We start from the raw sequence: 57,671 nt of genomic DNA, 5'->3' as shown, positions 1-57,671 counted from the left end.
AGCGATTGTTGTTGATGTCGGCGAATGTCCAGACGCGGTAGCGCTTCGGCACGTCGAGTCCCGCGATGCGGAACTGCCCATCGGGATCGACGAGGCCGATGGCGTCGAAATCGCGCGCCGTGCTGTCGGGCGCCCGCGACGCCTCGTAGCACCACAGATACGCGTTCCCCGCCGCGAACCCCTTCGCCTCGAGCTGGCCCTCGATGAGGCCCCGGGGAAACGAATCGCCGGTGGTGAACACGAGAGCGCGCCCGCGGTCGATCATGTTGCCGTGCCGATCGCGCGCGCCGAAGCCGATGAACAAGGTGTAGGTCTGGCTCTTCTTCAGAGGCTCGGCGAGCACCGCGGTGACGGTCCTGCCCGACCAGCGGAAGCGCCGGATCTCGACCGGTGGTGACAGCGCGATCGCCTCGGTGGTCGAGCGCGGCTCCATGCCTTCGCTGAAGGTCATCGAGAGAGGCGCATCGAGAGCCACCGAGGCGGCGCCCGAGTCGGGATGCGAGGCGATCAGCCGTGGCGGATCGATGTCGGGCGGCCCTCCGCTCGGAGGCGCTTTCTTGGCGCAGCCCATCGCCACGAAGCACACCCCCACGGCGAGCGCGAGTCGCCGGACGCCGGTCATGCGCGCGGGTGGGCCTGTTCGTAGGCGCGACGCAGCCGGCTCCGCGAGACGTGGGTGTAGATCTGGGTGCTGGAGAGCGAGCGGTGGCCGAGCAGCTCCTGGATCGCGCGCAAGTCGGCGCCGCGATCCAGCAGGTGGCTGGCGAAGGAGTGCCGGAGCGCGTGCGGCGTGACGCCGAGGCCGCCCGCGACCTGGCCCAGCCGGTGGCGCACCACGCGCTGCACCGTGCGCCCCGAGAGCCTCCCGCCGCGGGCGTTGAGGAACACGGGTGCGTCGCGACCCGCCCGCGTGACCGGCTCGCCCAGATAACGGCGCAGCGACTCGAGCGCCGCCTTTCCTACCGGGACGATGCGCTCGCGACGTCCCTTTCCCCGGATGCGGAGCAGTCCGGCGCCGGCGTCGACATCGCCGTGATTGAGGCCGACGAGCTCGGAGAGGCGCAGGCCCGAGGAGTACGTCATCTCGATCAGCGCCCGGTCGCGGACGCTCGCCGGATCCTCCGCCGAGAGCCCGTCGAGCGCGCGCGTCAGGTCGCGCTCCGGCAGCGTTCGAGGCAGGCGCCGCGGCCGGCGCGGGAACGGGAGCTTGCGCGCGGGATCGTCGGAAAGCATTCCGCGGCGCACGCAGAACCGCGAAAAGCTGCGCCACGCGGCGAGGGCGCGGGCCGCGCTCGAGGCCGCATGCGCCGTGCGATGCAGATCCCGCATCGCGCGCTCGAGCAGCTCGCGATTCCATCCCGAGGGCGGCAAGTCCTTTCCGGTTCCGGCGGCGAGGTCGAGCACGCGGGTGACGTCGCGCCGATAAGCCTCGACGGTGTGGCGTGAGGCGCGGCGCGCCGCCAGCTCGATCAGGAACAGCTCGAGCGCCTCACGCACCGACGGATTCGGGCTGGAACTTGGAGCCACACTTGAGGCAGCGCAGCGTGAGTCCCTCCTTCTTGGTCTCCTTCTCGATCAGGAACGGGGCCTGGCAGTTGGGGCAAGGCGTGGCGCGCGGACGATCCCAGGTCGCGAACGTGCAATCGGGGTAGCGATTGCATCCAAAGAATGTCTTGCCGCGGCGTGTCCTGCGCTCGGTGAGCTCGCCTTGCCCGCACTCCGGACAACGGATGCCGAGCGTGACCGCCTTGGTGAACTTGCAGTCGGGCCGGCGGCTGCAGGCAATGAAGCGTCCGTAAGGACCATTGCGCATCACCAGCGCGGAGCCGCAAAGGTCACACGTGCCTTCCACCGGCACCGGCAGCTCGGCGTCGTCGACGGGACGCGTGAACTTGCACTCCGGATACCCCGGGCAAGCGAGGAAGGGTCCGCGACGTCCGAACTTCTTGACCAGCATCCGGCCGCAGTTGGGGCACGCGATGTCGGTCGTCTCCTCGACCTTCTTGCGGTGCCGCTCCTTCGACTTCTCGGCCTTCTCGAGCTCGCGGCTGAACGGGTCCCAGAAGTCCTTCACCACCCGGTGCCATTCCTGCTTGCCTTCCTCGATCTCGTCCAGCTCCTCTTCCATGCGGGCCGTGAAGTCGACCTGGAAGATGTCGGGAAACGTGCTGGTCAGCAGACGATTCACCGCTTCACCCAGGTCGGTGGGCGCGAGACGGCCGCGCTCGCGGCTCACGTACTCGCGCGAGGTGATGGTGCCCACGATGGTGGCGTAGGTGCTCGGGCGTCCGATGTTCTCCTCTTCGAGCGCTTTCACCAGCGAGCCTTCGGTATAGCGCGGCGGCGGCTGGGTGAAGTGCTGGCTGGGGCGCACGGCGGAGGCCGTCTCGCCACCGGCGGAGCCGGTCTCCGTGACATCCGGCGCGACCAGGGGCTCGGAGGCCACGGCGAGCGTCACGCCCTCCGTCAGCTCCGGCAGGCGCGAATCCTCCGCTTCGTCTTCCTCGTCGACGCCGTAGAGCTTCTGGAAGCCCGGGAACTTGAGCACGCGCCCCGAGGCGCGCAGTCCGAGACGGCCCGCCTCGACGTCGATCGTGGTCGCGAGGTATTCGGCCGAGGCGGTCTGCGAGGCGAGCGCGCGCTTCCAGATCAGGTCGTAGAGCTTCCACTGGTCGTCATCGAGGAACGCGCGGATCGACTCCGGCGTGCGCGCCGGGTCGCTCGGCCGGATCGCTTCGTGCGCGTCCTGCGCCGACTTCTTGCTGCGGAACTGCCGCGGCTCCTGCGGCACGTACTCGGCGCCGAGCTCCGAGCCGATCCACGATCGCATCTCGCCGATCGCCTCTCCGGCGAGCCGGGGCGAGTCGGTGCGCATATACGTGATGAGTCCCACGCTCCCGGCGTCTCCGAGCGCGACGCCTTCATAGAGCTGCTGGGCGATCGCCATGGTGCGCTGGCTGCTGAACCCGAGGCGATTGAACGCCGTCTGCTGGAGCGTGCTGGTGATGAACGGCGCCTTGGGATGCACCTGCCGCGGCGTGGTCTCGACGCCCGCCACCCGCGCGGCCGCGGCCATGAGCTCGGCGGCCAGCGCCTGGGCCCGCTCGCCGGCGCCTTCGCCGCGAAGCTGCCCTTGGTCGAGCTCTTCCTCGCCGACCCGCACCAGCCGCGCGGTGAAGCGCTTGAGGTCCGGGGTCTCGAAGTCGGCTTCGAGCGTCCAGTACTCCTCGGGCACGAACGCGCGGATCTCTTCCTCGCGCTCGCAGATCAGCCTCAGCGCCACGCTCTGCACCCGGCCCGCCGACAGGCCGTAGCGCACGGTGCGCCACACGAAGGGGCTCACCTTGTAACCCACCAGCCGGTCCATCACGCGGCGCGCCTGCTGTGCGTTCACCAGGTTCATGTCCAGGTCGCGAGGCTGATCGAGCGCCGCCTTGACCGCGCGCTCGGTGATCTCGTTGAAGGTCAGCCGCCGGATCGGGATGCGCGTGGACTCCAGCGCGCCGGCCAGATGCCAGGCGATCGCTTCCCCTTCGCGGTCGGGGTCGGGCGCCAGATAGATGCGCTCGGCGTTGCGGGCCGCGGTCTTGATCTTTGCGAGCGCCTGGGTCTTGCCGCGGATCGGAACGTACTTGGGCTCGAATTCGTTCTCGACGTCGACGCCCAGCTCGCTCTTCGGAAGGTCCATGATGTGGCCGTTGCTGGCCATCACCGAGAAGTTGCGTCCGAGGAATTTGTTCAGGGTGCGCGACTTCGCCGGCGACTCGACGATCACGAGCGACTTGCCGCCGCTCGCCGGGGTGCCCGGCGCCTTCGCCGGCCGCTTCACGGTCTTGCCCTTGGCGGCGCCGCGGCCCGCCGACTTGCTCGATCCGCGGGGTGCGCGCTTGCGCGCGGGCGCCTCGTCCGCGGGAGTCTCGGTCGCCGCGCGCTCGCGAGTGGCCTCGGCCGCGGGCGGCCCGGTCCTGGCGCGGGGCTTCCGCGCCGTGCCGTCAGTGCGCGACGTCGCTTTCGCCAAGCGAACCATCCGTCACGGCCCCGGCGCCGAACGCGACGCGCACCGCCATGTCGTGCGCCATTTCGACGCCGATCGGGCGCACACCGCTCGCGGCGAGACGATCGAGCACGCACTCGAACTGGCCCGCGTCGAGCGACCCGCGGCGCCGGAGGTCGAGCAGGTAGCCCCAGGCCTCGGGGCTCATCGAGCCGCGCTCCTGATCGCTCAGCACGCGCTGCGCGCTGCGGCCGGGGGGATCCGCCGGGGCCTGAGCCGCCGCGGAGCGGCTTCCTGCCAGGCTCTTCAGGGTGAGCACCGCCGACTGGATCTGGTCGGCGGTGAACTCGGAGTCCTCGAGCGCCGCGCCCAGCGACTCGAGCGCCAGCTCGTCTCCCTCGAAGAAGTCCTCGAGGTGGCGCGCGAGAACGCCGAGCAGGCGCTGCACGGCTTCGCGATCGCCCTGGTCGCTCATGCTCCACTCCCGACGCCCTGATCGATGGGCATGTGGCACTTCTTGTACTTCTTCCCACTTCCGCACGGACAGGGATCGTTGCGCCCCACCCTCGGCGCGGCTCGAACCGTGGCCGCTGGCGCCGGCGCCGCCCGCGGCGCCCGCGTCTCGCTCGCCTCCGCGCCCTCGGCCGGGAGCCCTCCGCCGAATGCTTCCGCGGCCGCGTGCTGCTCGACCATCCGTCGCGGCGAAGGGCGGCGCTCGACCATGGCTTCCGCCTCGGGCACCAGCTGGACGCGGAAGAAGCGCTGGACGAAGTCCTCGTTGGTCTCGCGCAGCAGCGTATCGAACAGGTTGAACGCTTCCTTCTTGTACTCGATCAGCGGATCGCGCTGCCCGTAGGCGCGCAGGCCGATGCCGCCTTTGAGGTGATCGAGCTCGTAGAGATGATCCCGCCAGTGCTCGTCGAGCGTGTACAGGTACAGATGGCGCTCGAGATCGCGCAGCACCGGAGCGCCGAATTCGGTCTCGCGCGCCCGGTAGGCGGCCTCGGCGGACGCGACGACCTTCTCCTCGAGCTCCTCGTAGTCCGTGGTCTCGAGGTCGGTGAGCGCGATCGGCCGCATCAGCAGGAACGACAGCTCGTCGGCCAGCGACTTGAGATTCCACTCCTCGCGATGGGCCTCCGCGCCGCCGGTGATCTTGGCGATGCGATCACGGACCACGTCCTCGATGGCGTCGAGCACCGTCTCGCTCATGTCCTCGCTGGTCAGCGCCTTGTTGCGCATCTCGTACACGACGGTGCGCTGCTGGTTCATCACGTTGTCGTATTCGAGCAGGTGCTTGCGGATGTCGAAGTTGTGGGCCTCGACGCGCTTCTGGGCGCGCCCGATCGAGCTGGTCACCCAGGGGTGCTCGATCACCTCTCCTTCCTCGACGCCCATGCGCTGCATCAGGCCGGAGATGCGCTCGCTGCCGAACAAGCGCATGAGATCGTCTTCGAGCGAGAGGTAGAAGCGCGACGAGCCCGGATCGCCCTGTCGTCCCGCGCGTCCGCGCAGCTGCCGGTCGATGCGCCGCGATTCGTGACGCTCGGTGCCGAGAATGTGCAGGCCTCCGAGATCGGCGACACCGGCGCCGAGCTTGATGTCGGTCCCGCGGCCGGCCATGTTGGTGGCGATGGTGACGGATCCGCGCTGCCCGGCGGAGGCGACGATTTCGGCCTCCTGCTGGTGGTACTTGGCGTTGAGGACGTTGTGCTTGATGCCGCGGCGCTTGAGCATGCGCGACAGCAGCTCGCTGACCTCGACGCTGATCGTGCCGACCAGCGCGGGCTGCCCGCGCTCGTGGCAGCTCGCGATCTCCTCGAGCAGCGCGTTGTATTTCTCGCGTTTGGTCCGGTAGACGACGTCGTCGTGATCGGCGCGGTGAATCGGCTTGTTGGTGGGAATGATCGAGACGTCGAGCTTGTAGATCTCCCAGAACTCGCGCGATTCCGTCTCCGCCGTTCCGGTCATCCCGGCGAGTTTCTCGTACATGCGGAAGAAATTCTGCAGCGTGATCGTGGCCAGCGTCTGGGTCTCGCCCTCGACCCTCACTCCCTCCTTGGCTTCGATCGCCTGGTGAAGGCCTTCGGAGTAGCGGCGGCCCGGCATCAGCCGGCCGGTGAACTCGTCGACGATCAGGACCTTGCCGTCCTGCACCACGTACTCGACGTCGCGCTCGTACAGCGAGTAGGCCTTCAGCAGCGCCTGGACGTTGTGGATCTTCTCGTTCTTGGCGGCGTACGCCCGGTAGATCTCGTCCCGGCGCTGCACCTTGGCGGCTGGATCGAGCTCCTCGTCGCCCTCCAGCGCCGACAGCTGCCCGGTGAGGTCGGGCACCACGAACCGCTCGGGATCCTGCGGCGACATCTGCTCGCGGCCGCGCTCCAGGAGATCGACGTTGCGGTTCCTCTCGTCGATGGCGTAGAGCAGCGCCTCGTCGACCTCGTGCATGCGCTTGTCGCGCAGGTACTCGAGCTCGGTGGTCGTGATCAGCTTCTTGACCCCAGGCTGCTCGGAAAGCAGCTTGAGGAAGCGCTTGTGCTTGGGCGAAGCGCGCTGGACTCGCAGCAGCGTGAGCCCCGCGTCGCCGCCCTTCTCGGCCTCGGCGAGCTGGCCTTCGGCCTCGGCGAGCCAGCCGACCACCATCGCGTTCTGCGCCTTCACCAGGCGCTCCACCAGCGGCTTCAGATCGTCGAAGCCCTGATCGCTGTGCTCCACCGGACCGCTGATGATGAGCGGCGTTCGCGCCTCATCGATGAGCACGGAATCGACTTCGTCGACGATCGCGTACACGAACCCACGCTGGACGCGGTGCTCCGGGCGCACCGCCATGTTGTCGCGCAGGTAGTCGAAGCCGAATTCGTTGTTGGTGCCGTAGGTGATGTCGCACTGGTACTGGAGGCGGCGCGTCGGCGGATCCATCTGGTTCTGGATGCAGCCCACGGTGAGACCGAGGAACTTGTAGACCTCGCCCATCCACTCGCTGTCACGCCGCGCCAGGTAGTCGTTGACGGTGACGAGGTGCGCGCCGCGCCCGGTCAGGGCATTGAGGTAGAGCGGCATGGTCGCCACCAAGGTCTTGCCTTCGCCGGTGGCCATTTCGGCGATCCGTCCCTCGTGCAGCATCACGCCGCCGATCAGCTGCACGTCGTAGGGGATCATGTCCCAGCTGATCGGGATGCCGACCACCGGCCAGGTCTTTCCGACCAGCCGCGCGCAGGCCAGCTTGACCGCGGCGAAGGCCTCGGGGAGCAGGTCGTCGAGCGTCTCGCGCTCGATGCGCTTGCGCTCTTCGGGATCGGAAACGTCCTTCAGAGCCTCGGCGAGACGGCCTCGGAACTCCGTGGTCTTGGCGCGGAGCTGATCGTCGGTCAGGCCCTGGAAGGAGTCGTAGACCCGGTTGATCTCTTCGACGATCGGCTGAACCCGCCGGCGGTCCCGCTCGTGTTTCGAGCCGAACACCGACTTCATGAGGGTTTCGAGCATCGGCCCCACTATAGAAGGGGTGTCAAGCGATGGTCGCGCTCATGCGAGCGCGCTCGTCAGGGAATGGTGCGGCCGCGCGAGGGTCTGCCTCCTTGGGATGCTCGAAACGACATGGCCCGATGCATCGCATCGGGCCACGGGCATCCGGGCAAGGAGCGTCAGACTTTCACGACGTGCGCTGCTTCATTCCCTCGTTCACTGGGTTTGACCTCGAACTCCACCTGGTCGCCCTCGTGGAGGGTTCTGAAGCCGCTACCTTCGATGGAGGAGAAGTGTACGAAGACGTCCTGTTGCTGCTCCTCCGGGGTGATGAATCCATAACCTTTGTTATCGTTGAACCACTTCACGGTGCCACGCGCCATGGGGGATCCTCCCTGGCAGCAAGTACTCAAGAAGCACCCGGACGCAATTCGAGGTTGGCCCCTTCAGGGGGTCCGGGTCAAGAGGCTTTGCGCGGCGTGGCCGAGGGACGCCGCCGCCGGCGGTGCCAGCGTCCCCAACGCTCCGACAACTCCAGCGCTTGGGGATTCTGGGGGTCCACTTCGAGGACCAGGGCCACCTGCTCTTCGGCCTGCGCCAGGTCCCCCGATGCCTCGAGGGCGCGAGCCAGCTGCACGCGCGCCGCGTGATAGTCGGGATGGAGCTCGAGCGCGTGGGCCAGCGTGGCGATGGCGTCGTCCAGGTGGCCGTCTTCCAGCTCCGCGATACCGAGCAGGCAGTGCAGGTCGACATAGCCCGGGTGCTTCACCAGGGTTTCGCGAATCAATCGCGCCGCGGATGCGCGATCGCCCCGGTTCATCCGTGTCCGCACCTCCTCGAGCGTCTCGCTCAGTCCTGGCTCATCCAGATGCAAGGCCTGGCGGAGCAGCGACTCGGCCTGTTGCCAATCGGCGTGCTCGAGGCTCTCGATGCCGCGGTGGAAGAGCCGCGGCTCGTGCGGCGAGCGTCCAAGATCGAGGTGTCGCAGCGTCTCGATCGCTTCCCCCAGCTGGCCTTCGCGCGCGTCGAGCAGGGCCAGCTCCACGCGCGCGGCCACGTATCCGGGATTGATCCGCAGCGCCGACGCCAGGCTCTTGCGCGCGGCCGCGGTCTGGCGGCTCTGGATCTGGAGTCGCGCCAGCTGGTAGTGCACGTCGGCGTAGCGCGGAGCGATCCTCGCCGCCTCTTCCAGGGCTCGCACCGCGGAGCCCAGATCCGAAGCGGCTTCGGCCATGCGGCCGATGCGGCTCAGCGCTTCGACCGCGGCGCCGCGCACCTGCGCGTGCAGCGGCTGGTCGGCCAGCGCGCGAGCCAGCTTCTCGAGCGCCTGGAGATGCTGGCCGCCCTTGGCCAGGTCGACGAAAGCTTCGAACGATCCTGAAGACGGCAGCGGACGAGGACTCATGGGGTGCCCCAGAGGAGCTTCATGACGTAACCGGAGAACAGCGTGACGCCGAGGTTGTCGTCGAGAGGTATCGGCAGCATTTCCACCAGACTTGCGACCAGTGCCCCCGCCAGGGCCACCGGCCACGGCAGGAAGCCGGCGAGGACGAGGAACCAGGCCCACAGCAGGCATGCCACCAGCCCTGCCGCCGCGCCTTCGAAGGTCTTGCCGAAGAACCGGTGCCGTCCCCACGCCTTCCCCACCAGCGCCGCGAAGCTGTCCCCCAGCACCGTGAAGCCGAGCGCCGCCGCGGCCACCGGGCGCGGAAAGATCTCGACCGCCAGCAGCGCCGCGATCAGCAGATAGGTCGAGCCGAGCAGGCTGAAGCGCTCGTGGTCGCGGATCATCTGCCCGAAGAAATCCTTGAAGAACCGGCGCACGCGGTCCTCGTGGATGCGCAGCAGGTCGATCGCGATCGCGATCAGCGTGCAGCCGATGAGGAACCATCGCCACTGAGCGCGGCCGCGCGGCCATGGCAGCCATTCGAACAGGAGACCGAGCGGAAGGATCAGCGAGCCGATATGGATCGCCTTGCGCTGGGCTTCGCTGAGCCAGGAGCGCGTGCGCAGCGGCGCCAGTGGATCGGCCGCGACCTCCCGTTCACGACGGTGGGCTCGATTCGGCGTGACGGGTCTCCTCGGGCGAGCTGGGGGGTCGCGCCTACTCCCACTCGATGGTGGCGGGCGGCTTCGACGTGATGTCGAACACCACCCGGTTCACGCCGCGCACTTCGTTCGCGATCCGGCTCGCGACCCTGGCCAGGAGCGATTCGGGAAGCCGCGTCCAGTCGGCGGTCATGCCGTCCTCGCTGTTGACGGCGCGGAGCGCGATCACCCGCTCGTAGGAGCGTTCGTCACCCTTGACCCCCACCGTCGAGACCGGCAGCAGCACGGCGAATGCCTGCCAGGTCTTGTCGTACCACGACGAGCGCCGCAGCTCCTCGATGTAGATGGCGTCGGCGCGGCGCAGCACCTCGAGATCCTCGGCATTGACCGCTCCGAGCGTGCGCACGGCCAGCCCCGGCCCGGGGAAAGGATGGCGGTCGACGAGATGATCCGGCAGGCCGAGCTCGCGACCCAGCTCGCGCACCTCGTCTTTGAAGAGGAGCCGCAGCGGCTCGATGAGCCTGAGGTGCATGCGCTCCGGAAGCCCGCCGACGTTGTGATGGGTCTTGATGACTTGCGCGCCGAAGCCCGCCGAGGCGCTTTCGATCACGTCGGGATAGAGCGTCCCCTGGGCCAGGAATTCGACCGGCCCGTGCTTCTTCGCTTCCTCTTCGAAGACGGCGATGAACTCGGCGCCGATGATCTTGCGCTTGCGCTCGGGGTCGGTGACGTTCGCGAGCTTCGCGAGGAACCGCTCCCGCGCATCGACCACGACGAGCTGGAGCTTGCGCTTCTCACCCAGCTCGCGCGCCACTTCTTCGGCCTCGCCCTGGCGCAGCAGACCATGGTCGACCAGCACGCACACGAGCCGGCGACCGACCGCGCGATGGCACAAGGTGGCGACCACCGTGCTGTCGACCCCGCCCGAGAGGCCGCACAGGATGTGCCCGTCGCCGACCTGAGCGCGGATGTCGGCCACGGCGCGGCGCAGGAAGCTCTTCATGCTCCAGCCGCCCCTGAGCTTCGCGATCCGGAACAGGAAGTTGTGGATCACTCGCTTGCCGAACGGCGAGTGCACGACCTCGGGGTGGAACTGGATCAGGTGGTAGGGATGGACGCGGTGGAACGCGGCCGCGAACGCGCAATTCGCGGTATGGGCGACGGGGACCCAGTCCTCGCCGAGCGCCTGCACTTCGTCGCCGTGGCTCATCCAGGCGCGGAAGCGCTTGGGCACGCCGGCGAAGAGCGGCGATCGCCGATCGATGACGAACGTGGCGGTGCCGTATTCGGCGGCATCGGCCTTCGCCAGGCGACCGCCGGTGAGGTGAGCGGTGGCCTGGAATCCGTAACAGATGCCGAGCAGCGGCTTGCCCAGGCGGTAGATGCCGGGATCGGGCAGAGGCGCCTGATCGCGGTATCCGCTGGCCGGCGAGCCGGACAGGATCAGCGCATGGGGACGCATGGCGGCGATCTCGCCAACCGGTGTGGTGCCCGGCACGATCTCGGAGTACACCCCGGCCTCCCGCACGCGCCGCGCGATCAGATTGGTGTACTGCGATCCGAAGTCGAGGATCACCACGCGCTCGGAGGCCACGGCGCGCGCGGCGCGATCCCGGGTGCTCCGGGCGGGTGATTTCGTCGCTGGTGGGTCCGCGGTCAAGGTCATGGCTCTCCCGTCGTTTTCAATGCCGGAAGACTCGTCGGTCGGTGAACATCATGGCTACGCCGTGGGTGTCGCAGGCCGCGATCACCTCGGCGTCTCGCTTCGATCCGCCGGGCTGGACGATGGCCTTGATCCCGGCCGCGGCAGCGTGCTCGATGTTGTCGGCGAAGGGAAAGAAGCCGTCGCTCGCCAGCACCGCGCCCATCGGATCATGTCCGGCTCGGCGGGCCTTCATCAAGGCCACGTCCACGGCATCGACCCGGCTGGTCTGGCCGGAGCCCAGACCGATCAGTCGGGGGCCGCGCGCCAGGACCACGGCGTTCGAGCGCGCGCTCGCCACGACCTTCCATGCGAAGCGCAGCCCTTCCATCTCCTCGTCGCTGGGGGTGCTTCGTGTGACGCAACGCCACGCGGGAGCGGCGTCCCGGTCCTCGCGCTCGAGCAGCGCCCAGGGTCCGAGCAGGCGCACGCTCCAGGGATCGGTGGAGGACAGGTCTTTCGCCGTCATCCGGACGATCCGCAGCTGCTTCTTTTCCATGAGCGCGCTCTCGGCATCCTTGGAGAACTCGGGCGCCGAGACCACCTCGACGAATTGCCGGGCGAGCGCCCGTGCGACGTCCACGTCCACCGCGCGGTTGAAGGCGACGATCCCTCCGAAGGCCGACTGCGGATCGGCGGCCAGCGCCGCCTCGTAGGCCTGGCCCACGGTTTCAGCGGTGGCCGCGCCGCATGGCTGGTTGTGCTTGACGATCACACAGGCCGGGTCGGCCAGCTCGAAGGCCAGCAAGACGGCCGAATGGAGGTCCAGGAGATTGTTGTAGGAAAGCTCCTTCCCTTCACGTTCTGCATGAAGCGCGTTCCGGTCCCCTGTCCGGCGATAGAGAGCGGCCGCCTGATGCGGGTTCTCGCCGTATCGCAGCGCTCGCACGCGCTCGAGCGCCATCAGATGGAGCGGCGGCGGATCGTCGGGCGCGAGGCGCCGTGCCAGCTCGGCGCCGATCGCCGCGTCGTAGCGGGCGGTCCGAGCGAAGGTCTGCAGCGCCCAGGTGCGCCGCTGGTCCGTGGTCACTCCCGTCTCGAGCGCGCGCAGGACGTCGGCATACTGAGCCGGATCATGGACCACGATGACGTCGGCGTAGTTCTTCGCCGCCGCGCGCAGCAGCGCGACGCCGCCGATGTCGATCTCCTCCACCGCGCCCGCCTCGTCGAGCGTCGCGGCCTTTTGCTCGAACGGATAGAGCGTGACCGCCACGAGATCGATGGGCTCGACGCCGCGCTCCGCCAGCGCCGCCAGGTCCCCCGGCTCGGAGCGCCGCGCCAGGATCGGACCATGCACGTGAGGGTGCAGCGTCTTCACGCGGCCGCCGAGCAGCTCGGGGAATCCGGTCCACTCCTCCACCGCGGTCACCTCGATCCCTGCCTGGCGCAGGTGCTGAGCGGTGCCTCCCGACGCCACGATGCGCGTCCCGCGCGCGGCCAGCGCGCGCGCGAACTCGACCGCGCCGCTCTTGTCCGAGAGTGACAGCAGCGCGGCCCGCGGCCAGGTCATCCGCGCTCCGTGAGCCGCCGCATGGCTTCGAGGTAACACGCGCTGGTCTTCGACACCACGTCCTCGGGCAGCGCCGGCGCGGGGGGCTCGTGATTCCAGCCCGAATGATCCAGCCAGTCGCGCACGAACTGCTTGTCGAAGGAGACCAGCCGGCCGGCCTCGTATTCCGCGCGGTCCCAATAGCGGGAGGAATCCGGAGAGAGCACTTCGTCGATCAGCGTCAGTGCACCGTCCACCCGGCCGAACTCGAACTTGGTGTCGGCCAGCACCAGGCCACGCGCCCATGCGTGAGCCCGTGCCTCCTCGTAGATCGAGATGCTGCGGGTCCGCAGGGCCTCGGCGACCTCGCGCCCCGTGATCTCGGTCATGCGCTCGAACGAGATGTTCTGATCGTGCCCCGTATCCTCCTTGGTGGCCGGGGTGAAGATCGGCGGGTCGAGACGCGAGCCGTCCTTCAGTCCCTTGGGCAGCGCGAGGCCGCATACGGTGCCGTCCCGCTTGTACTCCTTCCATCCGGATCCGGTGAGGTAGCCGCGCACCACGCACTCGATGTCGATGCGCTCGGCGCGCCGCACCAGCATGCTGCGGCCTTCGAGCAGGGCGGCGTGCCGCTCGAATGGCGCGGGATACTCCGCGGGCCTCCCGCTGATGAAGTGGTGAGGCGCAGCACTCTTCAGGGTCTCGAACCAGAAGATCGACAGCTCGGTCAGCACGCGGCCCTTGTTCGGAATGGGCGTGGGCAGAACATGGTCGTACGCCGACAGCCGGTCGCTCGCCACGATGATCAGACGCTCGGGGCCGGCTTCGTACACGGCTCGCACCTTGCCGCGTCGCCACGGCTCGATGCCGGGCAGATCCACGTGTGAAATCGCGTCCTTGGTGCTCAGCATGTCAGCCTCCTATCGCCTCCCGGCCCGCCTGGGCGGCGCGCGGGACTTCGAAGTGGGTCGTGATCCATGACGGCAGGTCGGCGATGGCGCGGATCGAAGGCGTGGCCCCCGCGTAATCCCCCGATGGATCGATCAACACGAAGTGCATGCCGGCAGCCCTCGAGCCACGCTCGTCGACCGAGCGAATGTCCCCGACGTAGAGCGCGCGCTCGGCGGGAATCTTCAGGCGATCGAGCGCGAGACGGAAGATCGCGGGGTCGGGCTTTTCGAGGCCCACGAGGTGCGAATCGACGACGAACTCGATGCCATCGAGCACGCCCGAGTGCCGCAGATGCCACTCCGCGCGTCCGTCGGAGTTCGACACCACCGCCCGTCGCAGGCCCAGCTCAGAGGTCGCGTCGATCGCCTCGCGGGCGCCTTCCATCGGTCGGGCCCACAGGCCGTTCGCTTTCTCGTGCGCCAGGAACGCGTCCACGGCGCCGTCGATCTTCTCCGCCGGCACGTGGGCGTGGTGGAGCATGCCGCCGAGATAGGCGCGCACGTCCCCCGGACCGCCCAGCGGGGACGCATCGTGACGGCCGGCCCTCTGACTCGCGTCGTAGCGGCGGCGTCCCTCCACCTCGGCGCGCCGCAGCGTCGAGGCCTCGGTGTTCACCCCGATCCGGGTCAGCGCCTCGGCCATCCACTCGAAGTCGAGCCGCACGAGCGTGCCGCCGGCGTCGAACACCACCGCCTCCAGCGCCGGGCGGGCATGGCTCATCGAACGCCCTCCTTCACCTCGGAGGCAAAGACGAGTCGGCGGCCTTCGATCCGCCACGGCGTGGTGAGGAAACGCCGCGCCGCGGCCGGATAGAGCCGGTGCTCGGCCTCGTGGATCCGGGCCTCGAGGGCTTCGCGCGTGTCGTCGCTTCGTACCTCGACGACGGCCTGATCGACGATCGGTCCGGCATCGAGCGCCTCGTTCACCAGATGCACGGTGCATCCCGTCACCTTGACCCCGTGCGAGAAGGCCTGGCCGATGGCGTCGACTCCGGGAAATGCGGGAAGAAGCGAAGGATGGATATTGAGGATGCGTCCCTCGAACGCTCCGAGAAACGGCGCGTGCAGCCGCCGCATGAAGCCGGCGAGGAGCACGGTGTCGACGCCGCGCTGGAGAAGCGCGTCGATCCACGGCGTCTCGTCCTCGAGCCTCGTGCGCCAGCGCGTGCCGGCGGGGAGTACGAGCGCCTCGACGCCGAGCCGGCGAGCGCGATCCAGTGCCACGGCATCGGGTCGGTCGGTGGCGAGCAGGGCGATGTGGCCACCGAGCTGATGGCGCTGATCGGCCAGCGCAAGCGCCTCGAAGTTGGTCCCCTGCCCCGAGGCGAGCACCGCGAGAGTGTGCATGGAGGGTGAAGGAGGAGCCACACCGCAATCTAGCAGCGGGCTGGAGCATGGGCAAGTGCACCGCCCGTCACGACCGGCGAAGGCGCGCGGTGCGTCTCGCGGACCGCGTCGCGCCGCCAGTCGATCTCCGTCACGCCGTCGGGTCCCAGCTCGAGCCACACCGTCCCGACCTGGTCGGTGCGCCGCACCTGCGCGCCGCACGTCGCGAGTCGCGCGAGCGTTCGCACGTCGGGATGTCCAAACGGATTACGGGCGCCGCACGACACGATGGCCCATTGCGGGCGCACGCGTTCCAGGAAACGTCGTCCAGAGGACGCTGCTGCGCCGTGATGGGCGACCTTGAGCACGGCGCAGCGGCCACCCACGATCACACGGTCTTCGATCGTGCTGTCGATGTCCGCCGCGAGCAGCGCGCGGCCCTCGCCCTCCCCCGCTTCGAGCGTCAGCGACCCGGCGTTGAGATCCCGCGAGGCGAATCCGGCGGCCGGCCAGCGCGCCACGAGCATCGGCTCGAGGCCGAGCGTGTCGCCGGCGTGCACGTCTTGCGCTTCGTCCGGCGTGCCGCGTCGGCGCGGGGATCCTCCCCGCCACCATCGCACCACCGGCACGGCGCGCCGCACGGCCGTGACACCGCCGATGTGGTCGCCATGCTCGTGCGTGAGAATGACGTCATCGAGACGCCGCACCGCGGCCCAGTGGAGGAACGGAACGACCGCTCCGGCGCCGGCGTCGTAGCCCGGCGACCGCGGCCCGCAATCCACCAATCGCCAGCCGTTGGCGCCGCCGATCGCCAGCGCGTCCCCCTGTCCCACATCGAGCACCACCAGCCACCAGCGTCCCGGTGGAGGACGCATGGCCGGCGCACTGGCGCCGAGAACGATCGCGAGCAGGAGCGCGAGCGGCCCCATCCACGAGAGTGCGACGCGCGTGCGCGAGGCCGGAAGGCGCGCGTGCACGAGATCGCGTGCGTCGAGGCACGCGATCACGAAAAGCGCGGCGCCAAGTCCAGCCAGGAAGGGAGGCCCGAACGAATGGCCAGTCGCCCACAGCGCGCGAGGTGCGGCGGCGCCGGCCTGCGCGACGCCGATCAGCACGCGGCTGAGCGGCTCGCAGGCGGCGAAGCACCATCGCCCGGCGCCGGGAATGAGCGCCTCGAGCCCGGCGCCGAGCCAGGCCGAGGCCATCAGCAGATCGCACACCGGCACCGCCACCAGGTTCGAGCCGAGCGCCGTCCATGGCAGCGCGTGGAAGCGATCGAGCACGATGGGCAGCGCGGTCACCTGCGCCGCCGCGGTGGGCACGAACAACTTCAGCGTCGACGCGCCGATGGTGGGTTTGCGCTCGAGCCACTCTCCCGCGCGGCGCGCGAGCGTCGTGAGCCCGAGCGTCGCCGCGCACGAGAGCTGGAAGCCGAGATCGGCGGCCCACGACGGCGTCGCCGCGAGCAGCACGATCGTGGCGAGCGCGAGCGCCTGCAAGGGATCGAGAAGGCGGCCGCGCAGACTGGCGACGGCGGCCAGCGCCTCGGTCGCAGCGGCTCGTGCGAGCGATGGAAGAGGCCCGGCGATCGCGACATAGAAGAGGGCGCACGCCGCGCCGGTCCACGCGCGGGCGCGCAGGCCGCCCCCGAGCGCTCCGGTGATGCCCCGCGCGACGCCCGCCATCCATACGACGTGCAGGCCGGAGAGCGCGAGCAGGTGCACGAGGCCGGAGGATCGGAACACCGCGCCAAGATCGGGATCGAGTCCGGTGCGATCGCCGGTCACGAGCGGGGTGACGATCTCGCGCGCGTCGGGAGACAGCTCGCGGGTGAAGCAGGTCTCGAGATGGCGGCGCCAGCGCACGATCGTGGCGCGCGCGAGCGTGTGCGAAGCGCCGTCCTCGACCCAGAGGCCTCGCCCGCGCGCGACGATGCCCTGCGCCCATGAGGCCTCGCGCTGCGAGGGAACGCCGGGGACCCGCGCGAGCGACGGGGCCTCCACCCGTGCCAGCACGCGCAGCGTGTCCCCCCACTCGGCGCGGGTTCCTGCCGGCAGGCGCAGGCGCACGCGCGCGCCGCGCGGCAGCAGCTCGCACGCGCGGGTGGTCTCGAGGATGGCCACCACGTCTCCGGACTCGCGGGCAGGATGGTCTACGACGCGAGCGGACATCCACGTGGCGGGCGGCTCCGGGCTCAGCCGGCCCGATGCGGCGCCAGGAACGGCGCCGGCCGCGCCGCCACGCGCGAGCGAGCCGCACAGCACGGCGAGCACGAGCGCCAGCGTGCCGAGCCGGTCGGGCGCGCGGCGCGCGAGCCACGCGAGTCCGACCGCGGCCACGGCGAAGCCCGAGATCCAGAACGGCGGCAGCTCACGGCCGACGGCGAGCCCGACCCACACGGTCGCGGCGATCCATACGGCGGTGCACCCACCCATGCCGGGCCATCGGCGAGTGGCGTGCCAGTCGTCTTCTGACCGGCTGATCGGCGTTGAACGGCGCGACGGCGCCCCGTGTCAGCGGTTGCGACGCGAGTCCGAAACGCGACCGGGCGAGTCGGGCACCCGTTCAGCGACCCAACGGACGACGGCGTTACGGTCGTCGTCGAAGTGACGACCGTGATGTCAGCGCCGTGCGGTGGCGGGGCCGCGGGCGGTCTGCATCTCGGTGAAGATCTCGTCGCCCTGCGTGGTCAGCGCGCTCACGTAATAGAGCTGCTGTCCGTCCTCGGCCAAGAGCGCGATCGGGAACGGCGCCGCGCCCACGACGCTGCCCTGCGCGTCGAGCAGCGTCATCGGATAGCGCCGCCAGCGATTTTCCGGCGTGCGGACGTGGAGCCACATCTCGCGCACCTCGGCCGTGCCGATCTCGTTGAGCGTCGCCGACACCAGGCCGGGCTCGTCGACCGTGAATAGCGGCGGGGCCTTGAGCGTGAGCTCCGGCAGGTCGGAGCGCAGCCCGAAATCGAACGTGGCGAAGCGCTGATTGCCGCCCGGCAGGTCGATCACCTGGATCGGCGCGACCTCGCGCTGGTGCACGACGCGCACGCTGTGCGGACCGCGGGACAACTCGAGCGTGAGCGGCGTCACGCCGCGCGACACGCCATCCACCCACACCCGCGCGCCCTCGAGCGGAGTGGTCTCCCCATCCTCGCTCTGGGTCGCCCGCACTTGCAGGAGTCCGGTCGCCGGGGACTGCAACGGATAGGCGAGGACTTCGCGCGCTTCTCCCACGCGCACCTCGATCGTCGATCCCCAGGCGGTCGATCCCGCGGTGAAGCGCAGCTCGTGAGGTCCGGGGGCCACGCTGTCGAGACGGATCGGAACGAAGCCGATGGATTGTCCGTCGAGCGAGACTTCGACCTGAGCTCGTGACTCGCTCGCGATCACTTCCAGCGATCCCCACAGCGGCGCGTCGAGCGAGACTCGATCGCCCTTGCCGCCGGTCACGCGGTACGCGGCGCTGCCTAGATCGGGAAACGAGAGCTCGACCCGATGCTCGCCCGGCGCCAGCTCGAGCGTCGCCGGCGTGCGCACCGACAGCTCCTTGCCGTCGATCGCGATCCAGGCTCCCGGCGGCCGGCTGGTGACGGCGACTTCGAAGCGCGGCGGCGCGAGCCCGACGCGGCGGAGGAAGAGCACCAGACCCGAGGGGCGGCGCGTCTGCTCCGGACCGCTTTGCTCCTGCATGGAGCCGACGAACCATCCGATGCCGAAGAGCGCGAGCACCACCGCGGACCAGAGCGCGATCGGCTTCCAGCGGCGCGCCAGCGGCGAGGCTTCGTCCTCGGGCGGCTCGGGCCACTGCGGATGGCGCGGGGGCGGCCGCCTGCGCTCGGGCTCTCGCAGCGCTTCCGGCTCCGGCGTCGCCATGGCGTCGAGCGCTTCCGATGGAATCCGATCGATCGGCGGCTCGGCCGTCCCTTGCGCCGCGGCGCCCGGCGTCGGGTCGATGGGTTCCAGCGCTTCCGGCGTGTCGGGCCTGATCGAGGCGTCGGTGACCTCGGCCGGCTCGGGGGTCGGCGGAATGAGCTCGGGCAGCGCCGCTTCCGCCTCGACGGGCTCCTCGATGGTCGGCGAGCTCTCCCCGACCGAAGTCTCGGGGCGATCCCACTGGAGGTGCTGGGCCAGCCAGCGCGCCACGCCCGAAGACGGCGCTTCACCCTCGGGAGGCGAGAGCTCCACGGACGACGTCTGCGACATCGACGCGGCCGGCTCCACGGCTTCGGGGGCCGGCAGGCGCTCGTCGATGGACGCCATCTCGGAAGCCGCGGCCGAAATCGCGACGGCTCCGTTCCAGCGCACCTCGATGCTCACCGGTTCCTGCGCCGGACCCGGCGACCACGAGAGCTCGATGCGCACGTCGTGTCGAGGCGAACCACACCAAGCGCGCGCCTCGCGGCCTTGCGGGTCCCGGATCGACACCCACTCCGAATCGAGACGAGCTCCATCGAGGATGACCTGGACCGAAGCCTCGCCGACCCAGCCGAACCCGATTCTCTCCTCGCCGGCCACGAGCGCGATCGCGCAGGGCGGCGTGCCGCGGTTCCAGACCTCGGCGCGCGAGAAGAGCAGACCGCCCAGCGCCTCTCGCAGCATGGGCGGCACCGGATCACCTGGCGGGACCTCGGCCACACCCTCCGCGACCGACTGAGCCAGGCTCTGAAGCCAGCTCTCGAGCTCTGCGGGTGCAAAGCCCTCGACTGGACCCAGCAGATCGAGCTCGAGACCCTTGACGGAGGCTCGGGTGGTCAAGACTTCGCCGCCGACTCGGGCCGAAACCAACCACCGGTCGGTATCAGCCGTCAGATACGGCATGCGGTCGAGCCCCTCGTCAAAAGATTGGCGTTTCATTGACAGCGGCATCAGGCCGTGCCGCAACCTATCGGACGGCTCCGCAAGTGTCAATGCGCGAAGGCGTTGTGGCACGCGGTTTGCCGTATCATCATTGGTGGCATTCCAACAGGCGCTCCCCCGATATGGGTTTGCGCCGGTGCAATCGAAGAGAAGGATTGCAACCTGCATTCAGCGCTCTTAAGTTGCGCCGGATATCCCGCAACCCTGCGGGCACTCGAGGCCCCAGGAAGGACTACCGACAGATGACGCCGGTTCGAGCCCTGATCCTGACGGCCTTCTTGGCCGCGGCTGCGGTTTCCGACCCAACTCCGAGTTGGGCCGTAGAACCCGAAATTCTCGTGGCTGGGGCCCCAGCCCCCATCGTTCAAGTTCAATCGTCGGCCCCGGCCCCGTCCGTTCAGGTCCAGGCCCCGACGCCCACGGTTCAGGTCCAAGCCCCTGCGCCCGAGGTGCAGGTTCAGACCGCGGCGGCTCCGGATTCCATCGCCACGGTCGCCCAGTCCGCGCGCGCGGCCTACGAGTCCGCGTGGGCGCAGCGCGAATCCGGCGACCATGGGTCCGCCGTGGCCACCGCCGAAGCGTCGCTCGGCCAACTCGACCGCGTGCTGGATGGCGATCTCGATGCGTCGCGGCGCCGCGACCTGGTCGAGCTCAAATCCAAGATGTCCGCGCTGCGCGACGCGTCGCGCAAAGCGATCGAGGAGAAGGACGGCGCCAAGGCGCCGGATTCGAAAGACGACGCCAAGGAACCCAAGGCCCCCGATGACGGAAGCGCGGACCCGAAGGTCCTGAACGCTCCGGCGGTCGATGAGCTGCGGCCGCAGATGAACGCCGACGTCCTGCGTCACATCCAGTTCTTCACCGGCCAGGGCCGGTCCACCTTCGAGCGCTGGCTCAAGCGCTCCGGCCGCTACATGAAGCTCTTCCGCGAGGTGCTGCGCAAGGAAGGCCTCCCGCCCGATCTCGTTCACCTCGTGTTCGTCGAGAGCGGGTTCAACGTCCACGCCAAGTCCGTTTCGGCGGCCGTCGGTCCCTGGCAGTTCCTGCGCTCGACCGGACGCCTCTTTGGACTCACCGTGAATCAGTGGGTCGACGAGCGGCGCGATCCGGAGAAATCCACGGTCGCCGCGGCGCGCTACCTCAAGCACCTCTACACGATCTTCGGTGACTGGCCGCTGGCCCTGGCCTCGTACAACGCAGGCGAAGGCACCGTGCTGCGGGCCATCAAGCGCCAAGGCACCACGAACTACTGGGACCTTCGCCTTCCCAAGCAGACCGAGGAATACGTGCCGGCCTTCATGGCGGTGCTGACCATCGCCCGGGAGCCCGAGAAGTACGGCTTCGCCGAAGTCGACTTCGACGACCCCATGGACTTCGACGAGCTCGCGCTCAAGGGCAGCGTCGACCTGCGCGCGATCGCGCGGCTGGCGGAGTGCGACTACGAGACGCTGCGCGAGCTGAACCCCGCGGTGCGCGGCAGCGCGGCGCCGGCGAAGGATGGAATCACCGTGCTGCGCGTTCCAGATGGCAAGGCCGAGACCGTGCTCGCCAAGCTGCAGAGCGGTGAGAAGATTGCCGCCACCGATCTGTCGGTGAAGCACCGCGTGCGCCGCGGCGAGACGATCCAGCGAATCGCGAACCAGTACCACGTGGACGCCACGAGGCTCGCTCGCGACAACGGCATCAGCAAGGCGCGGCCTCTGCGCCGCGGCATGGTGCTCACCATCCGCTCGCATCACCGCGCGCCGGTGGAAGTCGCGGCCCTGGAAGATGACGACCCGCGGCGCTCCACGGCCTACGTGCCGCCGCGCAAGATCGGCGTGCCGGCCAAGCTCGACGGCGAGTCGGACGCGGAAGGCCGCCAGACGGTGACCGTCCGCCGCGGCGAGACGCTCGCCTCGATCGCCGCTCGCACCGGAACGACGGTCGAGGACATCAAGCGCTGGAACCGCCTCAAGACCTCCGCGGTGAGGCGAGGCACGCGGCTGAAGATCCGCACCGGCGATGCGACGCAGATCACGGCCGAGGATCTGGCCGCCGACAGCGCACGCGTCGCCTCGTTCACCCCCCCACGGCCGTCGCGTCGCGGCAGCGCCTACTCGGGATCGGTGAAACGCGTGATCGTGGTGAGGCCGGGGGATACGCTGGGCAACATCGCCAGCCGCAACGGGACCACGATCAGCCGCCTCAAGGCCGCGAACGGGCTCCGCTCTTCGGTGATTCGCGCGGGACAGCGCCTGAGAATCCCCGCCTAGACGCTTCGCAGGCTGCCGAAGAAGCCGAGGGCAGCCTGCCCTAGTGCTCGGCCGCGGGGCCGTGCACCACACCTCCGCTGGGCACGTCTCCCGTGAACGCCTCGAGCCGGACGTGCGCCCCGATCCGCGCGTTCCGGCCGATCGACACCTCCGCGGGCAGCTGAGCGTCCTTGCCCACCACCACCAGCCCCTGAGAGAGGTGCTCCGGGCAAGCCTGGTTCGGCACGTCGGCGGAGCCGTGACCAATCCGCGCGCCATCGCCGACCCTCACGTTCTTGTCGACCACGGCGCGATCGAGCACCGCGCCTCGGCCCACGACGGTGTCGTTCATCACGATGCTGTCGCGCACCACGGCCCCCGGCATCACCGTGACGCCTGGCGAGAGCACCGAGTGCACCACTTCGCCGGCCACGCGACAGCCGTTGCAGATCAGGCTCTGCTCGACGCGGCTGCCCGCCTGAAAGCGCACCGGCGCCCGGTCCGCGCTCTGTGTGTGCACCACCCATTCGGCGTCGCGCAGCTCGAGCGGCGGCTCCGCCGAGAGCAGAGCGAGATTGCTCTGATAGTAGGAATCCAGCGTGCCGACGTCCTGCCAGTAGTCGCGGAACCGATACGCGAATAGCCGCTCGCCGCGCTCCACCAGCCGCGGCAGCAGATCCTTCCCGAAATCATGGCTCGACTCCGGCATTCCCGCGTCTTCCACCAGCCAGCGGATCAACGCTTCACGCTCGAACAGGTAGATGCCCATCGAAGCCAGTCTCGAGCGCGCCTGCTTGGGCTTTTCGAGGAATCCGGTGACGCGGCCCGTGGCGTCCGCCTCCACGATGCCGAAGGCGCCCACCGAGTCGGCGGGGACCTCGGTCACCGCCACCGTGGCCGCCGCATGATTGGCGCGATGGAAGGCGTAGAGCACGCCGTAGTCCATCTTGTACACGTGGTCGCCGGAGAGCACGAGCAGCTCCTCGGCGTTGCGCCGCCGCATGTGGATCAGGTTGCGATAGATCGCGTCCGCGGTGCCTTGATACCACTCGCCCGACACGGCGCCGAGCGACGGCTGGAGGAGCTGCACGCCTCCGCGCGTCCGGTCCAGGTCCCACGGTCGTCCGATGCCGATGTGCCGGTGCAGGGATGTGGGCCGGTACTGCGTCAGCACCCCGACGTCGAAGATGCCCGAGTTGACACAGTTGGAGAGCGTGAAATCGATGATGCGGTACTTGCCCGCGAACGGCACCGCCGGCTTCGCGCGCTGCTCCGACAACAGGCAGAGCCGCGTTCCCAGGCCGCCGGCGAGGATGAACGCGTAGCGCTGAGCGCTCACGGCCGCACCTCCAGCCCCTGACGATCGGGCACGCGCGTGCCGGGCTCGATCTTCCGGTCGCGGAAATCCTGCGGGCCGGCGCCGACGCCGAGCACCGCTCCACGACCCACCTCCGCGCCTTCGGGAACGTGGACGTATTTGCCGAGCAGCGTGAGCGGCGCGTGCCCCGTGGCGACGCCCAGACCCACGCGCGCCCCTTCGCCGATCCACGAATGTTTGTCGAGGATCGTGCGGTCGAGCCGCGCACCCGGTCCGATCCAGGCGTCGGGAAGCACCACCGACGCGGTGACTTCCGCGCCCGCTTCGACGGTGACGCCCGGGAACAGGATCGAATGACGCACGCAGCCCGCCACGCGGCAGCCGTTCGCCACCAGGCTCCCCTCCAGCTCGGCGCCGGGCAGGACGAGCACCGGCGGGCGCTCCTCGTCGCGGGTGAGGATCGGCCACTCCGGATCGTCGAGCGTCAGACCGGGCTCGGGAGCGAGCAGATCGAGATTGGCGCGGTAATAGGTGGCGAGCGTTCCCACGTCCTCCCAGTAGCCGCGGAAGTGATGGGCAAAAACGCGCTCGCCGGACTCGATCATCGGACGCAGCATGTCGAGCGTCAGGTCGACCGGCTTCCTGTCCAGCGCCTCCAGCAATACGTCGGCCTCGAACAACACGACACCCATCGAGGCAAGGCGCGACGACGTGGCGGGCGGCTTCTCGTCGAGCGCCACGACGCGGTCGCCGTCGGCCACGGTCACCATGCCGAAGCGCCGCGTCTCCTCGGCCCGCACCGGCGTCACCGCGAGCGTGACGCGGGCGCCGCGCTCCTCGTGGGTGCGCGCCAGCTCGCGGTAATCCATCTTGTACACGTGGTCGCCCGGAAGCACGAGCACGCGGCGCACCCGGCTCTCCTCGATCAGGTCCCGGTTCTGGGCCAGCGCGTCGGCGGTGCCGCGATACCAGCCGGAGCTCTCGCGGGTGAGGAATGGCTGGAGGATGAAGACGCGGGCATCACGCCGGTCGAGATCCCACGGACGGCCGGACCCGATGTGGTCGTGCAGCGACGTCGGCGCGTGCTGGGTGAGCACGCCGACGCGAACGATCCCGGAGTGACAGCAGTTGCTGAGGACGAAGTCGACGACCCGGTACTTGCCGCCGAAGGGAAGCGCGCTCTCCGCGCGCTCTGCCGACAGAACGCTCAGGGAAGCGCCTCGGCCTCCCGCCAGTACGAGCGCCATCGTGTCTTGCACAGATCCCTCCCGACCGCCTTCCGAACCGGCGGTCGGGGGAAGCTAGAGGAACCCGAGGCGCGACGGCAAGAACATCGCGCACTAACGGATCACGACGAACCTTCCTCGCTGCACGCCTTCGTTGGAGTCGACCACGAAAACGTAGATGCCGCTCACCACGTCCTGTCCATTCCGCGAGATCAGGTCCCATCGAGCCTGGCCGTCATCCGGCGAGTCCTGCTGGCGGTTGTACCCGGGACGGGTCACGTTGTCCGGCCCCGTGACCGGGTTTCGAATCGAAGGGTTGACCGCGTCGTCCTCGTGGAGCTCCGCGACCAGATCCCCGGACACGGTGTAGATGCGGATCCTCCATTTGCCCTGTGGCAGGCCCATGAAGTCGATGTGCGTTCCGGTGGGATCGGTCGCGTTGGGTGTCAGGTCCCAGGCCGAGGGACGGGCGTCGATGCTCGTGAATCCGCGATACGGATTGGGCACCACCCATACCGACTTTCCGGACTTGGTCGAGCCCTGGGGGGCCACCTGGTCCGCCTCCACGGCGGTTCGGCGCCCGTAGAGCTCACCGCCTGACGACGAGTCTCCGGCCGTCACCGAATAGAAGTAGACGAAGCCGTTCTTCACCTCGCGGTCCAGATAGAGGTAGCGTCCCACCGGATATCGTGACTTCTTGATCGGAGGAACCCTGGAGATGTCCTGAACCTCCAGCGCCCATCCGCTGTCCTGCAGGCACTCTCCTCCGGGTCCGCGGACACAGTCGACCGCTTCGGGGCGCAGGATCACCCCGGTCTGACGATCCCAGAAGTCACCGTTGCGGAGGCAGATCTTCACGGTCGCCGTGTCCCGGCAGCCGCCACCCCGAAGCTCGAGCGGATCCGCGAGAGGATCGCTGCAGTGCGGATGCCCCGGCGGATAGTCGTGGCTGGGCACGAAGACCATCGGGCAGACCAGCGTGTCCGCGTTCGGATCGCGGGTCGAGTTGCTGTCGGCGTAGTCGAACAGGCGATACTCCGCCAGCAAGGCCCAATCCTCGTCGTTGGGACCCGCGGCGCCGACCGGACGCCGCCAGCCCGCCACCTTCCAGATCCGGTAGGAACGGAAGTCGAACTTCTTCACCTTCGGGTCTGCTGTGGTCTCGGCAACGTTGTCCCACGCCAGCGTCACCTGATTGTCCCCCGCCGGCCGCACACGGTCGGGATTGTCCGAGTAGTTGTGGGATGCCGCGACGTTCAGGTTCGGACTGGGTGGAGGCGATTCGGCGTTCCAGTGCCGCAGGTAATAACCCTGTCCGCTGGCCTCGTTCCACGCGCCGGTGCAGGGATCGCAGTCGAGGTCGAACCAGGTATAGGCATTGTCCGTGACCTGCTTGGACACCGCCTCGCGATCGGGGCAGACCTCGGTGATGACCGTGGGGGTCGAGCCCGCCGGGAGCTTGACCCCGGTCTCGCAACCGTGACAGTCGGGGACCTGCGCCTCGAAGCCCGGCAGCGGCGGCTCATAGACGCCTTCGTAGGCGATCTGCGCGGTGAAGGCGGTCTCGAGAGAGGGGTACTTCTCGAACAGATCGGACTCCGACTTCAAGCCCGCCTGGTAGCTCGCATAGTCGAGCGGATAATCCTGGAGGTCCACGAACCTGCCGCGATTCACGGCGATTCCGAGGGTGGCGCTGAACATGCCGCCATCGGGAATATCGAGGAAAGGACCGACCGAGAACCACGCCCGATAGTCGCCGGGCTGATCGCCTGGCGGGGCGCTGAGGAAACCCGTGGCTGGATCGATGTTCTGGCGGCTCGAGAGGAATTCGAAACGCTGCTGGTCGATGGTGGGGCCGCCGTTGCTCAGATACGGCGTCCCCTGAACGTACGAGCGGAACGCGCGGAATCCGACCCGGGCCGGCGCGCGGATACCGAGCGGATCGAGGGTGTGCCCGAAGAGCAGAAGCGAGACCACGCCCGGGGTTCGTCCCTCGTCGCCGTTGTCGTCGACCAGCGAGAAGCCGTTGATGCGAATCGCCTGCACCGGACAGAGAGTGTCCCTGGCTCCGCCGGGAAGCGTCACACTCTGGAAGCGCGGATCATCCGGCCCCACCGTCCGCCTGAACTCGCCGCTCGGGAAATAGGGAATGTCACGATCGTCCGAGAAGTAGGTCGAGATGGGCGTTGGCCCGGCATCCATGTCGACCAGGCCTCCGAAGTAGAGACTGTCGAGGCTATGGCCGGAGCGGTTGTAGACGTCCCACTGGATGACGTTGAAATCCATGAACCCGGGCACCGAGTAGGCCCAGGCCAGCTGCCGCACTTCGGTCACCAGCGGCACGTGGGCTTCGGCCGTGCTCGCCGCAAAGGCCGCCGGCGTGTCGTCGCGCATCACGCACGAGAACATCTGCTGACCCAGCGCGCCATAGTCCTCATCGATGCGGCTGTCGCCGTCGTTGTCACGGCCGTCGAGGAAGTCCTCGTCGATGCTCGGCTCGCCGGTGAATGGATTGAAGTCCCCGTCATCGTTCACCAGCCGGTTCCCGCTGATGATCCCGTCATAGGCGCGGTACATCCTGTCCTCGGGATCGGGAGTCGGGGGATTCCACTCGGGGATGTAGCTCATCCGCCGCATCGCGGTCGGATCGGTCGCGTTGGGGTTCACGCCGCCCACGCCCAGGAACATCGCGAAGAGATACTCGACTCCCGAAGCCCCAGGCCACTGTCCTGATGGATCACTCGACGTCACGAATGCGTTCCCGATGGTGCCGAAGTTGGTCACCTTCATCACCACGTTTCCAACCGTGAGGACGGCGCCGGGGCCGAAGACGTCGGGAAGTGCCGCCGGAGCTGCGGTGCGGCCTTTCATCCCTCCGCTGTTCGCTGGGCGATGCTGCCAGTACTCAGCCAGACTCCGGGTTGCTGCTTCATCGGCGGGATCCAAACGGCCACCATGAGCCGGCGACGCTGCCAGAAGCCCCAGCAGCGCCACTCGGCCCCACGCTCGGCGGGGTTCTATTTTCAATGGATCGCTCCCGAAACCCGGTCGGGTCACGAGACAGTGTGGTCAGAACACCCTGGGGAACGAGGAAGGCGCACGGGGTTCGAGGAGGGGCGGCCGGTCCCCGCGCTCCCTGGGTTCGGCCATCAGACGCCTAGCCAGGCGTCCGAGTCAAGAACAGAACAACCGTTACCAGGAAAACGAAGCCGAGACGAGGTGAGTCGGATCGAGATCCTGATCGCTCGGGAAGCCTTCGGTGTTCCCCGCGAGGAAACGGTGGAGCTGGGCGGCGTAGTCGACGCCGATGTGCTTGTAGCGCACGCCCGCGCCGAAGGCGAGATCCTTGCCGCTCACTCCCGAGCGCAGGGCGAGCGTGTTGCGATACCAGTACTCGACTCCGGTGCGAAGATCCGCCGTGACCGGTCCCAGCTCGATCTGGCTGTCGAGCGTCCGGTTCTCGAAGCCCCACGCCAGGTCGACGGCCCACGTCAGCGAATGGCGGTCGGCCGGAAAGAAGTGGAAGGCCGAGCCCATGTCGATGGTCGGCACCACCAGCTCGCGAGTGCCGTTGCTCCAGGACAAGTACGTGGTGGTGAGGTCGCGGGCCAGGATCCCGATCGTGATCGCGTCGGACGGCATGTACACCGCCCCCGCGTCGATGCCCATCCCGAACGAGGTGACGTGGTCGCCCGGAAGCGTATCGGGGATGCTCTGACGCACGAACTTGAAGGTGCCTCCGAACGCCCAGTGAGGCCCGCGATGGCGGGCGTACGAGAGGAGCAGCGCGAGGTCGCTGCTGCTCGCCTCGTAGAGCTCGATGTCGAGCAGCCGCTCGCCCGGATCCCACACGCCGTTCCCCTGCGTCCCGTTGGGGTCGATGGTGCCCTGGTCGTTGTCCGTGCCGTAGTCCCAGAAGTCGATATTGGGCCGCAGACCTCCGGGGCGAGGCGTGACCGGAATGTCGTCCACCGCGAGCCGAATCAGGCCCACGCCGAGGGCTTGCTGCTTGCCCTTCTCGCCGCCCAGGGGAAAGACCGCGCCCAGGTAGTCATGATTGATCAGGCTGCCGAACTGCTCGGAGTGCATCGGGAGCACTTCCCGGTACGGCAGGTAGATCAGCCCGGCGGGATTCCAGAAAGGCGCCGTCGCGTCGTCGGCGACCGCGACGAAGGCGCTCCCCATGCCGATCGCGCGCGCTCCGACCGGGACCTTCAGGAACTCGCCCGCGTACTTGGTCGCATGGGCCGACGCTGCCATGGCTGCCATGGAAAGCGCCGAAAGGATCGCGCAGAGAGCGCGTCGTCGCATGTGCGGGAGCCTCGAACGGCCAGATGAAATGGGGCCAGCGAGCCTAGGCCCGCGCCGATTCAGATGTCAAACGGCCGAGGGGTCGGCTCCCACTCGGGCATACTGGCCTGCCCGAGTGGGCGTGCGATGCGCCACTGTCCACGCAGCCGCACCAGCTCATCCCCCGTCCGGAAGCTTCTCTCCTGATCGAGCCCGCGCGGGACGTAGCGCACCTCGTAGCTCACGAGCATGCGCCCTCCCGTGACGGGCAGGGATCGGAACTCGGCGAGGGTGATGCGGTCCGTCGGAGGAAGGAACCAGAGCTGTCCGGGCACCGGCAGATCGTGGCGTCCTTCGACGAAGCACTCCCATACCCCGTCCGCGTCCCCCACCCTCAGCGCTTCCCAGAAGGTGGCGAGCGTCGCGCTGGGAGAAACGAAGCGGGAATCCACGCGACACTCTTCGCCTTGACCGAGAAGACTGAAGGCTCCGAGCCCGAGGAGGACCAGGAGCCGAAGCTTCGGACGGCGCCGAGCTTGGGTCCTGGCCACCGGGTCGTGTGCTTCTACCCCGGTACTGGCTTCGCATGTCCCGTCAAACGTCTCGGGAGCTTCTGCGGGCTGGGTGTGATTCGAAGGTGCGGGAGAGACCGAGTCGGGAGATTGCTGCAAGAGAGGCTGGACCTCGAATGACGTGACGGTGAGTCCGACATCCCTGCCGGTCGAGCGACGCCCTTCCTTGAAGCTTCCTGCCGCACGAATCGTTCCGCGGCAAAGGCATCGGGCGCGACTTCGCAAATAAGTCTAGGAACGGCCTCGAAGCATTTCAATTACAATATTTTAGGCGGCCATCACCCGCGGCCTGCCCGAGGCCTTCGAGGCCCCCCCGGGCGCCTTGGTGAGCCCCCGGACCCAGGGCGTCCCGCTCTTTGACCCATCGGGCGACCGCGCTTGCTTCGAGGTTGCCGCTCGCCACGTGGCCGATCGAAGGTCCGTCCGCCACCCGGGCGATCGGAGGTGCGCCCCCGGCGTGGTCGCTCGAAGGTCCGCTCGCCACGCGGCCGATCGGAGGTGCGCCCGCGACGCGGCTGCTCGAAGGTCCGCTCGCCACGTGCCCGATCGGAGGTGCGCCCGCGACGCGGCTGCTCGAAGGTCCGCTCGCCACGTGCCCGATCGGAGGTGCGCCCGCGACGCGGCTGATCGAAGGTCCGCTCGCCACGTGGCCGATCGAAGGTGCGCTCGCGACGGGGCCGCTCGAAGGTCCGCTCGCCACGTGGCCGATCAGAGGTGCGCCCGCGACGCGGCTGATCGAAGGTGGGCTCACGACGTGGCCGGGCGGAGGTGCGCCCCGCCCGTGGCCGATCGAAGGTCCGCTCGCCACGCGGCCGATCGGAGGTGCGCCCCCCACGTGGCCGGGCGGAAGGGTGCTCGCGACGGGGCTGTTCGAAGGTGCGCTCGCGACGGGGCCGCTTTGGCACCGGCGGACGGCTCCGCTCGCCGCTTGGCGCCGGGCCGTGGAAACGACGCGGTGCCACGCCGCCCGGCCGCGCGGCCATCGCCTTCAGCTTCCGCACCTCCCCTTCGGACAGCGGGCGCAACGCGCCGCGCGGCAGGGTGCCGATTTGCAGCGGGCCGTACCCATAGCGATGCAGCGCCTTGACGCCGAGTCCCACGGCTTCGCACATGCGCCGCACCTGGCGGTAGCGCCCTTCGTGGATCCGGATGTCGACCATGGGCCGCTCGCGCTGGGAGCGCGCCAGCCGCACGTCGGCCGGTCCGGTGCGCACGCCGGGCTCGAGCGTCACGCCTTCGCGCATGCGCCTCAGCTGAGCCGAGTCGGGGACTTCGTCCACCAGGACGCGGTAGCGCTTCTCCACTCCGTAGCGCGGGTGCATGAGCTTGTGCGCCAGCTCGCCGTCGTTGGTGACGAGCAAGAGCCCGCTCGTGTCCGCATCCAGCCGGCCCACCGGAAAGAGCCTCGGACCAGGCGGGAGCAGGTCGCGCACGGTGGCGCGGCCTTCCGGATCGTGGAGCGTCGTGATCATCCCCACCGGCTTGTGGATCAGGAAGTAGCGCAATGCGCTCCTGCCGGGGAGCGGACGGCCGCGCACCATCACCCGGTCGCGCTCGGGCTCGACGCGACGCCCCGGCTCGCGGACGACGGCGCCGTTCACCCGCACCACGCCCGATTCGATCAGCGTGTCGCAGGCACGCCGCGATCCGATCCCGCGTCCCGCGAGCAGCTTGTTGAGACGGATGCCGCTCAGACTTTTTCCTGCTCGGCCGGCTCGGACTCTTCGGACTCATCGGCCGAGGGCTCATCGAATTCCTCGGCTTCCTCCGCCATCTCACCCTCGTCGCTCGCGTCAACGGTCGCCGCGCCTTCGGGCAGCGTCTCGGCGAGATCGGCGGGCACTTGCAGCTCGATCATGTCCATCTGCTCCGGCTCGCGGGCCGCCACGAGCGCTCGCAGCTCCTCGGGCCGCGGCAGCTCGGTGAGATCCTTGAGACCGAAGTAGTCGAGGAACTCGGAGGTGCTGCCGTAGAGGAGCGGCCGGCCCACCACCTTCGATCGCCCGCGAATCGTGATCAGATTGCGCTCGAGCAGCGTGGCCAGCACGGCGCTCGAGTCCACGCCGCGAATGGCCTCGACCTCGGCCTTCGTCACCGGCTGCTTGTACGCCACGATCGCCATGGTCTCGAGCGCGGCCCGCGACAGACGCACGCGCTTGCGGCCGCGCAGCAGCCGTCCCACCCACTCGGCATGCTCGGGGGCGGTGACCAGCAGATGGCCGCCCGCGATCTCGCGCAGCTCCACGCCGGCACCGCGAACGCGATAGTCGGCATCCAGCTCGAGGAGCTCGCGGGCGACGTCTTCGGAGGCGGCGTCGAGCGACTCGGCGAGCAGCGAGAGCGACAGCGGCTCGTCGGACGAGAACAGCAGCGCCTCAAGCGCCGCTTTGAGATTCGACGGTGGCATGGGGCGGACTCCCTTCAGGGTCGCGGTGCACGATCGTGATGTCGTCGAACGCCTCGGTCTGGATCACCGTCACCTGCCCGAGCTTGATGAGCTCGAGCAAGGCGACGAACGTCACGACCATCTCCGCGCGGGCGCGGCAGCGCAGGAGCAGCGCCGAGAACATCACGGTCCCGTCCTCGGCGACCGCTCGCGCGATCTCGGACATCTTCTCCTCGACGTCGAACACCTCGGTCCGCACTTCGTAGACGGCCGGCTCGGGTATTCGCGCGATCACGCGGTGGAAGGCGTCCATGAGGTCGAACAACGACGCCGGGGCCAGCGGCAGAGGACCGGCGTCTTCCTCGGACGGCAGCAGCCCGCGCTCGTACAACAGGCGCCGCTCGTCCTCGCGCAATCGCAGCGTCGAGGCGGCCTCCTTGTACTGCCGGTACTCGAGCAGCCGCTGCACCAGCTCCTCGCGCGGATCGCCTTCGTCCTCTTCCTCGTCCGCGCGCGGCGCGGGAAGCAGCATCTTGGCCTTGATCCGCATCAGCGTGGCGGCCATGACCAGGAACTCGCCGGCGACTTCGAGGTCGAGCGCCCGCATCAGCTCCAGGTAAGCCAGGTACTGCTGGGTGATGCGAGCGATCGGGATGTCGTAGATGTCGATCTCGTCCCGCTTGATGAGATGGAGCAGCAGATCGAGAGGCCCCTCGAACCGCTCGAGCTTGACCACCACCGGCGCGCTCCCGCGGACGCGCACCGGCAGTCCCGCCGGAGGACCCGGAGCCGCCATCGGCGGCGCGGTTGCGGCCGCGGTTTCCTGCGCCGCTTCCGGCGTCTGCGGAGTCTCCGCCGCGGCAGGCGTCTCGCGCTCGCTCACGATCGCACCTCGGCCCCGCGCTTGAGTCCCATGGCCGCGCGCACCTCCTCGAGCGTGGCCGTGGCCACTTCGCGGGCCCGGCGATTGCCGTCGGCGATCACGTCGCGCACCGCGTCGGGATCCCGGGCCCAGCGCTCGCGCCGCTCGCGGATGGGCGCCAGCGCATCGGCCAGGATCTTCGAGAGGTTCCTCTTGTTGGGCACGCAGGCCAGCTCTCCCGCGCGACACAGGCGGCCCACCTCGTCGGCCCCGGTGGGATTGAACTTGCGATGGTATTCGAACACCACGCATCCCGGATGAACCGGTCGCCCGTCCGCGTCGAGCTCGCTGAGGTCGGGCTCTGGCCTTCCGGGATCGTTGGCGCGGATCTTCTTGGGGTCGGTGTAGGCCTGCTTCACCTTGGCGGCGATCGCGTCGGGAGAGTCGGCGAGCATGATGGTGTTGCCGACCGACTTGCTCATGCGCCCGCCATCCACGCCCCGCAGCCGCGCGAAGGGCGTGAGCATGGCATCGGGCTCGGGGAACACCGGCGAGCGATCACGGCAATAGACATGGTTGAAGCGTCGCGCGATCTCGCGCGTCAGCTCGACGTGAGGCACCTGGTCCTCCCCCACCGGCACGTGCGTGGCCTGGTAGAGCAGGATGTCGGCGGCCTGGAGGACCGAGTAGCCGAGATGACCGTAGGAGATGGTCGCCTCGTCGAGATGCAGGTCGCGGATCTGCTCCTTGAGAGTCGGGATCCGCTCGAGGCGCGCCTTGCTCACCAGCATCGAGAACAGCAGATGGAGCTCGGCGTGCTCCTTCACGTCCGACTGGATGAAGATCACGCTGCGCTTGGGGTCGAGACCGGCGCCGAGCCAGTCCACCACCATGTCGTCGATGTCCGCCTGCAGACGGGCCGTGGCCTCGTAGCCGGTGGTGAGCATGTGCCAGTCCGCCACCATGTGGAAGTTGGTCCAGCCTTCGTCCTGCAGGCGCACCCAGTTCTCGAGCGCCCCGACATAGTTGCCGAGATGGAGCCTGCCAGTCGGTCTCATCCCCGAGAGGATGCGGCGCGGGAACGGGCGCGGCGGCGCGGAAGCGCTCAATGTCGCATTCCGTCCGGAGTCAGGCCGAAGAGGCGAAAACACATCCCGACCGCCCCGTGAAGCGAGGCCTCGAACAGCCAGCGCGAAGGCGGCAGCGCGGCGATCGCCACCGTCAGCGCGAGCGCGAAGCGACGAAAGTGATGGAGCGCGATGATGTGGCGGAGCTTCAGAAAGTGCTTGAGGCAGAAGGCGCCGTCGAGCGGCGGGATCGGAATCAGATTGAAGAGAGCCAGCGCGCAGTTCCAGGCCACCCCCGCCACCATCATGGCCCGCGCGAAGTCCCACAAGCCTCCTTCCGGCAGCAGGCGAGCCACCGCGGCGAATCCGATGGCGAGCAACAGGTTGGCGAGCGGCCCGGCGGCCGCGACGCGGAGCGTGTCACGGCGCGGATGGCGAAGCCTCGCATGATCCACCGGTGCTGACTTCGCCCAGGCGAAGAGCAGCGGCGAAGCGGTCGCGATGAGCGCGAGCGGCACCACGATCGAGCCCCAGAGATCGAGATGTGGCCGCGGATTGGCGGTCAGACTCCCCTGATCGCGTGCGGTCGGATCTCCAAGCGCCAGCGCCATGCCGCCATGAGCGCACTCGTGCGCCACCAGGCTCATGACACACACCGAAAGAGACGCGATGGATTCGACACCGACGTGCATTTCAGCCGCTCCAGACGTGGTTCAACTTCGCTCGCGGCAGACTATCGGCTGACTCGGAGAGGGTCAAGCCTCGCAGCTCGTGACATTTGCCGTGTCTCTCTTGACCCCACCATAATCGCGAAGTGTTCAGGCATCCCCTGCAGGATCTGATCGATCGTCCGGTCCCGGATTTGACGCTTCCCGCGAGCGACGGCTCCGAGTTCAACTTCCGCCAATACGTGGGTCAGGGTCCGCTCGTGCTGTTCTTCTACCTCTTGAACGGCACCCCGGGCTGACTGCGGGAGCTTCGCGAGTTTCGCGAGGCCTATCCGGACTACGTCGCCTCCGGCGTCGAGGTGGCGGGGGTGAGCACCGACTCGCTCGAGAGCCATGCGAAGTGGTCGGAGCGGCTCGAGCTGCCCTACCGGCTGCTGTCGGACCCGGAGCGCAAAGCCGGAAACGCGCTGGACCTCATGCGAAAGTTCAAGGTCGGCGATTGGGGGATCGAGCTCTTCCGGCGATCGACCTTGCTGATCGACAAGCAAGGCCTGATCACGGCGGCCTGGGGGAAGGTGCGGATCCGCGGACACGCCTCTCAGGTGTTGACGGCGGCGCGGATGCTCCAGCGTCTCGACTGAACGCCTAGTCGAGCTTGCCCTTCACGACCATCAGCGTGAGGTCGTCGTTCTGCCCGCGCTCCCCCACCCACTCGAGCACTTCGTCGACCACCGCCTCGAGGATCTCGGCGGCCGACCGCTCACGCAAGCTCGAGACCAGCTGCTCGAGACGCCACTGCCCGAACTGCTCGCCGCTCGGGGACTCGGCTTCCGTAGCGCCGTCGGTGTAGAGCAGCAGCACATCGCCGGGGTGGACGGCGATCGGACGCTCCTCGTAGACCGCGTCCGGCAGCACGCCCAGCGCCACACCGCCTTCCACCAGCTGCTCGATCGTGCCATCGGCCCGCGCCAGGATCGGCGGATTGTGGCCGGCATTGGAGAAGATCAGGACGCGGTTCTTGTAATCGAGCACGCCATAGAAGGCGGTGACGAACTTGTCGCGCTCGATGCTCTCGTGCAGCAGCGTGTTCACCTTGCGCATCACGGCGCGGATCGCGAAGTCATTGCGGATCTCCGCGAGCAGGCTCATGCGGAACCCCGCCATCAGCAACCCCGCCGGGATCCCCTTGCCCGACACGTCGGCGATCGCGAGCCCGAGCCGTGAGTCGGACACCGGGATGAAGTCGTAGTAGTCGCCCCCCACCTCGGTGTGGGGCAGGGCCGCCCCTGCCAGCTCGAAGCCCGGGATCTGCGGCGCCCGCTTGGGCAGGAACGAGAGCTGGATGTCGCGCGCGATCGCCAGCTCCTTCTCGAGGCGACGGCGCTCGAGCAGCTCGCGGGTCAGCCGTGCGCGCTCGATGGCCACCGCCGCGTGGGAGGCGAAGGCCGTGAGCAGCTCGAGATGGTTCTCGTGGAAGAAGTCCTCGAGGTCGTTCTCGAGGTTGAAGACGCCGATGGTGCGGCCTTCGACCATGAGCGGGGCGGCGAGCTCGCTGCGCGTCGCCGGCCGCGCGGCGACGTAGCGCGCATCGTGCCTCACGTCGGGAACGATGACCGCCTCGCCGGTCTTGGCCACCCACCCCACGAGACCCACGCCCACGCCGAGATGGAACGCTTCGTCCGATCCTTCGGGGTAGCCGACGTCGCTCACCTGCTCGAGCGCCAGCGTCTTGGGATTGACGAGGTAGATGGCCGCGGCGTCGTAAGGCACCACCTGGCGAAGCGACCGGAAGATGGCCTCGAACACCTCGTCGATGTCGAGCGTGGCCGAAAGGACCTTCGTGACCTCGAAGAGCACGTCCTTCTCGAGCGCCTTGCGCTCGAGCTCGACGGTGAGCAGCGCGTTGTCGAGCGCCACCGACAGATGGTGGGCCTCCTCTTCCAGCCGCTCCAGGTCGTCATCGTCGAACGGCAGGCCGTCGCGGCGGTCGATGCACTCGAGCGCGGCGAAGGCTTCGCCGCGGCGTCTGAGCGGCACGACCACCGCCGAGCGGAACCGCGGGGGCTCCCCCAGGAATCCCGGCGGCAGCTCGCCGGATCCGAGCCGCACGGCACGTCCGCGCGACACCACCCACCCGGCCAGGCCTTCATGCGAGGCCAGCCGGTGCTCGATGGGCTTCGCCTGCTCGCTTTCCGGAAAGTCGCGCGCCACCAGGCGGCGGCCTCCGCGCCGCAGCACCCAGATGCGCGCGACCTCGCAGCGCACCAGCTCGCGGGCATGACGGCTCGCGGCCCGCACCAGGTCGTTGAAGCGGGACGAGGTCGGGCGATCGGCCAGCGTGGCCAGAATGGAATGGAGGTCTTCCGCGGACTCTGCCGGCGGCGGGACCTCCGTGGCGCCGGGAGCGGAGGTCGAGTCGGACACAGCCGCACGCTAGCACGGCCGCTTCGAGCCCCACAAGAAGCCCCCCCGCGCGATCGAAACCGCCCTGGATCGGCGCGCGCCTCCGGCCGATAACTCCGGAGTCCCCACTGGGAGTGCCCATGGCCAAGCCTCACAAGCGCCTCGGCGACATGCTGATCGAGGCCAACGTCATCACGCCGCAGGATTTGACCGACGCGATCGCGGAGCAGCGCCGCTCGGGTGAGCTGCTCGGCGCCACGCTGGTGCGGCTCGGAATCCTCGCCGAAGCCACGCTGATGAAGACTCTGCAGGAGCAGCTCGGCCTTCCGCTCCTCGACCTCAACGAAGAATCCGCCGACGAGCAGGCGCTCACGCTGATCCGCGAGGAGCTGGCGCGGAAGTACGCGGCGCTGCCGATCCGGGTCGAAGGCCGCTCCACGCTGGTCGTGGCGATGGCCGATCCGCTCAACGTGGCGGCGCTCGAGGACCTGCGCTTCCACAGCGGCATGTTCATCCAGCCGGTGCTGGCCATGCCTTCGGCGATCGCCGAGTCGATCGAGCGCTATTACCACATCGATCGCTCGATGAACGAGGTCATCAACAACATCATCAGCGCCGAAGAGGACGTCGAGATCGCCACCATCCGCGATGTCGACCGGGCCGAGGCGATCGACGAGCTGATCCGCGAAGCCGAAGGCCGCCCGATCGTGCGGCTCACCAACTGGCTGCTGCACCGCTCCGCCGAGGAGCGCGCCAGCGACATCCATATCGAGCCGCAGGATCGCCACCTGCTGGTGCGCTTCCGGATCGACGGACTGCTGCACGAAATCCAGAAGCTCCCCAAATGGACCCAGGGGGCGATCGTGTCCCGCATCAAGGTGCTCTCGAATCTCGACATCGCCGAGAAGCGCCAGCCCCAGGACGGCCGTCTGGTGGTCGAGATCCGCGGCCATCGCGTGGACATGCGCGTGTCGACGCTGCCGACCACGCACGGCGAGAAGGTCGTGATTCGAGTGGTCGACCAGAAGCAGGCCGGCATGGATCTCGGCGACATCGGCTTCCTCGCCGACGACGAGACGAACGTGAAGCGATTCCTCGATCGGCCGCAAGGCATCCTGCTCGTCACCGGGCCGACGGGGTCGGGCAAGAGCACCCTGCTCTATGCGGCGTTGCGCCACATCCAGCACGAGACCAAGAACATCGTGACGGTCGAGGATCCGGTGGAGTTCCAGATCGCGGGGATCAATCAGGTCCAGGTCGACGAAAAAGCCAAGAAGTCCTTCCCCATCGCGCTGCGCGCCATCCTGCGGCAGGATCCGGACGTGATCATGGTCGGCGAGATCCGCGACAAAGAGACCGCGCAGATCGCCTTCCGCGCCTCGGTGACCGGCCATCTGGTGCTCACGACGGTGCACACCAACGACGCGGCCAGCGCGGTCACGCGGCTCATCGATCTCGGCCTCGAGCCCTTCATGGTGGCTTCTTCCCTGATCGGCGTGGTCAGCATGCGCCTGGTCCGCACGCTGTGCCCGCGCTGCAAGGAGGCCTACGAGGTCAACGCCTCCAACCTGAGCCGGCTCGGCGTCCGCGAGATCGCCGAAGGCTCGGTCACGCTGACGCGCGGCCGCGGCTGCTCCCACTGTCGCCAGACGGGTTACCACGGCCGGACCGGCATCTTCGAGGTGCTGCACGTCGACGACACCGTGCGCGGCCTGGTCTCCGCGTCCGCGCCCGACAGCGCGATCCGGCAGGCCGCCGTCGAAGCCGGCATGCGGACCATCGGCGAGGACGGGCTGCAAAAGGTGCTGAGCGGAAAGACCACGCTCGAGGAAGTGACGCGCGTGGTCTATCTCGCCGAGACCGGCGTGAAGATGTGCCCCTCGTGCAATGACGTGCTCGCCCAGGAATTCGACTACTGCCCGAGCTGCGGGGAGTACGTCGGCGAGCACTGCCGGCATTGCCGCCGCCGCATGGATCCCAAGTGGACCTTCTGCCCCTACTGCGGGGAGTCGGACGGCGAGGACGTCACCGGCGAGGCGGCCGCGAGCGGAGCGCCGCCCAACGAGCGCCGGATCCGCAGCAAGCTCAAGCGCGCGAGCTGAGCTTCAGAGCATCCAGAAACCGGCGCCAAGCACTGTCAAAACAACCGCGGCCGTCGCGATCGCCCCCATGATCAGTAGAGCGATCGCCATGTTGCCCGTGGCCGCCTCCGCCGTCACGAGGTCCACCGATCGGACCTCGTGGATGGCAAACGCGACCTCCTGCGAAGTCGCTTTCTTCTCCATACCTCGGGATGGCGTGCTGCGAAAGATCACGCGGTCATCGGATCGGTGCATTGTTCCTTTGAAAGACACCTGTCGACCGTCGCGGAGGGTGTAGCTCCCGATCGAAATCCCTGAGGTGCGCAGCGGATAGCTCTTGCGCTCGTAGTAGGCGCGCTCGGTTCCGATCTCGGGCGCAGGCCGGTAGACCACCAGCGTATCGCCCACGAACTCTCCCCAACCCCTGGCGCCGTCCGGCACATGAGACTCCGGGAGCAGAAAGATCCGGTTCTCTCCGACCAGTGGTCTCGAGCCTTCCTCGCTCCGGAACGCGATGCGATCTTTGCCGGTCGCACAGCCGGCGAGAAGCAGCCAGGCCGTCACCAGGATCACTCGGGGCGTGGCATTCATGATCAGCAGCCTCCTCCAGGATGCTCGCACGCCACTCGGCCTGCCGTTGTCGAGCCGGTGAAGGCGCTAGACTACGCCACAAAGGGTGGCGCCCCCAGCGGAGCGCCGCCCAACGAGCGCCGGATCCGCAGCAAGCTCAAGCGCGCGAGCTAAGGCTCAGAACAGCGGCTCGCTCATCGCCGATTTGAAGGCGAGGCCGAGGGCGGTGAGGATGATCAGCATGACCCCGCTGATCATGATCACGGTCTTGCCCGCGTCGGGAAGCAATGCATCCACCGCCCGGACCTCGCTCATCGCGAGGGACACCTCGGTCGTCGGCTCGACCTTCTCCATGCTGCGCGCCGACTGGATCCGGTGGAAGACCAGCCGATCACCTTCCCGCCGCACGGTGCCGTTGAAGCGCAGGTGACGGCCGTCGGTGAGCGTGTAGCCACCGACCTGGATTCCCGACCGTCCCACCCGGTAGACGTCCCGGCGGTAAGCGCTCGCTCCTCCCTGCTGCTCGACCGGCCGATAGACCACGAACGAGTCGCCGGTGAACTGGCCGAAGCCGCGGGCGCCCATGGGCACCGAGGTTTCGCTCAGCAGGAAGATTCGGGTCTCGCCCTCCACGGGACGCGCGTCGGCCTCGGTCCTGAGCGCGACCGGAACGCGCGCGCTCGCGCAACCCGTGATCGCCAAGCAGATGAGAATGAAGCCAGCTCTCAAGCTCCCTCCCTCGGCGGCGTTGTGGACGATCGCGCCGCCCTCATACACTATCGGCGCTTCGTCCGTTCCCTTGATCCGGAGTCTGGATGCCCGCTCTCTACCTGGTCGTCGTCTCGGCCCTGGTCGCTGTGATCGCCTACCGCACGTACGGGGCGTTCCTGGCCGCCAAAGTGGCCACGCTCGATGACTTGCGCCGCACCCCGGCCCACACCCATCGGGACGGCCATGACTTCGTGCCCACCCACCCGGTGGTCCTGTTCGGGCACCACTTCGCGGCGATCGCCGGCGCGGGGCCGCTGATCGGACCGGTGCTCGCCGCGCAGTTCGGCTACTTCCCGGGGTTCCTGTGGCTCCTGGTCGGCTCGGTGCTGGCGGGCGGGGTGCACGACTTCGTCATCCTCATGGCGTCGGTGCGGCGCGGCGGCCGCTCGCTGGCCAACATCGCGCGCGAGGAGGTGAGCCCGCTCACCGGCGCGGCGACCGCGGTGGCGATCGTGTTCGTCATGGTGGTGGCGCTCGCGGCCATGGCGCTGGTGGTGACCAACGCGCTGCGCGACAGCGCCTGGGGCGTGGTCAGCATCGTCCTCACCATTCCGATCGCGCTCGGCATGGGGATCTGGTCCTACAAGATCCGCCCAGGCTCGGTGCGTACCGTCACGGCGATCGGCGTCGTGCTGTTGCTGGGCTCGGTGGCCGCGGGCGCGTGGGTGCAGAATGCTCCGTTCCGCGGCTGGTTCGTGTACCCGCAACACGGCATCGCGATCGGGATCATGGCCTACGGCTTCATCGCCTCGGTGCTCCCGGTGTGGCTCCTCTTGTGCCCGCGCGACTACCTCTCGAGCTTCATGAAGATCGGAGCGGTCGTCCTGCTGGCGCTCGGCGTGATCGTGGTGAATCCGCGCCTGCAGATGCCCGCCTTCACCCCGTTCATCCATGGCGGCGGCCCGGTCTTTCCGGGAACGCTCTTTCCCTTCGTCTTCATCACCATCGCCTGCGGCGCGATCTCGGGGTTCCATTCCCTCATCGCCTCGGGAACCACGCCCAAGATGATCGACCGCGAGCGCCACATCCTCCCCATCTCCTACGGCGCGATGGTGCTCGAAGGCTTCGTCGGGGTCATGGCCCTGATCGCCGCCTGCGCGCTCCATCCGTCGGACTACTTCGCGATCAACGCGCGGCCCGAGGTGTTCGCGCAGCTCGGCATGGCGGTGCAGAATCTCCCCGAGCTCGAACGGCAGGTCGGCGAGAGCCTCGCCGGACGCCCGGGCGGAGCGGTCTCGCTCGCCGTCGGCATGGCCCAGATCTTCGCCTCGCTGCCTTTCCTCAAGGGCTTGATGGGCTTCTGGTACCACTTCGCCATCATGTTCGAGGCGATGTTCGTGCTCACGCTGATCGACACCGGCACGCGAGTCACTCGCTACATGCTGCAGGAGGTGGGCGGCATGGTCATGCCCGCGCTACGCCAGTGGAAGGGCCTGGCGCCGGCGTTGCTGTTCAGCGCGCTCGCCACCGCGGGCTGGGGCTATTTCGTGTGGACCGGGACGGTGAGCACCATCTGGCCCATGCTGGGGGTGGCGAACCAGCTGCTCGCGGCGTTCGCGCTCGCCATCGGGACCTCGGTGCTGATCAACATGGGCAAGGCCCGCTACGCCTGGTGCACGCTCGCTCCGCTCGCCTTCATGTGCGTGAATACGCTCACCGCCGGCTGGCTCAATCTGAGCGTCAACTACCTGCGGCCCCAGCTCGCGGCCGGAGCGCCGTCGATCTGGGCGGCATTCGTCCAGGCTCCCGCTCCCGCCAAGCTGCAGAGCGTCATGACCCTGATCATCATGGCCCTGCTGGTGATCGTGATCGTGGACAGCCTCGTCCAGTGGGCTCGCGCCGTGCGCCGGGGGGAGAAGGCCGAAGCGCCGGAACCCGCTGAGGCGATGGCGTCGTCATGAGAGCCCGCATCGCGATCCCGTTGATCGCGGTGGTGGGGCTGGCGATGTGGGTGTGGCGCGCCGAGCTGTTCACCGTCGCCCGCCCCGGCGACGCCCCTCGCCCATTGATCGCGCGCCCCGATGCCGAGCGCACGAAAGCCGCCTTCGACGTCGTGCTGCCCGCGGTCCCCGCGGGCATGCACCGCTTGCACGCGGGAGAGGAAGTGCTGCTCATCCACTACTGGGCGCCCTGGGAGCGCCACTCACGCGAGCAGGCCCGGGATCTCGACTCCTTGCGGCGCGAGCCCTCGCTCGAGGGCCTGCGCGTGGTGATCGCGTGCAGCGATCCCTTTCCCTCGGTGGCTCGCTACGTGGCCCGCCAGCGCCTGCGACTTCCCGTGCTGCTGGACGGCCCGGGCGAGCTGCGCCGGGCGCTTCCGTGCCCGAGCATCCCCTATACCTACGTGCTCGACCGCTCGGGCCGCATCGCCGTCGCCCAGGCGGGCGAGGTGGACTGGTGGGACCCTCGGACGCTGGCCACCATGAAAACGCTGCTCGCCGAGGAACCTCCAAAGCCCACCACGCCCGCCTGACGCCGCGCGGCTAATCGATCACTGCGAGCTTAGCCGTGGCCACCTGTGAATGCTGGGTGATCCGTACCAGATAGAGACCCGACGGAAGCGCGCGCTCGAGCGGGACCTTGGCGCTCCTCCATCCTTGCCCTCCGGTGCTCAGCTCGGCTCGCGTCACCCGTCGGCCCGACAGGTCGATGAGCTCGAGCACGGCGGGCGCGTCGGCGCGAGCGCTGAAGGCCACGCTCATGGACGAGCCCGCACGTACCGGGTTGGGGATGATGGCCCGCAGCTCGAGCTTCTCCGAGCCTGCTCCCGGCATCGATTGCGCCGATCCCAATCCCGGGTCCCAGGTCAGGATGTCGCCGTTGCCCACGACTTTGACGATGTCCTCGCCGGTGAAGTTCGACCCCGACACCGTACCCGCGAGTCTCAGGGTCATCTCCGTGGCTCCCCCCGGTGCGGTGGCGACGAGGGCTTCCCTCGAGAAGCGCACGACGAGCTCGGCGATGCCGTCACCGTCGAGATCGTCGGTGCCGACCGGGGCGGCCACATCGACCGACACGCCATTGAGGGTCAGCGACTCGATGCTGATGTCCGCCGGGAGATAAGGCGCTGGCGGCTCGATGTAAGCGGTCACCCAGCGGCCTCCGGATCGAACGTTGAGCGTGCGCGGCTCGACGTGCAGACCCGCGACGAGCGGCGCCGCGAACCTCTGGATCCTCCTGTTGCCGCTGTCCACGACGTACACGTGCCCGGCGGCGTCGACCGTCACGTCGTTGGGCGCGATCATCTGGCCGGGGCTGAAGCCATAGCCACCCCAGACCGCCAGCCGCTCGCCGGTGGGTCCGAACTTCACGATCTGATTGTTTCCCGTATCGGCGACGTAGACATTCAACGTGGCATCCACGGCCAGACCCATCGGCTGGATGAGATGGTCGACCCCGAATCCGGCCTCGCCGAACATCCTGAGCAGCACCCCTGAGCTGTTGAACACCTGGACCCGCTGGTTGAAGGAGTCCAGCACGTACACGTTGCCGGCAGCGTCCGTCGCGACGTCCCAGGGGGTGTTGAATTGCCCAGGGTCGGATCCCATGCTTCCCCAGCCCAGGACGAATGCGTCGTTCATGAACTTCCGGATCCGGTGATTGAAGGTGTCCGCCACGTACACGCTGCCATCCGGCCCGACCGCGACTCCACCGGGCCGAGAGAAACCGGTGAGAGCTCCGACGAACGCATGATTCGGGTCGAACTTCGCGATACGACTACAAGCGAAGTCGGTGATCCAGGTGTTCCCACTTCCATCCACATCCAGTCCCAATGGCTGGGGGAAGCAGGTGCCGGACCCAGGCACCTCCCAGGCTGTCCGAAACGTCCCGGTTGGGGTGAAGGACATGATGAGTTGTGGCGAGCGCTCGCTGACCGTCACGTTCCCCTCGTTGTCGACGGTGATGCCGGTGGGAATGGACAGCGCGCTGCCGTACGGTGTCGTGGACCATTCGAGCTCGAACGTCGGCGGTGGCTCCGCGCTCGCCGGCGGGCTCGAGACACAGACGGCCAAGCCCAAGAGAAGCGCGGCGAACAAAGGAGCCTGTCGAAGGCTTGCGGCGTTTCCGAAGCGATGCATGCGGACCTCATGGCCGCCCGGACTCGGCTGTTGGGGGAGCTGCCCCGCGCGCCACGGGAAACGGCCTGGGCGTTCACCGGCGCCGGGCGGAGGACCAGCGCGACGGCAGCCGCCGTCCACCGTCCATCCGCCATCATTCTTAACCCCGCACGATTCGCAGCGTCACAAAAAAGTGAGACGCCCAACGCGCGGCGAGGTCATTTCTTCAGGGATCGAACCAGAATGAGGTTCACCGAGGCCGGGGGCTCCCCGTAGACTTAGCGCCTGGTTGGAGCCCTGCCATGAAGCTCGCCTTTGCGTTCGTCTCGGTCATCCTCGGTGTCGACTACTGGGCTTGCGCGGTCAGGACCACCGGACCGGTCGACCAGACCGGAGTCCACGTGGTGATCCAGTTCAGCAACAGCTCGGGATCGCCGACCCAGCCCGTCACCGTCGATGCCGAAGCCTTCAACGATGGGCGGGCCAGCGTCTACCACTCGGTGCCGTGCGCCGGCACGGTGATCGGTCTCGACATTCGGGGGCCCGACGGTCGCTCCGTGTACCTCCGGGATCCTCGGGTGATGCCGGCGTGCGCCGACTACTGCTGCCGCGAGCTGGCCTCACACAAGAGCGTTCAGAGCGAGCTCCAGTTCGACGGAACGCTCTACTCGGCCTCGGGCGAGCGCTATGCCGCTCCGCCCGGCGAGTACACGGTGAACGCGAGCTTCGAAGCGAGCACGAAGCCGCAAGGCGGCTCGACCGTCAGCGGGGCCCGTCAGGCCGTGTTCCGCTGGTCGCACTAGTCTCGACCGCGGCGACCGCGGTCTCTTCCGCCAGCTCCCCCACTTCCGGCTCGACCGGTCGGCGGCGACGCACCCGGAGCTTGGAGGACCAGCCCAGGATGCGCAGCCCCTGGCGCCCGAGCGCGCGAAGGAACGGGCCTCCCCACAGGCCGGCGGAGACCAGCGCGCCGTACATCAGCGTGACGTCCACGCTCGCGCGGCCTTCCCGCTCCCAGTAGACGTCCTCGAGATTGAGCCACAGCGCGAACTCGTCGAGTGTGAGGGCGGCGCCCACCCCCCAGAGAATCGACGTGATCCGTCCCATCCGCACCGCCTGGTGATTGGTTCCGACCTGGATCAGCCACATGTAGCCGACCACGATCAGGAGGAGGATTCCCCACACCAGGTGATGGACGTGGACGCCCCCGATGTGGACCTGGAGCGGGTCCTCGTGGTTGCGGTAGGCGTGCGTGAGCCAGCGAGTTACGCCGAAGGTGACGAAGAAGCTGATCGAGGCGAGGAACATCCTTTCGCGACGATGATCGCGAAAGTGCCGTCGGTAGAGTGATGCGAGTCTGCGGAAGCCCATGAGTCCCACGAAATGTAGATGCCGCGAAACCGAGGACGGCACCTCATGGTTTTCGGCAGCGCTGCAATAATGCTGGGGCAAGGCTCGATGACTTGTCCAGAACTTTGCTCGGGAAGGATCGCCTGAAGACGCACGGCGAAGCTCCGGCGTGTCGAACCGCCGGAGCCTCGGCCGTCACGTCCTTCCTTGCTCAGCGGGTCGAGTCCTGCGGCGCTCCGGTGGTCGCCGTCGAAACGGTGGGATGAGCGACCTCGAGGAACAGCCACACCCGGCGCCAGCGGTTGCCGTCGTTCTTGGCCGTCACGGACAGACCGAGCCGCTCCGCCTCGTGCTTCATGGGCACGCGGTACCAGACCTTCCAGGCCTTGGCAGGAATGTCGTAGACGAACGCCGTCGAACGGCCGAACCCATCGGTCAGGATGACGTCGCGGACGTCCGGCGAGCCAAGCGCCGTGATCTCGATGGCCTCTCCGGGCTCGACGGTGTGGTCCATGACGTCGACCGCGATCTCCGGCGGCAGCGAGTCCGCCGCGGGCACGACCTCGGCCTCCTCATGCGCCGCGGACGGAACATCGCTCATGGCGGCGACCGTCGCCGTCTGCTCGACCGGCACCCGCAATGGCGCGTCCGCTCGCTCGCTCACCTTCTGGTCGCCTCCGCATCCAACCAGCGCCAGCGCCAAACCACCGGCGAGCGCCAGCGCGCCCCGTCCCACGCGAGACACCTTTTCGAATTCGTTGCTCATCTGCTTCTCCCCATCACCGGCGGCGGTTTGCGACGAGCGGCGAGATGCCGGCGCCGCCGCCGTCGCCTGGCGAAGGGCTCTCCCACGGGCCAGGTCCGCCGCGGCGACCCTTCCAGTCGCCGCTTCACGGTCGGTCCTCATCACAAGTCCCATGCCCTGCAGCGACTCGCATGGATAGCAGCGACTTGCCTCACGGTGGCCTCGAGCCGCGACCGGTCTTTCGTGTCAAACTTGACACGCGGTCGCCCACGCCCGACGCTTCCCGGCGAGTCGCAGGAGGAACACCGCCCATCCGATCCCACGAGCGTTGCCTGATGGAGACCGGCTCGGTCCTGAGCCGGCTCCTGCCGGCCGCCGCCTTGAGCCTGTTCGCATGGATCGGGATTCCACTGGCCGGGCGGGGTGACTCCGGCTCCGCGCCCGTCAAGGTGGTGCTCGTTCGTGAGCGGCATGTGTATCTCGCCTTGCGGGATTCTCTGGCGCTTCGCTCCGGAGACCGCGTCACGTTCCGCTACCGCAAGGACGACCTCGCGCACGGATTGGTCACCGGCACGCTCCACGGCGAGCTCGCTGAAGTGATGATCCAGACCGGCTCGTTGACGAAGGTGAAGCCGAAGGATCTCGGCCGCATCGAGGTTCTCGTCGCCGAGCGCTCGCAGCTTGCCTCCCGTGCGCTGCTTCGGGTCGGGTATCCGAGCGCGGCGAGATCGAACCTCCTGTTCGCGTGCGCGCGAGTCGGCCTCGTGCTTCCGCCCGGCGCTTACCACGCCGCGGATTCCACCGCGCGATCCGCACGATGGGTGCGTGACCCCGCCGTCGAGCTGAGAGCGCCTTGGCCCGACACGTTGGTCGCCCGGTTCTTCGACGACGCCGACGATGAGGAGATCGCGCTCGAACGCGGCGAGCTGGACGTCGCGGTCTTCTGGCCGGGCGAGCTGTCGCGTCACATGCGAGAGCAGTCGCGCTGGCAGAGCCACCTGTATGGGATGCGCTCGCGGGGAATGGTGGCGGCCGTCGACGATTCCATTCCGGTCGGCGCCGATTCGGCACTCGTCCGGCTGAACCGCGAGTTGTTCCGCGGTGATCTGGTTTCCTGGAATCCCGTTGGTGGTTATCTGGGCCGAGTGCGGTACGAGGTGGATGTCGCCATGCCGGGCTGGCGTGAGATGCAGCGATTCCTCGACCGCTTCGCACCGCCGACGGCGCGTCGGGTTCGGCTCGCCTACGTCGATCGATACGTCGCTTCGCTCGACTCGACGGAAGCATCGACCCGCATCCAGTCGCTTTTCCTGCTCCGCTGCCCCGTCGTCAGCTCACCGGAGCTTCGGCCCTACCTCACCTCGCTCGACCCCGATGCGCTGGTGAACGCGCTCGAGTGCAGGCTCCGCGAGCGCACGCCATGAAGTCGCTCCGCTCTCGGCTCATCCTGGGCTCCGCATTCATCGCCTTGCTTCCGCTCGCGCTCGCCATCTTCCTGCTCTCGTTCCGGGTGGAGCGCATGATGAGAACCGAGGCCGGCGAGCGGCTCGACGTGGCACTCGGCGGGCTGCAGTCGGAGCTCGAGGTCCAGGCCGAGGAGGTCGCGCAGAAGCTGCGAATCCTGGCGCGCGACGTCACGCTCAAACGGCTCTATCTGGTCGGTGACGAGCGCCAGGAGCTCCGCCGTTATCTCGAGGAGAAGCGCTTCCTCCTCGGGCTCGACTTCCTCGCCGTGTCGGACACGGCAGGCGCCGTCGTCACCGGCAGCGAGGCGCGCTCCGGTGCGGCGCCCGACAGCCTGGAGCGCGGCTTGTCGATGTCGGGTGCGGCGCCGATCCTCTATCAGGGCGAGCACGCGGGTCTGCTGCGTGGAGGGCTCGCGCTCGACTCGACGTTCCTCCGGCGCCTCAGGCAGACGCGCGGCGTGGATCTGGTGCTCCGTGAGGGCGACCGCGTCGTGGCCTCGACGCTCGGGGGATCGCCCGATCGGCCTTCGGACGTCCTCGGTGTGATGTCCCGGCTCACGGTGGCGGGCCAGCCCTACCTGGCGCGCAGCTTTCCGCTGGATCTGGGGAGTGGCTCGTCCATCTCGGTGATCGGTCTCGTGCCGGCGGCCGCCGGGGATCGGACGATCATCACGCTCCAGCTCACCGCTGCGCTCCTCGGTCTGCTCGGAGTCATCATCGCGGTCGTCCTCGGCGTGATGTGGTCGTCCCAGGTGTCGCGCCCGGTGGTGACGCTGGCGGCCTTTGCCGACCGCCTGTCGAGAGGCGAGTGGGAAGAGCCGCTCGCCCTGAAGAGCGTGGGCGAGCTGCAGACCCTGGTGGCCGCGCTCGAGCGCATGCGCGGTGATCTGCGCCGCTATCGCGAGCAGCTCGTGATCGGCGAGCGGCACGCGGCCTGGAGCCAGATGGCCCGGAAAGTGGCGCACGAGATCAAGAACCCGCTCACGCCGATCGCGATCTCCATCTCCGACCTCAAGCGCAGCTACGAGCAGAAGCGTCCCGACTTTCCGCAAGTGCTCGACCAGGCGGTGCGCACGGTGGGCGAAGAGGTGCACGCGCTCAAGCGGCTGCTCGAGGAGTTCTCCGAGCTCGGCCGTTTTCCGGCGCCGGTGTTCGCGCCGTGTGACGTCGCCGATCTGTTCGCGGATCTCGAGGCGCTCTATTCGCGCGAGGCCTCCGAAGGCCGGCTGCTCATCGATCGCGCGCAGCTCGACGGCGCGCTGGCGGCCGACGCGGCCCAGCTCAGGCAGGCGCTGGTCAACCTGGTGAAGAACGGCCTCGAGGCGATCGACGGCGATGGACGCGTCACGCTGGCGGCGGCTGCCCGGGATGGCGGCGTGGAGATCACGGTGAGCGACACGGGTCCCGGCCTGAGCGCGGAGCAGCGGGCCCACCTGTTCGTGCCCGGATTCACGACCAAGACCTCGGGCAGCGGACTGGGACTCACCATCGTCGAGCGGATCGTCCACGACCATGGCGGAACCGTCGTGGCCGAAGCCGCGGGAGGCGGTGGCACGACGTTTCGCATCTTCCTTCCTCGAAGGCCTGGGAGCTGAGCATGTCATCGCTTCTGATCGTGGATGATGAAGCCAACATCCGGAGCAGCCTGCAGGGGGCCCTCGGGCGCGAGGGCTATCACGCCGATGTCGCCGGCACGCTCGCGGAAGCGCGCGAGCGGCTGCGCGAATCGCGCGACGTGGTGCTGCTCGACGTGCTGCTGCCGGACGGCAGCGGGCTCGATCTGCTGGCCGAGATCGCGGCTCACACGCCCGAGACCGTGGTGGTGGTGATGTCGGGCCACGCGACCATCGATGTGGCGGTCGAAGCCACGCGACGCGGCGCCTTCGACTTCATGGAGAAACCGATCTCGCTCGAGCGGCTGCTGGTGGTGCTTCGCAATGCCACCGCGACCCAGGATCTCGAGGCCGAGAATCGACGGCTCCGCCGCCCGTGGGCGCTCCCGCTCGTCGGCCGCTCCTCAGCACTGCGAAGCGTGGAGCAGATGATCGAGGCGGCCGGGCGGAACCCGGTCGCCCGCGTGCTGATCGAAGGCGAGCACGGGACCGGCAAGGAGCTGGTGGCGCGAGCCATCCATGCCGCGGGTCCGAGGCGGGCGCGTCCATTCGTCGCGGTGAACTGCTCGGCGATCCCCGAGGATCTGTTCGAGTCGGAGATGTTCGGCCACGAGCGGGGCGCCTTCACGGGCGCGACCCAGGCACGCCGCGGCCGGTTCGAGGAGGCTCACGGAGGGACCCTCTTCCTCGACGAGGTGGCCGACCTGAGCCTGCGCGGACAGGCCAAGCTGCTGCGGGTCCTCCAGGAGAAGGAAGTGACACGCGTCGGCGGCAACCGCTTGATCGCGGTCGACGTCGCGGTGGTCGCGGCCACCAATCGCGATCTTCGCCAGCGGATCGCGGCCGAGCAGTTCCGCGAGGATCTCTACTACCGGCTGGCGGGTCTCACCATCCTCGTGCCGCCGCTTCGCGAGCGGGCCGAAGACATCGCGCCGCTGGTCGAGCATTTCGCGGCCCGCTTCGCGAAGGAGACCGGCATTCGCGTTCCGCGATTCGCGCCGCCGGCGATCGAGCAGCTCGCCCGCTATTCATTCCCCGGCAACGTGCGCGAGCTCCACAACGTGGTCGAGCGCCTGCTCATGCTCCACCCCGGATCGACGATCGGGGCCGAGCAGATTCGCGGCGTGCTGCACGCCACGGCGCCTTCGAGCGATCGCACGCCCGTTCCGGCGGGCGGCCGGCGCCTGGCCGAGGCGGTCCAGGAGTTCGAGAAGAAGGAGATCGAAGCGGCGCTCGAGTCCACGGAGGGGAACATGACTCAGGCCGCGAGCCGGCTGGGACTCGAACGCAGCCACCTCTACAAGAAGATGCGCAAGCTGGGGCTCAGACCGGAGTCCTGGGGCAACCTGTGAAGAGCACGCCCGCTGTCGACGTTGCGCGAAGGCAAGCCAGCACCGGAAAAAGGTGACGGGCCGCTTCCTGGCGAAAGCGGCCCGCGATGTGCAGGCGTTGCTGGCTCTGGCGACCTCTGATGTATGACCGCTCTCGCTAGGGCTACCTGCCGGGTTGCCATGAGCGTTGGGTGCGGCGTTCACGACGACGGCTTTGATTCGCCTCGCTCGAAGGCCGTCGTGCTCCCGCCACGAGCACTACCCGCACCACTGCTTCCCTGACTCTAACCATCCCAAGAGCAGCGGCCATGCCAGCTGCCAAAACCACGCAAGTCATTGAAACCACGTCGAAGTTATCCACATTCACCTCGTCGAGACTCGTTCTTTTTTTCAGCTAGGGAAGTTTTACCTACCCAAAAATCCTCAGATGATCACCACGTTCCGGGTAAAGGTCGTGGAGCCAAGACGGGCGCGCACCTTGTACATCCCGGGCGACACTCGCCTGCCTTGATGGTCGTAGAGATCCCAGCGGACTGGATGTTCGCCGGCTGCGTACTGCTGATCCGCCAACGTGCGAACCCGTCTGCCCGCGACGTCGAACGCCTCGACCAGCACATTGGCCGCAGCGGGTAGCTGCATCACGAACAAGGAGCCGGACCGCGCCGGATTGGGCCGAGGCTGCGAGAAGGACAACACCGCCACCTGGTCGGCGGCATCGAGTGTCGTCGTGGCCACCTTCGACACGACGTTGGAGATCTTGGACCAGTTGCCGGCCTCGTCGCGGGCTTTGATGGCGAAGTAGTACGTCACTCCCGCCTGGAGTCCGGTGACCATGAAACTCTCGTAGGTGCCTGCCGGCGCGGGGGGCGGAACCCCTCCCACGCCGCTCGCAGACGGAAAGTTCGTCACCGTGATCGGCGACGTGCTGTAGCGGAGGTCGTACATCGTCGCTCGTCCGACAAGACTGTCGTCGCCGGTGGCGTGCCACCGAACGATCGCGCTCGCCGCCTTGGCGGTACGAGCTGAATTGGGAAAGACGACAGGAAGGACCAGAACTGCCACCAACAGGGCGAAAAATCGCATAAGGATTCCCTAGCGCCCACGCCGTGCCGTGATCCACGGAGGGGCGATCCTTGCGGCTTGGTTGTCTGTAACGGCCGGGCTTTGGAGAGAACGGCCTTGTCTCAGGACGACAAGCCCCCGGTCGAGGTTGTTCGTCCAGGTTGGAAGTCCATTTCCGGGGGCGACGGCATGTGGGATTGCCGGGCCCTTCGATGCGCGAATCCTTCAGGCTCCCCAACCCAAATGATCCACGCCGACTTGAGGACGGCATTATTGACAAGAGCCTCATGTAATTCCAGGGAAAAGAGCCGGCGCCGTGTAGGGGCTACAAGAATTTGTTCCCTTCGTGACATCGGGGCGATTCCTCGGGCACTCGTTCAATTCCTCGAAGCCCCTCTCTCGCAACGCCTCAACGACGCGCGGCCCTCGGTGGCACGCAAGCTGCGGTCATCCCGATCTCGGGTGAAAAATCGACAGGAGGATTCCCATGTTGTGGACGATCGCAGTCGTGTTGCTTCTTCTCTGGGCCGTCGGACTGATGACCTCATACACGGTCGGAGGACTGATCCATCTCCTGCTTCTGCTCGCGGTCGCCGCGATCCTGATCCGGGTCATTCAAGGCAGGCGCCCGGTATGACGCGATTCCTCGTCTGGATGGCGGCAGTTCTCGTCCTGGCGGGATGCCAGGTCAGGACCCACACGGCCCAGACCGACGAGGATTCGACGGAAGTCGCGGTGCGTATTGCGAGCGAGAGCGAAATGAAGGCGAAACTCGACGCCACGAGAGCGCGCCTCGACTCGTTGAAGAGCGAGGCCACGACCTTGGGGGACAAGGTCAGCGGGGCCACGCGGGACCAGATCGCGAAGCTCGAGGTGGAGAAGGACTCGCTCGAGGTCCGATTCGATCGGCTCCAGGAAGCCGGCAAAGAGAAGTGGGAAGACGTAAAGGCCGGCTTCTCCGTGATGCTGGACAGCCTCGATACGAAGATCGACCGGGCCCGCCGCAACATTCGAGGCCACGGCTAGAGGTTGGTTTCGGAACGGGTGCGCGATGTGCGGCCCTTCCGATCGAGGCGGCGTCCTCGCGCTTGCAGGATGCGAGCGCGGGGAACGCTGCCAGGGACGGGCGCTTCTTGGTGTAAGTTCCCGAGATGCTGCGCTGCGTCCGATTCGTGAGGGGCTTGGCGACGCTGCCGGTCCTCCTCGGCATTCTTCTGGCGTTCCATTCCACCGGCGCGCAGAGCCAGCTCCCTCCGCTCATCCCTCGCGAGGCGCTGTTCGGCGAGCCGGAGCGGATCATGCCGACGCTCTCCTCCGACGGCTCGCGGATCGTCTGGCTCGAGCGAGCGCCGTGGGGCGCGCTGCGGCCACGAGTGGTCACGCTGGGCAGCCGTGACACCATCTCGTTCCTCGACGAGCGCGACGGATTCGACTTCGTGGAATGGGCGGGCAACGGCTACACGCTGCTGACCCTGCGCCAGCGCGAAGGCGACGAGAACTGGCACCTGTGGGCGCTCGACACACGCACGAAGCAGATGCGCGACCTCACGCCGTTTCCCAAGGTGCGGGCCGAGGAGTTCTTCACCCACCCGCGCCATCCGAACGAGGTGCTGGTCGCGCTCAACCGCCGCGATCCCCGCGTCTTCGATCTGTGGCGCGTGAACCTGACGACCGGCGAGGCCCGCTTCGATACCCGCAATCCCGGCGACATCGTCACGTGGACGATGGACCCGGATTTTCAGGTGCGGGCGGCGGTGGCGCTCGATCCGAAGACGAGCGACACACGGATCCTCTACCGCGACCGTGGCGATACCACCTGGAAGGAGCACCAGCGCTGGCCCTTCAAGGTGGCCGGCATGGACCGCGACCGGCGCATCATCGGATTTCGCCAGGACGGCAACGCGGTCTACCTGCAGAACGGCATCGGCACCAACACCAGCCGCATCGTGGAGAGCGAGCTAGGAACGTCCAGAGAGCGCGTCGTGGTCCCGCATCACCCTCAGGCGGATCTCTGGAACCAGGGCAAGTTCACCGGCTCGGAGGGCTATTGCACGGTGCTCCTCGATCCGCGGAACGGCCGTCCCCTCGCCGCCGCCATCAACGAGCTCAAGCCGTCCTGGTTCGCGGTCGACTCCTCGGTGGCGCCCGATCTCCGGTTGCTCGGCTCGCGCCATGGCGGCGTCTTCGAGATCCTCTCCACCGACACGCTGGATCGTCGCTGGGTCGTGTGCTGGGAGCGGGACACCGGCTCCAGCCTCTTCGAGCTCTACGATCGCCGCACACGGCGACTCACGCCGCTGTTCGAAGCCAACCCGCCGATCGCCAGGCTTCCGTTGGTGCCGATCGAAGGCTTCTACGCCACGGCCCGCGACGGCAGGAAGATTCCCTGCTACCTGGCGAAGCCGAAAGGCGTCGCGGCGAAGCATCTGCCCATGGTCGTCGTTCCGCATGGCGGGCCGTGGTATCGCGACGAATGGGGCTACATGCCCGACGTCCAGTGGCTCGCGAATCGCGGTTATGCGGTCCTGCTGCCTCAGTTCCGTGGCTCCACGGGCTTCGGCGTCGACTGGCTGAATGCCGGCGATCACGAGTTCGGTGACGGCAAGGTGCTGGGCGACATCGTGGATGCCGCTCAGTGGGTGGCGCGCCAGGGAGTCGCCGATTCCACGCGAATGGCGATCATGGGCGGATCGTTCGGCGGCTATGCCGCGCTGTGCGCCCTGGCCTTCGCCCCGGAGCGGTTCCGCTGCGGCGTCGACTTCGTCGGTCCCTCGGATCTCGCGCACCTGATCAGCGGATTCCCCTCCTACTGGGAGGCGCGACGCCGGCGCTGGCTCAATCGCATGGGCGAGGTGATCGCCGACAGGGCGCTCAATCGCCGGCTGTCACCTCTCTATCACGCCGATGCCATCACCGCGCCGCTGCTCGTCGCCCACGGCGCCAACGATCCGCGCTGCAAGCTCGAGGCCTCCGAGCGAATCGTCAAAGTGCTGCGCGATCGCAAACGGGAGGTGACGTTCCTGGTCTATCCCGATGAAGGCCACGGTTTCTCCCGGATCGAGAACCAGAGAGACTACTCGGCGCGAGTCGAAGAGTTCCTGGCCAGGCACCTCGGGGGCCGCGCCATCCCGCGCGCGGACGTGCCGGGGTCGAGCGTCCAGGTGAGGTAAATCCCGGTGCTTCGCTCCCGGGCATCCTTGCGTCAGGGCCGACCGGCAGCCGATCCTTGGTGCATGAGCCTGTCCAGGCATTCCAGGCGTCTCTCGTGGGTTCGTGTCTCCGTCCTTCTCCTCGGCCTGACATCCCCGCTTTCGAGCGCGCGAGCGGAATGGAACATCGGCGGAGGCTTCGAGCACTTCGCCTGGACCGAGGATACCGCGCCGCTCGAGGTGGAAGAGCGCGGCATGCTCGCGGTGCTTCGCCTCGGATTGTCGACGCCGCTCCCCAATGGGGTCTCGATCGGCTACCAGGGACGGTTCTTCTTCGGCGACGTGGAATACCAAGGCAGCCTGCTCTACGAACCGACCGTTCCAGTGTCGTCCACGACGCGCTACACCGGAAACACTCAGCAGGGCCGGCTGGCCATCGACTTCGCCCCCCAGTTTGCGGTCACGACCGCGCTCGATCTCGACTTCTGGAGCCGGGATCTCGGCTCGGATCAAGTCGAAGACTATCGGATCGTCTCCATGCGTCTCGGCGCCGAGCATCGCTATTCCAGAGAGATGCCGTGGCAGGCCGCGGCGGGGATCAAGTTCACGCTGTCCACGCACGAGGATGCGCACTTCGATGAGCTCGGCTTCTCGGAAAATCCGCCGCTCGAGCCCGGGCAGAGCGTGACGCCCTACCTCGAGGTGGGCTACTCGTTCACCCCGGATTGGTCGATCGCGGGCTCGTACGATGGGTTCAGCTTTGGCGAGTCGGATGGCGTCGCGCTCAGCGGCCCGCAATCGGGCATCTACTTCCAGCCGGCGAGCGACATGCGGCTGCTCGGGATCCGCATCGAATACCGGCCGGCGCCGCGCTAGCTCACGATTTCAGCTTCATCCTCTTCACCCGCATGAACGCCAGCGAGGCCGTGGCGGACACTCCAGTGTCGGTGATCAGGTAGGACTTGTAGCCTTCCTTCGTATTCTCGGTGGCGCCTCCGCCTGCGGCGCCCTTTTCGCCGGCCTTGGCGGATGCCTCCGCGCCCAGCGAGGCGTCGAAGTTGCCGTCGATGTACTCCAGATACTTCTTCTCGTCCTCGAAGATCAGCACCGGCCGGACCGCCCGGGCGCCCCACCCCATGCCGAGGTCGAGACGCCGCATCTTGAGGTAGGTCCTCTCGCCGCTCTTCTGGTTGATGCCGACGCCATAACCGGCGCCGACCCCGATCAGCGGGATCTTGGTGAGCTTGTTGTTCATGATCACGTAGCCCGCGGACTGCGCGATCGCATCCTTGGTCGTGGGATCCTGCTTCTCCAGATCCGCCAAGGTCTTCGTCACCAGGCTGTCGATCTCGATCGCCTGCTCTTCGCCCGTGTCCCCCGGAATGCTGGCGCAGGCGTGAAGCGACAAGGACGCCGCAACGAGGACCGCGAGAGCAGAGAGCCGGACCATCGAGGCGCTCACCACCGATACCCCACGCCGAAGGTCATCTGTTCTCGGGGGCCGCCGGCCATCTCCATGATGATTTCCCAATGGTTCTGAATGATGGTGCGCATGCCGACGTTGGGCGCCCACGATGCCGTTGTGATCTCCACGTCGAAGCGCAGCGGGTTGCCGCTCGGAAGCGTGACGGTGCCGGTGTAGTTCTCGTTCTTCGACACGTAGCGCGCGCCGATGTAGAGCTGCGACATTCCGGCGTTGTAACCCACCTTGGGCGCGGCCGTGAACGTCACGAATCCGCTGGCGTCGAGCTCGGCGCTCCCCGACAGCTTGGTCTTGACCCAGGACATGTCGGCGGCGAAATAGAAGTGCCGGTACCCGTACGCGGGCACGATACCGACGCCGTAGAAGGTGCCGTCGAACTCCATCGGGATGATGGCGTCGCCATTGGTGAAGCCGCTGCCTGGATCGAAATCGAGCGGGATGTCACGCAGTCCCAGCTCAGCGGAGACCTCGACATCCCCGTACGTCGCCATCACGTCGAGAAACGGCAGCACCCAGATGTCTCCCTTGAGGCCGGTGGTCGTGATCTCGAGCTGCATGGTGGCGTCTTCGGCAGCATCGAGACTGATCGGGTTGGAGCCCCCCAGGGCGATCGACGCGCTCTTGAACTCCCAATCCGACTGCAGCCAGTTGGTGATCGCCATGATGCCGTAGGCCGGCGGGAGCTTGCGGAACTGATCAGTCGTCAGCTTGTCCTGCCACAGAGGAAAGAAGTGCTTGGCCTTGACGTAGGCGACGTCCGGCTGGTCGGACATGGGAATCGTGCCGCGCACGACGGTCGAATCCTGTGCGAGTGCTATGCCGGATGCGGCCAGCAACCCGGCGGTCACGAGCAGCGTGAGCGCGAGACGGCGAACGCGGACGGGCATGACCTTCCTTTCCACCTGGGGAGAAGCGGAAGCCGATCGAGAACAGCGGGAGACTAGCACGAACGAATGCGAGATCGGACGGTGAAGCGCACGGGCTCGGCGCATCGTTGCCGGGCGGCGATGGGTCGCATACTGTGCCGCCCGATGCCGAGCCATTCACTCCAGGGCTGGTTCGATCTCCTCCGGGCACGACGAGTGGCGCTATGCCTCTCGCTCACGATGCTCGGATTCTCATTCTTCGCTGCCCGTGC

Annotated in this window: 48 protein-coding genes (1 of these 48 running past the window's edge); 14 read left to right on the top strand and 34 right to left on the bottom strand. The window is 68.1% G+C overall.

All coding sequences use genetic code 11. The features are described from left to right. The 15 genes from VFQ05_07015 to VFQ05_06945 all read right to left on the bottom strand — a co-directional run. A protein-coding gene (locus tag VFQ05_07015; protein HET9326502.1) for an Ig-like domain-containing protein crosses the window boundary here: on the bottom strand, positions 1–622 show its 5' portion. The gene continues 416 nt to the left of window position 1, outside the view; the window shows 622 of its 1,038 coding nt (coding positions 1–622); it begins with the start codon at positions 620–622; its stop codon lies off the left edge, out of view. Further along, entirely contained in the window at positions 619–1,497 is an 879-nt protein-coding gene (locus VFQ05_07010; GenBank protein HET9326501.1) for a tyrosine-type recombinase/integrase, read from the bottom strand. Before VFQ05_07010 ends, VFQ05_07015 begins: the two co-directional genes overlap by 4 nt. Further along, positions 1,490–4,018: a type I DNA topoisomerase gene (topA, locus tag VFQ05_07005; GenBank protein ID HET9326500.1), complete on the bottom strand. Its 2,529-nt coding sequence runs from the start codon at positions 4,016–4,018 to the stop codon at positions 1,490–1,492. Before topA ends, VFQ05_07010 begins: the two co-directional genes overlap by 8 nt. After that, positions 3,993–4,469 (bottom strand): DUF494 family protein, encoded by a 477-nt coding sequence (locus tag VFQ05_07000; protein ID HET9326499.1) that lies wholly within the window; start codon positions 4,467–4,469, stop codon positions 3,993–3,995. Before VFQ05_07000 ends, topA begins: the two co-directional genes overlap by 26 nt. Next, the gene (gene secA, locus VFQ05_06995) at positions 4,466–7,480 is read right to left on the bottom strand and encodes a preprotein translocase subunit SecA (protein ID HET9326498.1); all 3,015 of its coding nucleotides are present in this window, start codon (positions 7,478–7,480) and stop codon (positions 4,466–4,468) included. The genes VFQ05_07000 and secA overlap by 4 nt, the downstream gene beginning before the upstream one ends. A gap of 158 nt (positions 7,481–7,638) precedes the next feature. Then, positions 7,639–7,842 (bottom strand): cold-shock protein, encoded by a 204-nt coding sequence (locus VFQ05_06990; GenBank protein ID HET9326497.1) that lies wholly within the window; start codon positions 7,840–7,842, stop codon positions 7,639–7,641. A 77-nt stretch (positions 7,843–7,919) separates the two neighbouring features. Further along, positions 7,920–8,864 carry a tetratricopeptide repeat protein gene (locus tag VFQ05_06985; protein HET9326496.1) on the bottom strand — a complete coding sequence of 315 codons (945 nt, stop codon included), beginning with the start codon at positions 8,862–8,864 and terminating at the stop codon, positions 7,920–7,922. After that, positions 8,861–9,283 carry a hypothetical protein gene (locus VFQ05_06980; protein HET9326495.1) on the bottom strand — a complete coding sequence of 141 codons (423 nt, stop codon included), beginning with the start codon at positions 9,281–9,283 and terminating at the stop codon, positions 8,861–8,863. Before VFQ05_06980 ends, VFQ05_06985 begins: the two co-directional genes overlap by 4 nt. Before the next feature lie 280 nt (positions 9,284–9,563). Further along, positions 9,564–11,174: a glutamine-hydrolyzing GMP synthase gene (gene guaA / locus VFQ05_06975; protein HET9326494.1), complete on the bottom strand. Its 1,611-nt coding sequence runs from the start codon at positions 11,172–11,174 to the stop codon at positions 9,564–9,566. Positions 11,175–11,190: 16 nt separating this feature from the next. Continuing rightward, positions 11,191–12,720, bottom strand: a complete 1,530-nt coding sequence (gene purH / locus VFQ05_06970) for a bifunctional phosphoribosylaminoimidazolecarboxamide formyltransferase/IMP cyclohydrolase (GenBank protein HET9326493.1) — start codon at positions 12,718–12,720, stop codon at positions 11,191–11,193. Continuing rightward, positions 12,717–13,610, bottom strand: a complete 894-nt coding sequence (locus VFQ05_06965) for a phosphoribosylaminoimidazolesuccinocarboxamide synthase (GenBank protein HET9326492.1) — start codon at positions 13,608–13,610, stop codon at positions 12,717–12,719. Before VFQ05_06965 ends, purH begins: the two co-directional genes overlap by 4 nt. Position 13,611: 1 nt before the next feature. Beyond that, a complete protein-coding gene (locus tag VFQ05_06960; protein ID HET9326491.1) occupies positions 13,612–14,370 on the bottom strand; it encodes an HAD family hydrolase in 759 nt (252 codons plus the stop codon). After that, positions 14,367–14,996 (bottom strand): phosphoribosylglycinamide formyltransferase, encoded by a 630-nt coding sequence (gene purN / locus VFQ05_06955; GenBank protein ID HET9326490.1) that lies wholly within the window; start codon positions 14,994–14,996, stop codon positions 14,367–14,369. The genes VFQ05_06960 and purN overlap by 4 nt, the downstream gene beginning before the upstream one ends. A gap of 29 nt (positions 14,997–15,025) precedes the next feature. After that, positions 15,026–17,410, bottom strand: coding sequence for a DNA internalization-related competence protein ComEC/Rec2 (locus tag VFQ05_06950; protein ID HET9326489.1), 2,385 nt, complete (start codon positions 17,408–17,410; stop codon positions 15,026–15,028). Positions 17,411–17,596: 186 nt separating this feature from the next. Further along, on the bottom strand, positions 17,597–19,726 hold the full coding sequence (locus VFQ05_06945; GenBank protein HET9326488.1) for a PEGA domain-containing protein: 2,130 nt from the start codon (positions 19,724–19,726) through the stop codon (positions 17,597–17,599). A 551-nt stretch (positions 19,727–20,277) separates the two neighbouring features. On the opposite strand from VFQ05_06945, the gene VFQ05_06940 reads away from it, so the two are divergent. Beyond that, positions 20,278–22,083 carry a LysM peptidoglycan-binding domain-containing protein gene (locus VFQ05_06940; protein HET9326487.1) on the top strand — a complete coding sequence of 602 codons (1,806 nt, stop codon included), beginning with the start codon at positions 20,278–20,280 and terminating at the stop codon, positions 22,081–22,083. A 40-nt stretch (positions 22,084–22,123) separates the two neighbouring features. Here the strand turns inward: VFQ05_06940 and VFQ05_06935 are convergent, their stop codons facing one another. The 10 genes from VFQ05_06935 to VFQ05_06890 form a co-directional block, all read right to left on the bottom strand. Continuing rightward, positions 22,124–23,401, bottom strand: coding sequence for a sugar phosphate nucleotidyltransferase (locus VFQ05_06935; protein ID HET9326486.1), 1,278 nt, complete (start codon positions 23,399–23,401; stop codon positions 22,124–22,126). After that, entirely contained in the window at positions 23,398–24,639 is a 1,242-nt protein-coding gene (locus tag VFQ05_06930; protein ID HET9326485.1) for a glucose-1-phosphate adenylyltransferase family protein, read from the bottom strand. The genes VFQ05_06935 and VFQ05_06930 overlap by 4 nt, the downstream gene beginning before the upstream one ends. Before the next feature lie 81 nt (positions 24,640–24,720). Further along, the gene (locus tag VFQ05_06925; GenBank protein HET9326484.1) at positions 24,721–27,477 is read right to left on the bottom strand and encodes a hypothetical protein; all 2,757 of its coding nucleotides are present in this window, start codon (positions 27,475–27,477) and stop codon (positions 24,721–24,723) included. Between the two features lie 321 nt (positions 27,478–27,798). Further along, positions 27,799–28,875 carry a hypothetical protein gene (locus VFQ05_06920; protein HET9326483.1) on the bottom strand — a complete coding sequence of 359 codons (1,077 nt, stop codon included), beginning with the start codon at positions 28,873–28,875 and terminating at the stop codon, positions 27,799–27,801. 101 nt (positions 28,876–28,976) lie between these two features. Continuing rightward, positions 28,977–29,348, bottom strand: a complete 372-nt coding sequence (locus tag VFQ05_06915; protein ID HET9326482.1) for a hypothetical protein — start codon at positions 29,346–29,348, stop codon at positions 28,977–28,979. A gap of 398 nt (positions 29,349–29,746) precedes the next feature. After that, entirely contained in the window at positions 29,747–31,138 is a 1,392-nt protein-coding gene (locus tag VFQ05_06910; protein HET9326481.1) for a pseudouridine synthase, read from the bottom strand. 20 nt (positions 31,139–31,158) lie between these two features. Continuing rightward, entirely contained in the window at positions 31,159–31,875 is a 717-nt protein-coding gene (gene scpB, locus VFQ05_06905; GenBank protein ID HET9326480.1) for an SMC-Scp complex subunit ScpB, read from the bottom strand. Beyond that, positions 31,844–32,737, bottom strand: a complete 894-nt coding sequence (locus VFQ05_06900; GenBank protein ID HET9326479.1) for a segregation/condensation protein A — start codon at positions 32,735–32,737, stop codon at positions 31,844–31,846. The genes scpB and VFQ05_06900 overlap by 32 nt, the downstream gene beginning before the upstream one ends. After that, positions 32,734–33,825, bottom strand: a complete 1,092-nt coding sequence (gene trpS, locus VFQ05_06895; GenBank protein ID HET9326478.1) for a tryptophan--tRNA ligase — start codon at positions 33,823–33,825, stop codon at positions 32,734–32,736. Before trpS ends, VFQ05_06900 begins: the two co-directional genes overlap by 4 nt. Continuing rightward, positions 33,822–34,430: a site-2 protease family protein gene (locus VFQ05_06890; protein ID HET9326477.1), complete on the bottom strand. Its 609-nt coding sequence runs from the start codon at positions 34,428–34,430 to the stop codon at positions 33,822–33,824. Before VFQ05_06890 ends, trpS begins: the two co-directional genes overlap by 4 nt. A gap of 167 nt (positions 34,431–34,597) precedes the next feature. On the opposite strand from VFQ05_06890, the gene VFQ05_06885 reads away from it, so the two are divergent. Both VFQ05_06885 and VFQ05_06880 read left to right on the top strand, forming a co-directional pair. Further along, entirely contained in the window at positions 34,598–34,750 is a 153-nt protein-coding gene (locus VFQ05_06885; GenBank protein HET9326476.1) for a hypothetical protein, read from the top strand. Then, on the top strand, positions 34,751–35,092 hold the full coding sequence (locus VFQ05_06880) for a peroxiredoxin (GenBank protein HET9326475.1): 342 nt from the start codon (positions 34,751–34,753) through the stop codon (positions 35,090–35,092). It begins immediately after the preceding gene. 4 nt (positions 35,093–35,096) lie between these two features. Here VFQ05_06880 and VFQ05_06875 read toward each other — a convergent pair whose 3' ends face one another. Then, positions 35,097–36,875 carry a SpoIIE family protein phosphatase gene (locus VFQ05_06875; GenBank protein HET9326474.1) on the bottom strand — a complete coding sequence of 593 codons (1,779 nt, stop codon included), beginning with the start codon at positions 36,873–36,875 and terminating at the stop codon, positions 35,097–35,099. Between the two features lie 119 nt (positions 36,876–36,994). Between VFQ05_06875 and VFQ05_06870 the strand changes: the two genes are divergently transcribed. After that, on the top strand, positions 36,995–38,956 hold the full coding sequence (locus tag VFQ05_06870; GenBank protein ID HET9326473.1) for an ATPase, T2SS/T4P/T4SS family: 1,962 nt from the start codon (positions 36,995–36,997) through the stop codon (positions 38,954–38,956). Between the two features lie 3 nt (positions 38,957–38,959). Here VFQ05_06870 and VFQ05_06865 read toward each other — a convergent pair whose 3' ends face one another. Both VFQ05_06865 and VFQ05_06860 read right to left on the bottom strand, forming a co-directional pair. Then, on the bottom strand, positions 38,960–39,526 hold the full coding sequence (locus VFQ05_06865) for a hypothetical protein (protein ID HET9326472.1): 567 nt from the start codon (positions 39,524–39,526) through the stop codon (positions 38,960–38,962). Between the two features lie 156 nt (positions 39,527–39,682). After that, positions 39,683–40,234 (bottom strand): hypothetical protein, encoded by a 552-nt coding sequence (locus VFQ05_06860; protein ID HET9326471.1) that lies wholly within the window; start codon positions 40,232–40,234, stop codon positions 39,683–39,685. An 86-nt stretch (positions 40,235–40,320) separates the two neighbouring features. Between VFQ05_06860 and VFQ05_06855 the strand changes: the two genes are divergently transcribed. Further along, the gene (locus tag VFQ05_06855; GenBank protein ID HET9326470.1) at positions 40,321–42,177 is read left to right on the top strand and encodes a carbon starvation protein A; all 1,857 of its coding nucleotides are present in this window, start codon (positions 40,321–40,323) and stop codon (positions 42,175–42,177) included. Then, positions 42,174–42,749, top strand: coding sequence for a TlpA disulfide reductase family protein (locus VFQ05_06850; protein ID HET9326469.1), 576 nt, complete (start codon positions 42,174–42,176; stop codon positions 42,747–42,749). The genes VFQ05_06855 and VFQ05_06850 overlap by 4 nt, the downstream gene beginning before the upstream one ends. 10 nt (positions 42,750–42,759) lie before the next feature. Here the strand turns inward: VFQ05_06850 and VFQ05_06845 are convergent, their stop codons facing one another. Beyond that, positions 42,760–44,355: a T9SS type A sorting domain-containing protein gene (locus VFQ05_06845; protein HET9326468.1), complete on the bottom strand. Its 1,596-nt coding sequence runs from the start codon at positions 44,353–44,355 to the stop codon at positions 42,760–42,762. 281 nt (positions 44,356–44,636) lie between these two features. Here VFQ05_06845 and VFQ05_06840 point away from each other — a divergent pair, with 281 nt between their 5' ends. Then, the gene (locus VFQ05_06840) at positions 44,637–45,137 is read left to right on the top strand and encodes a hypothetical protein (GenBank protein ID HET9326467.1); all 501 of its coding nucleotides are present in this window, start codon (positions 44,637–44,639) and stop codon (positions 45,135–45,137) included. On the opposite strand, the gene VFQ05_06835 is transcribed toward VFQ05_06840, so the two are convergent. Next, positions 45,097–45,642 carry a hypothetical protein gene (locus VFQ05_06835; protein ID HET9326466.1) on the bottom strand — a complete coding sequence of 182 codons (546 nt, stop codon included), beginning with the start codon at positions 45,640–45,642 and terminating at the stop codon, positions 45,097–45,099. The two genes, VFQ05_06840 and VFQ05_06835, sit on opposite strands and share 41 nt — an antisense overlap. A 253-nt stretch (positions 45,643–45,895) precedes the next feature. Beyond that, positions 45,896–46,450 carry a hypothetical protein gene (locus VFQ05_06830; GenBank protein ID HET9326465.1) on the bottom strand — a complete coding sequence of 185 codons (555 nt, stop codon included), beginning with the start codon at positions 46,448–46,450 and terminating at the stop codon, positions 45,896–45,898. A 314-nt stretch (positions 46,451–46,764) separates the two neighbouring features. On the opposite strand from VFQ05_06830, the gene VFQ05_06825 reads away from it, so the two are divergent. Genes VFQ05_06825 through VFQ05_06815 form a run of 3 tightly spaced genes read left to right on the top strand, consistent with a single transcriptional unit; the run spans position 46,765 to position 50,860 of the window. Beyond that, on the top strand, positions 46,765–47,853 hold the full coding sequence (locus VFQ05_06825; GenBank protein ID HET9326464.1) for a hypothetical protein: 1,089 nt from the start codon (positions 46,765–46,767) through the stop codon (positions 47,851–47,853). After that, on the top strand, positions 47,850–49,490 hold the full coding sequence (locus tag VFQ05_06820) for an ATP-binding protein (protein ID HET9326463.1): 1,641 nt from the start codon (positions 47,850–47,852) through the stop codon (positions 49,488–49,490). Before VFQ05_06825 ends, VFQ05_06820 begins: the two co-directional genes overlap by 4 nt. Positions 49,491–49,492: 2 nt before the next feature. After that, positions 49,493–50,860, top strand: a complete 1,368-nt coding sequence (locus VFQ05_06815; GenBank protein ID HET9326462.1) for a sigma-54 dependent transcriptional regulator — start codon at positions 49,493–49,495, stop codon at positions 50,858–50,860. A 402-nt stretch (positions 50,861–51,262) separates the two neighbouring features. On the opposite strand, the gene VFQ05_06810 is transcribed toward VFQ05_06815, so the two are convergent. Beyond that, positions 51,263–51,784, bottom strand: coding sequence for a FlgD immunoglobulin-like domain containing protein (locus tag VFQ05_06810; GenBank protein ID HET9326461.1), 522 nt, complete (start codon positions 51,782–51,784; stop codon positions 51,263–51,265). Between the two features lie 604 nt (positions 51,785–52,388). On the opposite strand from VFQ05_06810, the gene VFQ05_06805 reads away from it, so the two are divergent. The 4 genes from VFQ05_06805 to VFQ05_06790 all read left to right on the top strand — a co-directional run bounded on the left by VFQ05_06805 (position 52,389) and on the right by VFQ05_06790 (position 55,926). Beyond that, positions 52,389–52,538 carry a lmo0937 family membrane protein gene (locus tag VFQ05_06805; GenBank protein HET9326460.1) on the top strand — a complete coding sequence of 50 codons (150 nt, stop codon included), beginning with the start codon at positions 52,389–52,391 and terminating at the stop codon, positions 52,536–52,538. Beyond that, on the top strand, positions 52,535–52,927 hold the full coding sequence (locus tag VFQ05_06800) for a hypothetical protein (GenBank protein HET9326459.1): 393 nt from the start codon (positions 52,535–52,537) through the stop codon (positions 52,925–52,927). The genes VFQ05_06805 and VFQ05_06800 overlap by 4 nt, the downstream gene beginning before the upstream one ends. A 125-nt stretch (positions 52,928–53,052) precedes the next feature. Then, entirely contained in the window at positions 53,053–55,071 is a 2,019-nt protein-coding gene (locus VFQ05_06795) for a prolyl oligopeptidase family serine peptidase (GenBank protein ID HET9326458.1), read from the top strand. 63 nt (positions 55,072–55,134) lie between these two features. After that, entirely contained in the window at positions 55,135–55,926 is a 792-nt protein-coding gene (locus VFQ05_06790; protein HET9326457.1) for a hypothetical protein, read from the top strand. Position 55,927: 1 nt separating this feature from the next. Here VFQ05_06790 and VFQ05_06785 read toward each other — a convergent pair whose 3' ends face one another. Together VFQ05_06785 and VFQ05_06780 are read right to left on the bottom strand one after the other, a co-directional pair. Continuing rightward, on the bottom strand, positions 55,928–56,500 hold the full coding sequence (locus VFQ05_06785) for a hypothetical protein (protein HET9326456.1): 573 nt from the start codon (positions 56,498–56,500) through the stop codon (positions 55,928–55,930). An 8-nt stretch (positions 56,501–56,508) separates the two neighbouring features. Further along, positions 56,509–57,420 carry a hypothetical protein gene (locus tag VFQ05_06780; protein HET9326455.1) on the bottom strand — a complete coding sequence of 304 codons (912 nt, stop codon included), beginning with the start codon at positions 57,418–57,420 and terminating at the stop codon, positions 56,509–56,511. Positions 57,421–57,671: the final 251 nt, after the last annotated feature.

It is taken from the genome of Candidatus Eisenbacteria bacterium (genome assembly GCA_035712145.1).
Classification (GTDB): Bacteria; Eisenbacteria; RBG-16-71-46; order RBG-16-71-46; family RBG-16-71-46; genus DASTBI01.
Note: the sequence above shows the minus strand (reverse complement) of the source record. Positions and strands in the feature narration are given on the sequence as shown.

What these genes read in the sequence shown, in the direction of transcription:
- purH (HET9326493.1), bottom strand. Translation starts at nt 12,720, where the DNA reads ATGACCTGGCCGCGGGCCGCGCTGCTGTCACTCTCGGACAAGAGCGGC.
- VFQ05_06960 (HET9326491.1), bottom strand. Translation starts at nt 14,370, where the DNA reads ATGAGCCATGCCCGCCCGGCGCTGGAGGCGGTGGTGTTCGACGCCGGC.
- VFQ05_06920 (HET9326483.1), bottom strand. Translation starts at nt 28,875, where the DNA reads ATGGCAGCCATGGCAGCGTCGGCCCATGCGACCAAGTACGCGGGCGAG.
- VFQ05_06835 (HET9326466.1), bottom strand. Translation starts at nt 45,642, where the DNA reads ATGTTCCTCGCCTCGATCAGCTTCTTCGTCACCTTCGGCGTAACTCGC.
- VFQ05_06825 (HET9326464.1), top strand. Translation starts at nt 46,765, where the DNA reads ATGGAGACCGGCTCGGTCCTGAGCCGGCTCCTGCCGGCCGCCGCCTTG.
- purN (HET9326490.1), bottom strand. Translation starts at nt 14,996, where the DNA reads ATGCACACTCTCGCGGTGCTCGCCTCGGGGCAGGGGACCAACTTCGAG.
- VFQ05_06985 (HET9326496.1), bottom strand. Translation starts at nt 8,864, where the DNA reads ATGAGTCCTCGTCCGCTGCCGTCTTCAGGATCGTTCGAAGCTTTCGTC.
- VFQ05_06820 (HET9326463.1), top strand. Translation starts at nt 47,850, where the DNA reads ATGAAGTCGCTCCGCTCTCGGCTCATCCTGGGCTCCGCATTCATCGCC.
- VFQ05_06855 (HET9326470.1), top strand. Translation starts at nt 40,321, where the DNA reads ATGCCCGCTCTCTACCTGGTCGTCGTCTCGGCCCTGGTCGCTGTGATC.
- VFQ05_06810 (HET9326461.1), bottom strand. Translation starts at nt 51,784, where the DNA reads ATGTACGACCTCCGCTACAGCACGTCGCCGATCACGGTGACGAACTTT.
- VFQ05_06870 (HET9326473.1), top strand. Translation starts at nt 36,995, where the DNA reads ATGGCCAAGCCTCACAAGCGCCTCGGCGACATGCTGATCGAGGCCAAC.
- scpB (HET9326480.1), bottom strand. Translation starts at nt 31,875, where the DNA reads ATGCCACCGTCGAATCTCAAAGCGGCGCTTGAGGCGCTGCTGTTCTCG.
- VFQ05_06845 (HET9326468.1), bottom strand. Translation starts at nt 44,355, where the DNA reads ATGCATCGCTTCGGAAACGCCGCAAGCCTTCGACAGGCTCCTTTGTTC.
- VFQ05_06815 (HET9326462.1), top strand. Translation starts at nt 49,493, where the DNA reads ATGTCATCGCTTCTGATCGTGGATGATGAAGCCAACATCCGGAGCAGC.
- VFQ05_06990 (HET9326497.1), bottom strand. Translation starts at nt 7,842, where the DNA reads ATGGCGCGTGGCACCGTGAAGTGGTTCAACGATAACAAAGGTTATGGA.
- VFQ05_06840 (HET9326467.1), top strand. Translation starts at nt 44,637, where the DNA reads ATGAAGCTCGCCTTTGCGTTCGTCTCGGTCATCCTCGGTGTCGACTAC.
- VFQ05_06800 (HET9326459.1), top strand. Translation starts at nt 52,535, where the DNA reads ATGACGCGATTCCTCGTCTGGATGGCGGCAGTTCTCGTCCTGGCGGGA.
- VFQ05_07000 (HET9326499.1), bottom strand. Translation starts at nt 4,469, where the DNA reads ATGAGCGACCAGGGCGATCGCGAAGCCGTGCAGCGCCTGCTCGGCGTT.
- VFQ05_06865 (HET9326472.1), bottom strand. Translation starts at nt 39,526, where the DNA reads ATGAATGCCACGCCCCGAGTGATCCTGGTGACGGCCTGGCTGCTTCTC.
- VFQ05_06785 (HET9326456.1), bottom strand. Translation starts at nt 56,500, where the DNA reads ATGGTCCGGCTCTCTGCTCTCGCGGTCCTCGTTGCGGCGTCCTTGTCG.
- VFQ05_06965 (HET9326492.1), bottom strand. Translation starts at nt 13,610, where the DNA reads ATGCTGAGCACCAAGGACGCGATTTCACACGTGGATCTGCCCGGCATC.
- VFQ05_06790 (HET9326457.1), top strand. Translation starts at nt 55,135, where the DNA reads ATGAGCCTGTCCAGGCATTCCAGGCGTCTCTCGTGGGTTCGTGTCTCC.
- VFQ05_06805 (HET9326460.1), top strand. Translation starts at nt 52,389, where the DNA reads ATGTTGTGGACGATCGCAGTCGTGTTGCTTCTTCTCTGGGCCGTCGGA.
- VFQ05_06795 (HET9326458.1), top strand. Translation starts at nt 53,053, where the DNA reads ATGCTGCGCTGCGTCCGATTCGTGAGGGGCTTGGCGACGCTGCCGGTC.
- guaA (HET9326494.1), bottom strand. Translation starts at nt 11,174, where the DNA reads ATGACCTTGACCGCGGACCCACCAGCGACGAAATCACCCGCCCGGAGC.
- VFQ05_06780 (HET9326455.1), bottom strand. Translation starts at nt 57,420, where the DNA reads ATGCCCGTCCGCGTTCGCCGTCTCGCGCTCACGCTGCTCGTGACCGCC.
- VFQ05_06830 (HET9326465.1), bottom strand. Translation starts at nt 46,450, where the DNA reads ATGAGCAACGAATTCGAAAAGGTGTCTCGCGTGGGACGGGGCGCGCTG.
- VFQ05_06890 (HET9326477.1), bottom strand. Translation starts at nt 34,430, where the DNA reads ATGAGCCTGGTGGCGCACGAGTGCGCTCATGGCGGCATGGCGCTGGCG.
- secA (HET9326498.1), bottom strand. Translation starts at nt 7,480, where the DNA reads ATGCTCGAAACCCTCATGAAGTCGGTGTTCGGCTCGAAACACGAGCGG.
- VFQ05_06925 (HET9326484.1), bottom strand. Translation starts at nt 27,477, where the DNA reads ATGAAAGGCCGCACCGCAGCTCCGGCGGCACTTCCCGACGTCTTCGGC.
- VFQ05_06950 (HET9326489.1), bottom strand. Translation starts at nt 17,410, where the DNA reads ATGGGTGGGTGCACCGCCGTATGGATCGCCGCGACCGTGTGGGTCGGG.
- VFQ05_06850 (HET9326469.1), top strand. Translation starts at nt 42,174, where the DNA reads ATGAGAGCCCGCATCGCGATCCCGTTGATCGCGGTGGTGGGGCTGGCG.